Below are 57,671 nucleotides of genomic sequence, written 5' to 3'. Positions count from 1 at the left end.
CTGGGGCAAATGAGTTGCAACCCGGCGATTGGCGGCATTGGGAAAGGACACCTGGTAAAAGAAGTGGATGCGCTCGGCGGTTTGATGGCCAAAGCGATCGATCAGGCGGGCATTCAGTTTAGGATACTAAACGCCAGCAAAGGACCGGCAGTGCGCGCCACCCGCGCCCAGGCTGACCGCGTGCTTTATCGTCAGGCAGTACGTACCGCGCTGGAGAACCAGCCGAACCTGATGATCTTCCAGCAGGCGGTTGAAGATCTGATTGTCGAAAACGATCGCGTCGTGGGCGCCGTCACCCAGATGGGCCTCAAATTCCGCGCTAAAGCGGTGGTGCTGACCGTCGGGACCTTCCTTGACGGCAAAATCCATATTGGTCTGGACAACTACAGCGGCGGCCGCGCCGGCGATCCGCCGTCTATCCCGCTGTCTCGTCGTCTGCGTGAATTGCCTCTGCGCGTAAGTCGTCTGAAAACCGGTACTCCGCCGCGTATTGACGCGCGCACCATCGATTTCAGCGTGCTGGCGCAGCAGCATGGCGATAACCCGATACCGGTCTTCTCGTTCATGGGATCCGCGGATCAGCATCCGCGCCAGGTACCGTGCTATATCACCCACACTAACGAGAAAACCCACGATGTGATCCGCAATAACCTCGATCGCAGTCCTATGTACGCTGGAGTGATCGAAGGGATCGGACCTCGCTATTGCCCGTCGATCGAAGACAAAGTCATGCGCTTTGCCGATCGCAACCAGCATCAGATCTTCCTCGAGCCGGAAGGACTGACCTCAAACGAAATTTATCCGAACGGTATATCCACCAGCCTGCCCTTTGATGTGCAAATGCAAATCGTCCGCTCGATGCAGGGGATGGAGAATGCGCGGATCGTCCGTCCAGGCTACGCTATTGAGTACGATTTCTTCGACCCGCGCGATCTGAAGCCAACGCTTGAGAGCAAATTTATTCAGGGTCTGTTCTTCGCCGGCCAAATCAACGGTACCACCGGTTATGAAGAGGCGGCGGCTCAGGGGCTGCTGGCCGGACTTAACGCCGCCCGCTTCTCTGCGGAAAAAGAGGGCTGGGCGCCGCGTCGCGATCAGGCTTACCTCGGCGTGCTGGTAGATGACCTCTGCACCCTGGGTACCAAAGAACCGTACCGCATGTTTACTTCCCGCGCTGAATATCGTCTGATGCTGCGCGAAGACAACGCCGATTTGCGTTTGACCGAACAGGGGCGCGAGCTGGGTCTGGTGGATGACGAACGCTGGGCGCGCTACAACGAGAAGCTGGAAAGCATCGAACGTGAACGCCAGCGTCTGAAATCCACCTGGGTGAATCCGCAGGCAGAGAGCGCCAACGAAGTGAACGCTCACCTGACCGCGCCGTTGTCGCGTGAAGCCAGCGGCGAAGATCTGCTGCGTCGTCCGGAAATGACCTACGAACAGCTGGTTCAACTCTCGCCATTCACCCCGGGACTGGAAGATCGTCAGGCGGCTGAACAGGTAGAGATCCAGGTGAAGTATGAGGGCTATATCGCGCGCCAGCAGGATGAGATTGAGAAACAACAGCGCAATGAGAATACCTTGCTGCCAGCGACCCTCGACTACCGCCAGGTCACTGGGCTGTCTAACGAGGTGATTGCCAAACTGAACGACCATAAACCGTCGTCGATAGGGCAGGCGTCACGTATCTCCGGGATCACCCCGGCGGCGATCTCTATTTTGCTGGTTTGGCTGAAAAAGCAGGGGATGCTGCGCCGCAGCGCCTGATTGCGGCTGCCTGCCGCGCTGATTTCCCAGTTGCATAATCAGCGTTCGCCTTTATCATTCATAGCCCGGTAAGCGTTAGCGCCTCCGGGCTCATTATTTTTTGAAGGTACTTACCGTGCTCAACAAACTTTCTCGTCTGCTGGATGAAGCGGGTATTTCGCTCACCGATCACCAGAAAAATCAGCTGGTGGCTTACGTCGGACTGCTCGATAAGTGGAACAAAGCCTATAACCTGACCTCCGTTCGCGATCCGAATGAGATGCTGGTGCGTCATATTCTCGACAGCATCATCGTGGCGCCTTATCTGCAGGGCTCGCGCTTTATCGATGTTGGTACGGGCCCGGGGTTGCCGGGGATCCCGTTGGCCATCGTATGTCCGGAGTCACATTTCACCCTGCTGGACAGCCTTGGCAAGCGCGTGCGCTTCCTGCGTCAGGTGCAGCACGAGCTGAAGCTGGATAACGTCACCCCGGTGCAGAGCCGCGTGGAAGCCTTCCCGGCCGAGCCGCCGTTTGATGGCGTGATAAGCCGCGCTTTCGCATCGCTTAATGATATGGTGAGCTGGTGCCATCATCTGCCGGCAGCGAATGGTCACTTCTATGCGCTCAAAGGGTTAGCGCAAAAAGAAGAAATGGAAAGTCTGCCGGAAGGGTATGACATTGTCGAGGTGATTGAGCTGCATGTTCCTCGGTTGGAAGGGGAGCGGCACCTGGTGGTGATTAAGCCAAAATCGAGTTAATTTTTATCAAAAAATGTGGAAAAAATGTGGCCCGCGCATGTTACAAAAATAAAGGACGTCCCCCGATATTAACGGGCTGCATTTAACCTTGTTTTTACTAAGGCTTTTCTTGCAGTTAACTTAGCGTAAGTGATTCACTGACAAAATAGTCAACTTTGAAAATATCAGGGTGCTAAAAATCGACAATGATGAGCAGCATAGTGATGTTAAATTTTTATTATAAATGTCAATAAAAGGTTTTTATTGTATGTGAGGTTGTTTTAGATAATGTCCTCACTTTTTATCTTGAATATCAAAAGCATGAAAAATAGTGTTTTATGTCCTTGATTCATTAAAGGGCGCTTGAAATGTTTATTATGTGATCTGATGCACGCTTTAATTGCCGTGTTTCCTCGTTATTTGCAGTTTTGTATGACCGCTCACAGAACGCTGAAATGCACGGAAAGTTGTCCGTTGGAAAATAATTAAACATTTATTCACTATTTTGCTACTTATTGTTTGAAATCACGGGGCGTCACCGTATAATTTGTCCGCTTTTTGATGCTTGACTCTTCGTCTTAAAGGACGTTTTATACGACACGCGACATACCTCAAAGGGAGCAGGAGTAAAAACGTGATGTCAGTGTCGCTCTTGAGTCGAAACGTTGCTCGCAAGCTTCTGTTTATTCAGTTACTGGCAGTAATGGCAAGTGGACTGCTGTTCAGCCTCAAAGACCCCTTCTGGGGCATTTCCGCTGTATGCGGCGGTTTGGCAGTGGTCTTGCCAAATCTGATGTTTATAATTTTTGCCTGGCGTCATCAGGCGCATACACCAGCAAAAGGCCGTGTGGCCTGGACCTTCGCCTTCGGTGAAGCCTTCAAGGTGTTGCTGACCTTCGCCCTTCTGGCGGTGGCGCTGGCCGTTTTAAAAGTGGTATTTTTGCCACTGATCGTGACGTGGGTTTTGGTGCTGGTGGTACAAGTTCTGGCGCCAGCTGTAATTAACAACAAAGGGTAAAGGCATCATGGCTTCAGAAAATATGACGCCGCAGGATTACATAGGACACCATCTGAACAACCTTCAGTTGGACCTGCGTACATTCTCGCTGGTGGATCCGCACAACCACACAGCCACCTTCTGGACGCTCAACATTGACTCCATGTTCTTCTCGGTGGTTCTCGGTCTGCTGTTCCTTGCCATGTTCCGTAGCGTTGCTAAGAAAGCGACCAGCGGCGTACCAGGGAAATTCCAAACCTTCATCGAAATGATCATCGGCTTCGTCCATGGCAGCGTCAAAGACATGTACCATGGCAAGAGCAAGGTTATCGCGCCGCTGGCGCTGACCGTGTTCGTCTGGGTCTTCCTGATGAACTTGATGGACCTGCTGCCAATCGACCTGCTTCCTTATATCGGCGAACACATTTTCGGCCTGCCAGCACTGCGCGTGGTTCCGTCTGCCGACGTGAACATCACCCTGTCGATGGCGCTTGGCGTGTTCATCCTGATTATTTTCTACAGCATCAAAATGAAAGGCGTTGGTGGGTTCGTTAAAGAACTGACCATGCAGCCGTTCAATCACTGGGCGTTCATTCCTGTCAACTTAATCCTTGAAGGGGTAAGCCTGCTGTCCAAACCGGTCTCTCTCGGTCTGCGACTGTTCGGCAACATGTATGCCGGTGAGCTGATTTTCATTCTGATTGCTGGTCTGTTGCCGTGGTGGTCACAGTGGGTTCTGAATGTGCCTTGGGCCATTTTCCACATCCTGATTATTACGCTGCAAGCCTTCATCTTCATGGTTCTGACGATTGTCTATCTGTCGATGGCATCTGAAGAGCATTGATTTTTTACCAACACTACTACGTTTTAACTGAAACAAACTGGAGACTGTCATGGAAAACCTGAATATGGATCTGCTGTACATGGCTGCCGCTGTGATGATGGGTCTGGCGGCAATCGGTGCTGCGATCGGTATCGGCATCCTCGGAGGTAAATTCCTGGAAGGCGCAGCGCGTCAGCCGGATCTGATCCCTCTGCTGCGTACTCAGTTCTTTATCGTTATGGGTCTGGTGGATGCTATCCCGATGATCGCTGTAGGTCTGGGTCTGTACGTGATGTTCGCCGTCGCGTAGTAAGTTGTTAGAAACCTAAGCCACAGAGTTAATTAAAGAGGTATTGTGCTGTGAACATGAACGCAACAATCCTCGGCCAGGCCATCGCGTTTGTTATCTTCGTATGGTTCTGCATGAAATACGTATGGCCGCCTTTAATGGCTGCCATCGAAAAACGCCAGAAAGAGATTTCTGACGGTTTAGCTTCTGCAGAACGCGCTAAGAAAGATTTGGACCTTGCACAGGCCAACGCGACCGACCAGCTGAAAAAAGCGAAAGCGGAAGCCCAGGTAATCATTGAGCAGGCGAACAAGCGCCGCTCTCAGATTCTGGACGAAGCTAAAGCTGAAGCAGAACAGGAACGCACCAAAATCGTTGCACAAGCGCAGGCTGAAATTGATGCTGAGCGTAAACGTGCACGCGAGGAGCTGCGTAAGCAGGTCGCTATCCTGGCTGTTGCTGGCGCCGAGAAGATCATCGAACGTTCCGTGGATGAAGCTGCTAACAGCGACATCGTGGATAAACTTGTCGCTGAACTGTAAGGAGGGAGGGGCTGATGTCTGAATTTGTAACGGTAGCTCGCCCCTACGCCAAAGCAGCTTTTGACTTTGCCGTCGAACACAACAGTGTTGAACGCTGGCAGGATATGCTGGCGTTTGCCGCCGAAGTGACCAAAAACGACCAAATGGCAGAGCTTCTCTCCGGTGCTTTGGCGCCGGAAACGCTCTCAGAAGCGTTTATCGCTATCTGCGGCGAGCAACTCGACGAAAATGGCCAGAACCTGATTAAGGTGATGGCGGAAAATAATCGTCTGAAGGTGCTCCCGGACGTTCTTGAGCAATTCATTCACCTGCGCGCGGCCAGTGAGGCCATCGCAGAGGTAGAAGTAATATCTGCCAACCAACTGAGTGATGAACAGCTTGCCAGGATCGTCAGCGCGATGGAAAAACGTCTGTCACGCAAAGTTAAGCTGAATTGCAAAATCGATAAGTCTGTTATGGCAGGTATTATCATCCGTGCGGGTGATATGGTCATTGATGGCAGCGTACGCGGCCGTCTTGAGCGCCTTGCAGACGTCTTGCAGTCTTAAGGGGACTGGAGCATGCAACTGAATTCCACCGAAATCAGCGAACTGATCAAGCAGCGCATTGCTCAGTTCAATGTTGTGAGCGAAGCTCATAACGAAGGTACTATTGTTTCTGTAAGTGACGGTGTTATCCGCATCCACGGCCTTGCCGAATGTATGCAGGGCGAGATGATCTCCCTGCCGGGTAACCGTTACGCTATCGCACTGAACCTGGAGCGCGACTCCGTAGGTGCGGTGGTAATGGGTCCGTACGCTGACCTCGCCGAAGGCATGAAGGTGAAATGTACTGGCCGTATCCTGGAAGTTCCGGTAGGCCGTGGCCTGCTGGGCCGCGTGGTTAACACCCTGGGCGCGCCAATTGATGGTAAAGGTCCGCTGGAAAATGACGGTTTCTCCGCCGTTGAAGCGATCGCGCCGGGCGTAATCGAACGTCAGTCCGTCGATCAGCCGGTACAGACCGGTTACAAATCCGTTGACGCCATGATCCCAATCGGTCGTGGTCAGCGTGAACTGATCATCGGCGACCGTCAGACCGGTAAAACTGCGCTGGCTATCGATGCCATCATCAACCAGCGTGATTCCGGCATCAAGTGCGTCTATGTCGCTATCGGTCAGAAAGCGTCCACCATCTCTAACGTGGTGCGTAAACTGGAAGAGCACGGCGCGCTGGCTAACACCATCGTAGTGGTAGCGACTGCATCTGAATCTGCTGCACTGCAATACCTGGCGCCATACGCTGGTTGCGCAATGGGCGAATACTTCCGCGACCGCGGTGAAGATGCGCTGATCGTTTACGATGATCTGTCTAAACAGGCTGTTGCTTATCGCCAGATCTCCCTGCTGCTCCGTCGTCCGCCTGGACGTGAAGCGTTCCCGGGCGACGTATTCTACCTCCACTCTCGTCTGCTGGAGCGTGCTGCGCGTGTTAACGCCGAATACGTTGAAGCCTTCACCAAAGGTGAAGTGAAAGGGAAAACCGGTTCTCTGACCGCGCTGCCGATTATCGAAACGCAGGCGGGTGACGTTTCCGCATTCGTTCCGACCAACGTAATCTCTATTACCGATGGTCAGATCTTCCTGGAAACCAACCTGTTTAACGCCGGTATTCGTCCTGCGGTTAACCCGGGTATCTCCGTATCCCGTGTTGGTGGTGCAGCGCAGACCAAGATCATGAAGAAACTGTCCGGTGGTATCCGTACCGCGCTGGCGCAGTATCGTGAACTGGCGGCGTTCTCCCAGTTTGCATCCGACCTTGACGATGCAACCCGCAAACAGCTGGACCACGGTCAGAAAGTGACCGAGCTGCTGAAACAGAAACAGTATGCGCCGATGTCCGTCGCGCAGCAGTCTCTGGTTCTGTTCGCAGCAGAACGTGGTTACCTGGCTGATGTAGAACTGGCGAAAATCGGTAGCTTCGAAGCCGCTCTGCTGGCTTACGTCGACCGTGATCACGCTCCGCTGATGCAAGAGATTAACCAGTCCGGTGGCTATAACGACGAAATCGAAGGCAAGCTGAAAGGCATCCTCGATTCCTTCAAAGCAACCCAGTCCTGGTAACGTCTGGCGGTCTGTCTTAGGGCAGGCCGCAAGGCATTGAGGAGAAGCTCATGGCCGGCGCAAAAGAGATACGTAGTAAGATCGCAAGCGTCCAGAACACGCAAAAGATCACTAAAGCGATGGAGATGGTCGCCGCTTCCAAAATGCGTAAATCGCAGGAGCGCATGGCGGCCAGCCGTCCTTACGCAGATACTATGCGCAAAGTGATTGGTCACCTTGCGAACGGTAATCTGGAATATAAGCACCCTTACCTGGAAGAACGCGACGTTAAGCGCGTGGGCTACCTGGTGGTGTCGACCGACCGTGGTCTGTGCGGCGGCTTGAACATTAACCTGTTCAAGAAACTGCTGGCGGAAATGAAAGCATGGTCCGATAAAGGCGTTCAGTGCGACCTCGCAATGATCGGCTCTAAGGGCGTTTCTTTCTTTAACTCCGTGGGCGGCAACGTGGTTGCACAGGTGACCGGTATGGGGGATAACCCATCCCTGTCCGAACTGATCGGCCCGGTAAAAGTGATGTTGCAGGCCTATGATGAAGGCCGTCTGGACAAGCTGTACGTTGTCAGCAACAAATTTATTAACACCATGTCTCAGGTTCCGACGATCACTCAGCTGCTGCCGTTACCGGCATCAGAAGATGCTGATCTGAAACGTAAATCCTGGGATTACCTGTATGAGCCCGATCCGAAAGCGCTGCTGGATACCCTCCTGCGCCGCTACGTCGAATCTCAGGTTTATCAGGGCGTGGTTGAAAACCTGGCCAGCGAGCAGGCCGCCCGTATGGTGGCGATGAAAGCCGCGACCGATAATGGCGGCAGCCTGATTAAAGAGCTGCAGTTGGTATACAACAAAGCTCGTCAGGCCAGCATTACTCAGGAACTCACCGAGATCGTCTCGGGGGCCGCCGCGGTTTAACCAGGTTATTTCGTAGAGGATTTAAGATGGCTACTGGAAAGATTGTCCAGGTAATCGGCGCCGTGGTCGACGTCGAGTTCCCTCAGGATGCCGTACCACGCGTGTACGAAGCCCTTGAGGTACAGAATGGTAATGAAGTTCTGGTGCTGGAAGTTCAGCAGCAGCTGGGCGGCGGTATCGTACGTACCATCGCCATGGGTTCTTCTGATGGTCTGCGCCGCGGTCTGGATGTAAAAGACCTCGAGCACCCGATCGAAGTCCCGGTAGGTAAAGCAACGCTGGGTCGTATCATGAACGTACTGGGTCAACCGGTTGACATGAAAGGCGACATCGGCGAAGAAGAGCGTTGGGCTATCCACCGCGCGGCACCGTCCTATGAAGAGCTGTCCAGCTCTCAGGAACTGCTGGAAACCGGCATCAAAGTTATCGACCTGATGTGTCCGTTCGCGAAGGGCGGTAAAGTTGGTCTGTTCGGCGGTGCGGGTGTAGGTAAAACTGTAAACATGATGGAGCTGATCCGTAACATCGCGATCGAGCACTCCGGTTACTCTGTGTTTGCGGGCGTAGGTGAGCGTACTCGTGAGGGTAACGACTTCTACCACGAAATGACCGACTCCAACGTTATCGATAAAGTATCCCTGGTGTACGGCCAGATGAACGAGCCGCCGGGAAACCGTCTGCGCGTTGCGCTGACCGGCCTGACCATGGCTGAGAAATTCCGTGACGAAGGTCGTGACGTACTGCTGTTCGTCGATAACATCTATCGTTACACCCTGGCCGGTACTGAAGTATCCGCGCTGCTGGGTCGTATGCCTTCAGCGGTAGGTTATCAGCCGACCCTGGCGGAAGAGATGGGCGTTCTGCAGGAACGTATCACCTCCACCAAAACCGGTTCTATCACCTCCGTACAGGCGGTATACGTACCGGCGGATGACTTAACTGACCCATCCCCAGCCACTACCTTTGCTCACTTAGATGCAACCGTAGTACTGAGCCGTCAGATCGCATCCCTGGGTATCTACCCGGCCGTTGACCCGCTGGATTCCACCAGCCGTCAGCTGGATCCGTTGGTTGTTGGTCAGGAACACTACGACACCGCGCGTGGCGTTCAGTCCATCCTGCAGCGTTATCAGGAACTGAAAGACATTATCGCCATCCTCGGTATGGACGAACTGTCTGAAGAAGACAAACTGGTGGTAGCTCGCGCGCGTAAGATCCAGCGCTTCCTGTCCCAGCCGTTCTTCGTGGCAGAAGTCTTTACCGGTTCTCCGGGCAAATACGTGGCGCTGAAAGACACCATCCGTGGCTTTAAAGGCATCATGGAAGGCGAATACGATCACCTGCCAGAGCAGGCGTTCTACATGGTCGGTTCCATCGACGAAGCCGTGGAAAAAGCCAAAAAACTTTAACGCCTTAATCGGAGGGTGATATGGCAATGACTTACCACCTGGACGTCGTCAGCGCAGAGCAACAAATGTTCTCTGGTCTGGTCGAAAAAATCCAGGTAACGGGTAGCGAAGGTGAACTGGGTATTTACCCGGGCCACGCGCCGCTGCTCACCGCCATTAAGCCTGGTATGATTCGCATCGTTAAACAGCACGGTCATGAAGAGTTTATCTATCTGTCCGGCGGCATTCTTGAAGTGCAGCCTGGCAGCGTGACCGTCCTGGCGGATACCGCAATTCGCGGTCAGGACCTCGACGAAGCGCGAGCGCTGGAAGCGAAACGCAAAGCGGAAGAGCACATTAAGAGCTCTCACGGCGATGTGGATTACGCTCAGGCGTCTGCGGAACTGGCCAAAGCGATCGCTAAACTGCGCGTTATCGAGTTGACCAAAAAAGCGATGTAACACCGGCTTGAACGTAAAAAGCCAGTCTGGGTTCCAGGCTGGCTTTTTTTATTGCCCGCTGCTGACGAGCGGATGAAGTGAAAACAGCATTCACCCTTAATTGTTATTGATTAGTTAAATGAGGAGGCGTAAACTCTTTTTATGTGATGTATATCACAAAAAAAGAGCGTTATAAACTGCACCTGCGTCAGGAAATCATCATGAAACTGTTCCATAAAATCATCGCTAAATTTAGCGTCCTGAGCTTCTAAGCTCCGCGCTATCTCGCCCGCTGACACGACGTATCGCCCATCAAAACGACAACACTGGCAATGTGAAACCGGGAAAAGAAGGTCACCTGATAGGTGGCCTTTCGTTTTTTATGGATAGCATCCATCACTTTACCGCCCTCCCCCGCCAGCGACTGGCGAATATTTATCCTGGTTCTTCCCGCTGTGGGTGCTGATAAACGCCTGCCGCTGCGGCTTTATTCAGGTGGCGAAAAAACAGCAAAAGCAGTGAGATAGTTAATGATTCTCCACCCCGCCCTCCTTTTTCAGCGTTAAACTGATTTGCAGTGGTTAAAAATAGCGTCATAAAATGGGGTAAAACAGTGAGCCTGGACGTTTTCTCCACGTCTCGTTTTATGATGAAAAATATGTAGAAATTTCAACGTGAAAGGCTTTTACTTTTCGTTCTAACTACCGTCAGGATGAGTATGTCAAATAGTGCGATGAGCGTGGTTATCCTTGCTGCAGGCAAAGGGACCCGCATGTATTCCGATCTTCCTAAGGTGCTGCATACCCTGGCCGGGAAGCCAATGGTGCAGCATGTCATTGATGCCGCTAACGATTTAGGCGCATGTGCGGTACACCTGGTATATGGCCACGGCGGCGATCTGCTGCGTCAGACTCTGCATGAAGACAACCTGAACTGGGTGCTGCAGGCCGAGCAGCTCGGAACCGGGCACGCTATGCAGCAGGCGGCGCCATTCTTCAATGATGATGAAGACATCCTGATGCTCTATGGCGACGTGCCGCTGATCTCCGTTGAGACGCTACAGCGCCTGCGCGCCGCGAAACCACAGGGTGGGATTGGTCTGTTAACGGTGAAGCTGGATGACCCAACCGGCTATGGCCGCATTACCCGTGAAAATGGCCAGGTGACGGGCATCGTTGAGCACAAAGATGCCAGCGAGGCCCAGCGCCAGATCCAGGAAATCAACACCGGGATCCTGATCGCCGGCGGAGCGGATCTAAAGCGCTGGCTGGCGAAACTCACCAATAACAACGCTCAGGGCGAATACTACATCACCGATATCATCGCCATGGCGCACCAGGAAGGACACCAGATCGTCGCAGTGCATCCGCAGCGCCTGAGCGAAGTCGAAGGCGTCAACAACCGCCTGCAGCTTGCGCGCCTGGAGCGCGTCTACCAGGCGGAGCAGGCGGAAAAGCTGCTGCTGGCGGGCGTGATGCTGCGCGATCCGGCGCGTTTCGATCTGCGCGGTACGCTGCAGCACGGGCGCGATGTAGAGATCGATACTAACGTTATTCTGGAAGGCAACGTGGTGCTGGGCGATCGAGTGAAAATCGGCGCCGGCTGCGTGATCAAAAACAGCACCATCGGCGATGACTGCGAAATTAGCCCCTACAGCGTGGTGGAAGATGCCCAGCTGCAGGCAGCCTGCACCATCGGTCCATTTGCCCGTCTGCGCCCGGGCGCCGAACTGCTGGAAGGCGCCCACGTTGGTAACTTCGTGGAAATGAAAAAAGCGCGTCTCGGGAAAGGCTCCAAGGCGGGTCATCTGACCTATCTGGGCGATGCGGAGATTGGCGATAACGTCAATATCGGCGCGGGCACCATCACCTGCAACTACGATGGTGCGAACAAGCATAAAACGATTATTGGCGATGATGTCTTTGTCGGCTCGGATACCCAGCTGGTGGCGCCAGTCACGGTAGGCAATGGCGTTACTATCGCCGCCGGCACCACCGTTACGCGCAATATCGCCGATAACGAGCTGGTGTTGAGCCGCGTACCGCAGGTCCACAAACAGGGCTGGCAGCGTCCGGTGAAGAAGAAATAATTTGGATTATCGCCGGGGAAATTTTCCCCGGCGAACCAGGATGAGAGGGTCAACATAGATCCCCGTCCGCAGGCAGTACCATAACAATAACCCCACTCTCTACAAGGCTCGGGGCGCCCGGAAAACGGGCAAATACAGGTCAGCGACAACGCATGGCATATCGCCATTATCAGGAAATTTAACTATGTGTGGAATTGTTGGCGCAGTCGCGCAGCGTGATATTGCTGAAATCCTTCTCGAAGGTTTACGTCGTCTGGAATACCGTGGCTATGACTCTGCCGGTCTGGCAGTGGTCGACAGCGAAGGTCATATGACCCGCGTGCGTCGCCTGGGTAAAGTTCAGATGCTGGCTCAGGCGGTAGAAGAGCAACCGTTACACGGTGGTACCGGGATCGCCCATACTCGTTGGGCGACGCACGGCGAACCGTCTGAGAGCAATGCGCATCCGCATGTTTCTGAACACATTGTGGTGGTCCATAATGGGATCATCGAAAACCATGAGCCGCTGCGCGCCCTGCTGCAGTCTCGCGGCTATGTCTTCGTCACCGAGACCGATACCGAAGTTATTGCCCATCTGGTGCACTGGGAGCTGGAACAAGGCGGTACCTTGCGTGAAGCCGTCCTGCGCGCTATCCCGCAGCTGCGCGGCGCTTACGGTACGGTGATCATGGATACCCGTGACCCGGGAACTCTGCTGGCGGCCCGCTCCGGTAGCCCGCTGGTGATTGGCCTGGGGATGGGTGAAAACTTTATCGCCTCCGACCAGCTGGCATTGCTGCCAGTTACCCGCCGCTTTATCTTCCTCGAAGAGGGCGATATTGCCGAAGTCACTCGCCGCTCGGTGGTGATTTTCGATAAATCCGGCGCGGAAGTGAAACGCCAGGAGATCGAATCCAATCTGCAGTATGACGCTGGCGATAAAGGTATCTACCGCCACTATATGCAGAAAGAGATTTTCGAGCAGCCGAACGCGATTAAGAACACCCTGACCGGGCGCATCAGCCATGGCGAAGTGGATCTCAGCGAACTGGGGCCGAACGCCAATGAAATGCTGGCTCAGGTTGAACATATTCAGATAGTTGCCTGCGGGACTTCCTATAACTCCGGGATGGTTTCCCGCTACTGGTTCGAAGCGTTAGCCGGCGTCCCGTGCGATGTGGAAATCGCCTCGGAATTCCGCTATCGCAAGTCCGCAGTGCGTCGCAATAGCCTGATGATCACCCTCTCCCAGTCCGGTGAAACCGCCGATACCCTGGCGGCGCTGCGTCTGTCGAAAGAGCTGGGCTATCTCGGCTCGCTGGCCATCTGCAACGTGCCGGGCTCGTCGCTGGTGCGCGAGTCCGATCTGGCGCTGATGACCAAAGCCGGAACGGAAATCGGCGTGGCCTCAACCAAAGCCTTTACCACTCAGCTAACCGTGCTGTTGATGCTGGTGGCGAAACTGGCGCGACTGAAAGGTCAGGATGCGTCTATCGAGCATGATATCGTGCACGGCCTTCAGGCTCTGCCGAACCGTATCGAGCAGATGCTCTCCCAGGACAAGCGTATTGAGCAGCTGGCAGAGCGCTTCTCTGATAAGCACCATGCGCTGTTCCTTGGCCGTGGCGATCAGTATCCGATCGCTATGGAAGGGGCGCTGAAGCTGAAAGAGATCTCCTACATTCACGCGGAAGCCTATGCGGCGGGCGAGCTTAAGCACGGCCCACTGGCGCTGATTGATGCGGAAATGCCGGTGATCGTGGTGGCGCCGAACAACGAACTGCTGGAAAAACTGAAATCCAACATCGAAGAGGTTCGTGCCCGCGGCGGTGAACTATACGTCTTCGCCGACGGTGAAGCCGGCTTCAACGGTAGCGATAACATGCACATCATTGAGATGCCGCATGTGGAAGAGACCATCGCCCCTATCTTCTATACGGTTCCGCTGCAGCTGTTGGCTTATCACGTCGCGCTGATCAAAGGCACTGACGTTGACCAGCCGCGTAACCTGGCGAAATCGGTAACGGTTGAGTAAAGCATCCTATCCTGCAAAGGGCTGCCGACGGCGGCCCTTTTTATTTGCACCTGCTGTTTTCCATCGATTACGTGCGCAATATTTTGGCTGGCGGTAGATGACAAACGATCGTTTTACGGTCCGATTTCGCCGTCATAAAAAGAAAATTATTTTGTCATTGCACGGTCATGATTAAAGATAACCATCTGAGTTATAAGCGTATTATTTGGCGTAAAATCCACTCTCCCGGCCTGTCATAAAACTGTCATAATTCGTACATTTTACTGTCACCTCTTTGACCTATTTTGCTCACCATAGCCTCGAAACAATGATTTACGAATCCCAGCAGGAGACATTATGAACGTTATGCGTACCACCGTCGCAACAGTTGTCGCCGCGACCTTATCGATGAGCGCTTTCTCTGCCTTCGCAGCAGCAAGCCTGACTGGCGCAGGCGCAACTTTCCCTGCGCCGGTGTATGCCAAATGGGCTGATACCTATCAGAAAGAAACCGGCAATAAAGTGAACTACCAGGGTATTGGTTCCTCTGGTGGCGTTAAGCAGATTATTGCCAACACCGTTGATTTCGGTGCTTCTGATGCTCCGCTGGCTGATGACAAACTGACCCAGGAAGGTCTGTTCCAGTTCCCCACTGTGATTGGCGGCGTGGTACTGGCGGTTAACCTGCCTGGCGTGAAATCCGGCGAGCTGGTGCTGGATGGCAAAACCCTCGGTGATATCTACCTGGGTAAAATTAAAAAATGGGATGACGAAGCGATCGCTAAGCTCAACCCGGGCCTGAAGCTGCCGTCGCAGAACATCGCCGTGGTCCGCCGCGCCGATGGTTCAGGTACCTCATTCGTTTTCACCAGCTACCTGTCCAAAGTGAATGAAGAGTGGAAATCGAAAATCGGCGCCGGCTCTACCGTAAACTGGCCAACCGGTCTGGGCGGTAAAGGCAACGATGGTATCGCCGCCTTTGTTCAGCGTCTGCCGGGCTCGATTGGTTACGTCGAATACGCTTACGCTAAGCAAAACAACCTGGCCTACACCAAACTGGTCTCTGCCGACGGCAAGCCGGTTAGCCCGACTGAAGACAACTTCGCTAACGCCGCAAAAGGCGTTGACTGGAGCAAGTCTTTCGCTCAGGACCTGACCAACCAGAAAGGCGAAAATGCATGGCCGATCACCTCAACCACCTTCATCCTGGTGCATAAGGCGACGAACAAGCCGGAACAGACCGCTGAAGTGCTGAAGTTCTTCGACTGGGCGTATAAAAACGGCGGGAAAGAAGCGAATGCGCTGGATTACGCGACGCTGCCGGAAAGCGTGGTAGAGCAGGTTCGCGCGGCATGGAAAACCAACGTCAAAGACAGCAGCGGTAAAGCGCTGTACTAACAGTAGATTTTTGACGAAGATGGCGGGGGCGTTCAGGCGCTGCCCGCCCTACGGTTCAGACTGTAGGCCCGGGAGCCAACGCCACCGGGCATTTATTCGAACAAGTTTTAATACGTAAAGAGTAATCTATGGCTGCAACCAAGCCTGCATTTACCCCTCCGGGGAAAAAGGGTGACATGATTTTCAGTGCGCTGGTAAAACTGGCTGCGCTGATTGTGCTATTGATGCTGGGCGGCATCATCGTTTCCCTGATCATCTCTTCCTGGCCGAGCATTCAAAAGTTTGGCTTTGCCTTTTTGTGGACCAAAGAGTGGGATGCGCCTAACGAGATCTTCGGCGCGCTGGTCCCGATTTACGGAACCCTGGTCACCTCTTTTATCGCGCTGCTGATCGCCGTTCCGGTGAGCTTCGGCATCGCGCTGTTTCTGACAGAATTGTCCCCCGCCTGGCTCAAGCGTCCGCTGGGCATTGCGATTGAGCTGCTGGCGGCAATCCCGAGCATCGTGTACGGCATGTGGGGCCTGTTTATTTTCGCCCCGCTGTTTGCGACTTACTTCCAGGAGCCGGTCGGCAACGTTCTGTCGACCATCCCGTTCGTCGGCGCGCTGTTTGCCGGCCCGGCGTTTGGTATCGGTATTCTCGCCGCTGGCGTCATTCTGGCCATCATGATCATCCCTTACATCGCCGCGGTCATGCGCGATGTTTTCGAACAGACCCCGGTGATGATGAAAGAGTCGGCCTATGGCATCGGCTGCACCACCTGGGAGGTGATCTGGCGCATTGTCTTACCGTTCACCAAGAATGGGGTGATCGGCGGGGTGATGCTCGGTCTGGGCCGCGCGCTGGGTGAAACCATGGCGGTCACCTTTATCATCGGCAACACCTACCAGCTCGACAGCATCTCGTTGTATATGCCGGGGAACAGTATTACCTCCGCGCTGGCTAATGAGTTCGCCGAAGCGGAAACCGGCCTGCACGTGGCGGCGCTGATGGAGCTGGGCCTGATCCTGTTCGTTATCACCTTTATCGTTCTGGCCGCGTCGAAGTTTATGATTATGCGCCTCGCGAAGAATGAGGGGGCACGCTAATGGCGACCATTGAATTGCAAACTACCGCCGAACTGGCGGAGTCCCGTCGCAAGATGCAGGCCAAACGCCGCATGAAGAACCGTATCGCTCTGGCGCTGTCGATGGCGACTATGGCGTTTGGTTTGTTCTGGCTTATCTGGATCCTGATGGCGACGATAACCCGCGGTTTCGACGGCATGAGTCTGGCGCTGTTCACCGAAATGACGCCGCCGCCGAATACGGCGGGCGGTGGGCTGGCTAACGCCCTCGCCGGCAGCGGCCTGCTGATCCTGTGGGCAACCGTATTTGGTACGCCGCTGGGTATCCTCGCCGGAATTTATCTGGCGGAGTATGGCCGCAAGTCGGTGCTGGCGGAAATCATCCGCTTTATCAACGACATTCTGCTTTCCGCGCCGTCTATCGTGGTGGGTCTGTTCGTCTACACCATTGTGGTGGCGCAGATGCAGCACTTCTCGGGCTGGGCGGGCGTTATCGCGCTGGCGCTGCTGCAGGTGCCTATCGTTATTCGTACCACCGAAAACATGCTGAAGCTGGTGCCGGATAGCCTGCGTGAAGCGGCCTATGCGCTGGGGACGCCGAAGTGGAAGATGATCTCGGCGATCACCCTGAAAGCCTCCGTCTCAGGGATTATGACCGGGATCCTGCTGGCTATCGCCCGTATCGCCGGGGAAACGGCGCCGCTGCTGTTCACCGCGCTGTCCAACCAGTTCTGGAGCACCGACATGATGCAGCCGATTGCCAACCTGCCGGTGACCATTTTCAAATTTGCCATGAGTCCGTTTGCGGAGTGGCAGCAACTGGCATGGGCCGGGGTATTGATTATCACCCTGTGCGTCTTGCTGCTGAACATCCTGGCGCGCGTTATCTTCGCCAAGAAGAAACACGGTTAATTTTTTGCAGCGCAGCAACTGCTGCGCTGAATGAGGAAGAGATTGAGATGAGTATGGTGAATACAGCTCCGGGTAAGATTTCAGTTCGTAACCTGAACTTCTACTACGGCAAATTCCATGCCCTGAAGAACATCAACCTGGATATCACCAAAAACCAGGTGACGGCGTTTATCGGTCCGTCAGGCTGTGGTAAATCCACCCTGCTGCGCACGTTCAACAAGATGTTTGAACTGTATCCGGAGCAGCGCGCGGAAGGTGAGATCCTGCTGGATGGCGACAACATTCTGACTAACACCCAGGATATTGCCCTGCTGCGCGCTAAGGTTGGCATGGTGTTCCAGAAACCAACGCCGTTCCCGATGTCCATATACGACAATATCGCCTTCGGCGTGCGCCTGTTTGAAAAGCTGTCCCGTGCCGATATGGACGAGCGCGTGCAGTGGGCGCTGACCAAAGCCGCATTATGGAACGAAACCAAAGATAAACTGCACCAGAGCGGGTATTCTCTCTCCGGTGGTCAGCAGCAGCGTCTGTGCATTGCCCGAGGTATCGCGATCCGCCCGGAAGTGCTGCTGCTTGATGAGCCGTGCTCCGCGCTGGACCCGATCTCCACCGGGCGTATCGAAGAGCTGATCACCGAGCTGAAACAGGACTACACCGTCGTTATCGTGACTCACAACATGCAGCAGGCTGCGCGTTGCTCCGACCATACGGCATTTATGTATCTTGGCGAGCTGATTGAGTTCAGCAACACGGATGACCTGTTCACTAAGCCCGCGAAGAAACAAACTGAAGATTATATTACTGGCCGCTACGGTTGATTTGCCCTTGTGCTTTCAGGCTCTCACCAGTTGGGCAATCAGGAGACACCATGGACAACCTAAATCTTAACAAACATATTTCCGGCCAGTTCAACGCTGAACTGGAGTATATCCGCACCCAGGTGATGACCATGGGTGGGCTGGTGGAACAGCAGCTCTCTGATGCCATCACCGCCATGCATAACCAGGACAGCGATCTGGCGAAACGCGTCATCGACGGCGACAAGCAGGTCAACATGATGGAAGTGGCTATCGATGAAGCGTGCGTACGCATCATCGCCAAGCGCCAGCCGACCGCCAGCGACCTGCGCCTGGTGATGGCGATCATCAAGACTATCGCTGAGCTGGAACGCATTGGCGACGTGGCGGATAAAATCTGCCGCACCGCGCTGGAGAAGTTTTCCCAGCAGCACCAGCCGCTGCTGGTGAGCCTCGAATCGCTGGGCCGCCACACGGTGCAGATGCTGCATGACGTACTGGATGCGTTTGCGCGTATGGATCTCGACGAAGCGGTACGTATCTATCGCGAAGATAAGAAAGTCGACCAGGAGTATGAAGGCATCGTGCGTCAGCTGATGACCTACATGATGGAAGACTCGCGCACTATCCCCAGCGTCCTGACCGCGCTGTTCTGCGCGCGCTCCATCGAGCGTATCGGCGACCGCTGCCAGAATATCTGCGAATATATTTTCTACTTCGTCAAAGGTCAGGATTTCCGTCACGTTGGCGGCGATGAGCTGGATAAACTGCTCGCTGGCAAAGATCCGAAAGAGTAATAATCATTCTGTCTAATTCTGGTAAATGGATTTATCAGAATTAGATATGTTTTACCCCGCGGCAGCGAGATTGCTGAGATTATCGTCACAATTAACAATCTGCCCGTTTGAGTTATTCATTTTATCGCGTAACAATCAGCTGCCACTCACTGAGTTTTAACGCTCAGGATGGTTTAAACGGATTGTGACTGCGACAGCAGGCAAAACCTGATATTGCTCCTGGGGTCGATATCAGGTTTTTTGTTTTATGCGGGCCAATAATGGCTGAATGAGGGTTGCTACCGCGATGCGCGGGCAAAACCTGAAGAGGATTATCTGCTAAGGCAGATGGTCTTCTTCAGGTTTTTTTGTTTTTGTCTAACCGCAAAAATAACAGCCGCCGCGACGTCAAATGGTATGGATACGGCTATTAGCACCGGCACGGAATAGGGTTGTTGTCGTGTTTTATTTACGCCAATGATTATATAAGGGAATATTATGATGAGAAAAAACAGGATCGCTTCGGCGATAGTCTTGCTGGCGCCACTTTGTTATTCAACTAATCTGCTAGCGAGCCAGTTGACGGTGGAACAACGGCTTGAGCTGCTGGAAAAAGCGCTCAAAGACACGCAAAAAGAGCTCAAAAAATATCAGGACCAGGAAAGAAAAAGAGACCAGATTTGGGCCTCATGGTCTCCTCCTGCGGAAGGTCAGAAGCGCAAGACCGGGGGGGCGACCGCCGGGCCGAAAACGGCGGTTAAACCGGATGCGGTGCTGGTTAAAAATCAACAACCTGTCACCGATGGCGCGCCAGCCTACAGCGCGATGACGCTGAAAGACTTTAGCAAGTTCGTGAAAGATGAAATTGGCTTTAGCTATAACGGCTACTTCCGTTCCGGCTGGGGGACCGCCTCGCACGGCTCGCCAAAATCATGGGCGATCGGTTCGCTTGGCCGCCTGGGCAATGAATATTCCGGCTGGTTCGATCTGCAGCTGAAGCAGCGGGTGTTTCAGGAAGGCGATAAACGCGTCGACGCCATCGTGATGCTCGACGGGAACGTCGGCCAGCAGTATTCCACTGGCTGGTTTGGTGACAATGCCGGCGGCGAAAACTACATTCAATTCTCGGATATGTATGTTAACACCAAAGGGTTCCTGCCGTTTGCGCCGGAAGCCGATTTCTGGGTCGGCAAACACGGGGCGCCAAAAATTGAAATCCAGATGCTGGACTGGAAAACGCAGAGAACCGATGCGGCGGCCGGCGTAGGGCTGGAAAACTGGCAGGTGGGCGCCGGGAAATTCGATATCGCGTTGATTCGCGAAGATGTCGATGATTATGACCGTTCTTTAAGCAATAAGCAGCAAATTAACACCAACACCCTGGACGTTCGCTACAAAGAGATTCCGCTGTGGGATAAAGCCAGCCTGATGGTTAGCGGACGCTATGTCGCCGCCAACCAAAGTTCCTCTGAGAAATATAAAGAGGGCAATGAAGGTTATTATCCGTGGAAAGATACCTGGATGGCTGGTACCTCGTTAACGCAGAAATTTGCTAACGGCGGCTTTAACGAATTCTCTTTCTTACTGGCCAATAACTCTATTGCCAGCAGCTTCTCACGCTATGCCGGATCCAGCCCCTATACCACCTTTAATGGCCGCTATTATGGCGATCATACCAATGGCACCGCCGTGCGCTTAACCTCGCAGGGGGAAACCTATTTACGCGATGACGTTATTATGGCGAATGCCATCGTCTACTCTTTTGGTAACGACGTCTATAGCTACGAAACCGGGGTCCACTCCGATTTTGAATCTATCCGTACGGTTCTGCGACCGGCTTATATCTGGGATAAATATAACCAGACCGGCGTCGAGCTGGGGTACTTCAAACAGCAAAACAAAGATGTTACCGGCAAGAAATATAACGAGTCCGGCTACAAGACCACGCTGTTCCATACCTTCAAAGTCAATACCAGTATGCTGACCTCGCGCCCAGAAATTCGTTTCTATGCCACCTATATTAAAGCGAAGGATATTGACCTGGATAAGGCCGCGAATAATACCACCAGCATTTTTGAAGACGGGAAGAACGATCAGTTTGCCGTGGGGGCGCAGGCGGAAATCTGGTGGTAAGACGATAACTGAACGGACACAACGAAAGAGGAACAACGATGAAACGACATGCAATTTATTTCGCCCTGGCGCTGGCGGGCGCGGCGTTTACCCTCCAGGCGGCGCCATTACCCGCGATGCCGGACCCAAGCCTGCCGGTGAGCCACTTTATCACCCAGGTTAACGCGGATAAGAGTATCACGTACCGCTTGTTTGCCCCTGATGCCCGGCGGGTCTCGATAGTGACTGGCGCCACGCCGGACTCCTTTGTCTCGCACGACATGACCAAAGCAGCGGACGGAGTCTGGACATGGAAAAGCGAGCCGATGAAGCCCAATCTCTATGAATACTATTTCGATGTGGATGGCTTCCGCTCGGTAGATACCGGCAGCCGCTATCAGAAGCCGCAGCGCCAGGTGAACACCAGTTTGATTCTGGTGCCGGGCAGTATTCTTGACGATCGGGAGGTTGCGCATGGCGATCTGCGCACCCTCACCTATCACTCGAAGGCTCTGAACGCCGAACGTCGTCTCTATGTCTGGACGCCGCCGGGCTATAGCGGAACCGGCGATCCGCTGCCGGTGCTCTATTTCTATCATGGCTTTGGCGACAGCGGCCTGTCGGCCATCGATCAGGGGCGGATCCCGCAAATCATGGATAACCTGCTGGCGGAGGGCAAGATTAAGCCGATGCTGGTGGTGGTCCCGGATACCGAAACCGATATCCCGGAAGCGGTCGCGGAAAACTTCCCGCCGCAGGAGCGGCGCAAAACCTTCTATCCACTTAATGCGCAGGCGGCGGATAAAGAGCTCATGCAGGATATTATTCCGCTGATCGATGCCCGATTTAACGTGCGTAAAGATGCCGACGGTCGGGCGCTGGCGGGCCTCTCGCAGGGCGGTTATCAGGCGCTGGTTTCCGGAATGAATCATCTGGAGAGCTTTGGCTGGCTCGCCACCTTTAGCGGTGTTACGACTACCACGGTGCCGAATGCCGGCGTGGAAGCGCAGCTGAAGCAGCCTGACGCGATCAATAAGCAGCTACGTAACTTTACCGTGGTCGTCGGGGAAAAAGATTCTGTGACCGGTAAAGACATTGCTGGTCTGAAAAGCGAGCTGGAAAAACAGCAGATTAAATTTGATTACCACCAGTATCCCGGCCTGAACCATGAAATGGACGTCTGGCGCCCGGCCTACGCCGAGTTTGTGCAAAAACTGTTTAAATAACCTTTAGGGGGCCTTCAGCCCCCGTTTTGTGCTTGTGAAGGACGACAAGATGAAAATGATTGTGACCGAAGATTATGAAGAGATGAGCCTGGTCGCCAGCCATCATGTTCTGGGCTATATCACGGCGCCGCGGCGGGTGAATCTGGCGGTGACGGCGGGGAGCACGCCAAAGCGGATGTATGAGCATTTGACCGCCGCCGTGAAAGGCAAAGCATTCTATGATCGGGTGCACTATTACAACTTCGATGAGATCCCTTTTCGCGGCCAGTCGCGAGAAGGCGTCACGATATCTAATTTGCGCCAGCTGTTTTTTACCCCGGCGCAGATCAAAGAAGAGAACATTCACAAGCTGACGCTGGACAACGCCGCTCAGCACGATCGCCAGCTGGAAGAGGCTGGCGGTCTGGATCTGATGGTGTTGGGGCTGGGGGCCGACGGCCATTTTTGCGGCAACCTGCCGAATACCACCCGCTTTCATGATCAGACGGTCGAAGTGCCGATTCATGGGGAAATGATTGCTCTTATCGCTAACAGCGAGATGGGCGGGGATATCTCGGCAGTACCAGACAGCTATGTCACCATGGGGCCGAGAAGCGTGATGGCGGCGAAAAATTTATTGCTAATTGTCAGCGGTGCGGCAAAAGCGCACGCGTTAAAGCAAGTGGTGGAAGGTCCGGTCAGCGTGCAGGTGCCGGCTTCAGTGCTCAAATTGCACCCTTCACTGGTGATTATTGCCGATAAAGCGGCGGCGGCGGAATTGCAGCAATAAAAAGCCGCTAGTTCTATTCCCCGCTTACGCAGACGCATAGCGGGGGGGCATCGATGCCAACGTGCCGCTCACCAGGCCCTTAACGCGTGATATCCCAGCCGCGCGCCTGCCACAATGCCGGCAGCTCTGCCAGATCGGTAAAGGTCGTCACTTTGGGATGATCGATCGGCTGGTTGTGCGGATCGGCGCAGAAATAAAACACTTCCATGCCGGCGGCAATCCCCGACTGAGCGCCGGCGCTGGAGTCATCCACCAGAATACAGTTTTCGGCTTTTACCTGCATGGCCTCTGCCGCATGAAACATCAGCGCCGGGTCGGGCTTCCAGCGCTGAATATCGTAGCCGCTGTACAAGCGGTCAGTGAAATGGCGCAGCAGGCCGGTGCGTCCGAGCGAGTGCTGCATCTTACTGACCGGGCCATTGGAAACCACGCACATCGGGACGCTTACCGCATCCAGCAGCGCCTGGGCTCCGGGAATCACCTCCAGCTCGCTATCGAACAGGCGAGCGACCTCCGCCCGGTAAATCGGCTCCAGGGTGGCCTTTTGCAGATTAACGCCATACTCAGCGTTGATGGTGTCGATAATTTCGTACAGCTTCACACCTTTGAAGCGCTTAAAAATCTCGGCGAGGTCCAGCGTAATGCCGAATTCCTGAAACATGTGAACGTAGGCGCGGGAGCAAATCACCTCGCTGTCGACCAGCGTGCCGTCACAGTCAAAAAATACTGCTTCTGGTTGAGTCATAGCCTTTCCATATTAACAAGTTTAACGTTTTCGTAATGCTCAATGCCGCGACGCAATCGTTGCCGTATAAGCAAAATAAATGAAAAAAATTACCATACAACCGCGCCTGGTGCCGTAATTTGGTATAGGATAGCCTCGAATTTTCCCTCCTTACGTTCGGAAACCGATAATGAGTCAACAACAAACCAGCCAGTCTTCTGGCCAGGGTCTGCTGGAGCGCGTATTTAAGCTGCGCGAGCACGGCACCACGGTGCGCACCGAAGCCATCGCCGGTTTCACCACGTTCCTGACGATGGTGTATATCGTTTTTGTTAACCCACAAATTCTTGGCGTAGCGGGCATGGATACCAGCGCCGTGTTTGTGACCACCTGTCTGATTGCCGCTTTCGGCAGTATCCTGATGGGTCTGTTCGCGAACCTGCCGGTCGCCCTGGCGCCGGCGATGGGCCTGAACGCCTTTTTCGCCTTTGTGGTGGTGCAGGCGATGGGGCTGCCGTGGCAGGTGGGCATGGGCGCCATCTTCTGGGGCGCCGTGGGCCTGCTGCTGCTGACCATCTTCCGCGTACGTTACTGGATGATCGCCAATATTCCGCTTAGCCTGCGTGTAGGTATCACCAGCGGTATCGGCCTGTTTATCGGCATGATGGGCCTGAAAAACGCCGGGGTGATTGTCGCCAATCCGGAAACGCTGGTCAGCATTGGTCATTTGACTTCCCACAGCGTACTGCTGGGCGTGCTGGGCTTCTTTATCATCGCGATTCTGGCGTCGCGCAACATTCACGCCGCGGTACTGGTCTCTATCGTTGTGACCACCCTGCTGGGCTGGATGCTGGGCGACGTGCATTACACCGGGATCGTCTCGGCGCCGCCGAGCGTGGCTTCGGTGATTGGTCAGGTCGATCTGGCGGGCTCCCTGAACCTGGGCCTGGCCGGCGTGATCTTCTCCTTTATGCTGGTCAACCTGTTTGACTCCTCCGGGACGCTGATTGGCGTGACGGATAAAGCGGGTCTCGCGGATGCCAACGGTAAATTCCCGCGCATGAAGCAAGCGCTGTTTGTCGATAGCGTCTCGTCGGTGGCGGGCTCCTTCATCGGTACCTCGTCGGTGACGGCCTATATCGAATCTTCTTCCGGCGTTTCCGTGGGCGGGCGTACCGGCCTGACCGCCGTTGTCGTTGGTATCCTGTTCCTGCTGGTTATTTTCCTCTCTCCGCTGGCGGGGATGGTTCCTGGCTATGCCGCCGCGGGCGCGCTGATATACGTTGGCGTGCTGATGACCTCCAGCCTCGCGCGCGTGAAGTGGAGCGACCTGACCGAGGCGGTGCCTGCGTTCATCACCGCAGTGATGATGCCGTTTAGCTTCTCGATCACCGAAGGTATCGCCCTGGGCTTTATCTCTTACTGCGTGATGAAGATCGGTACCGGCCGGCTGCGCGAGCTCAGCCCGTGTGTGATTATCGTTTCGCTGCTGTTCGTGCTGAAAATTGTCTTTATCGATGCACATTAATCCGCACGCATGATGAAAAAGCCCGGCATCGCTGCCGGGCTTTTTTTATGCTTTAACCCGCCGAATATAGTCGCCGAAAGCGGTCAGTTGGCCGCGCAGATGGTCGAGGGTGCTTTGATCGACCACTTCACCCGCCTGCGGATCCACTTTGTTCTGGATGACGCCGCCCATAAATTCCGGTTTATTCATTACCATCGCATCAAGGAAGACCAGAATCTGCCGCAGATGATACTGGCAGCGCGCACCGCCGATGGCGCCCATTGAGCTGGTCTGAATCAGTACCGGTTTGCCGGACAGCGGCTGCTCGGGCAGGCGTGACAGCCAGTCGATGGCGTTTTTCAGGCCGCCAGGCACGGAATAGTTATATTCTGGAGTGACTATCACTACCCCATCCGCCTCGCGGATCTGTTGCGCAATCTCCTGCACGCGCTGCGGAAAACCTTCTTCCTCCTGCATATCAGCATCGTACAGCGGGATATCACCGATCGACGGCAGCGCGGAGATATCCATGCCCGCTGGCGCGATGCCGGGCAGGGTGCGCGCGACCATTCCATTAAACGACCCTTTACGCAGGCTGCCGAGTAACGTAACCACTTTCAAGGTATCTGACATGATTGCTCCTTTGGATCATGATGCCGGCAAGACCGGTCAATTGAGGGATAAGGTTTTTTCCATGGGTAAGCTGGTAAAGCGCATCAGGCGGGCTGACGGTTCGCGTGCGCGCTGCTGCGCATCTGCCAGGCTGCGCCAGTCACCTCCCTTAGCATCATATTCCCAGACCTTCAGCGAGCCGATGTTCGGGGTAGCGGCAATGGACCATACCAGCAGCGATTCGGCGTCACATACCGCTTCGATTGGCTGACTGCCGGCGGTGCGCAGGCGGCCAGAGCCGGGCAGCAGCTGCAGCTGCGTTGATGCTTCGCCGGTCAGCTTTAGCACGCTGCGGCGCAGCGCTACCAGCTGGCTGCGCGCTTCGTCCGGGTCATGCTGTATGTTAATCCACAGATTCTCATTGTTGCTGAAATTGTGCCGGTCGGCGTCGTGGCTGCGGACAGTGCGCTGCAGTTCCATGTCGAGGCCACAATCCCCCTCGGTGGTGAGGGCAACACCAACGATATTGCCAGTATAAGCGATCGAAAAGCGGGGCAGTTGGCGATCGCTAAAAACCGGTCGGCCATTCGCTTCGTTGATGATTTCAGGCAGCTCGCTGATGCCGTAAAGCATAAACAGCAGCTCGGCAAGCAGCGAGCGCGACGCGCAAAAGCGAGCCTGGCGATATGTCGGGAGAAGACGTGCGGATTGATGACAGGCCGCTGACAAACGTGTCGATAGCGGCTCCCCGGTACTGAGTATCCCTCTTGCAAAATGCGTTGCCATACGTCGCTCCGTGAGTAATGGTCTGGATAAAACTGCGGGCGCTATTATCGCCTGGTATTAACAGGTTTTAATGCCGAAATCCCCCATTGAAAAGGGAATTTGTTTGAATATTACAAATTCTTGCGCAAATAAGGTGCTATGGGCACGAAACAAGGCTTAAAGCGTACCGGAATAGAGCGCTTTCAGCGTATCTCTAAGCCAGACAAGCTTCGGGTTGTAGCTGTTGCGCTTATGCCATAGCAGGGTGAAGGGAACGCGCAGCTTTTCCAGATGCTGCGCCTCCAGGGGGAGCGGCCGGGAGACGAGCGGCAGCTGGTGCTGCTGATTATAGTGCTGACAGTAGCGCGGCGCGGTGGCCAGCATGGTGTGCTGCGGCTGAGCGGCCATAAAAAGTGATTGCTCAAACCCCGGCACGGTCAGCGCCACGTTACGCTTATACCCCAGCTCCTGCAGCACGTCGTCCAGGGCCCAGGTATCGCGTTGTTCCCAGCAGATAGTGATATGCGGATAGCGTAAGAATGCCGCCAGATCCCACTCTTCCCTGAGCGCCGGATGATCGGCGCGCAGCCAGACCTGCGGCAGGTCGGTGAACAGCACCTCAAAATCGATATACCACGGCAGCAGGCTCAGCAGCTCACGCGACTGCGGATGGCTTTCGCGTCCGCAGAAGCCGATATCCACCTCACCGCGGATGATGGCGTCCAGGGAGTCGTAGTCCCAGTTGCGCAAACGAATCAATGCCTGCGGATAGCGCTGATAGATGCGCTGAGAGAGGGTGTTAAACAGGATCATCAGCAGCGGCGTTTCCGCCGCCAGTTCGAATTTGAGGCCGCTGGGCATGGTATGGTGCGGTTTATCGAGGATTTGGTTGCCCATCTGCATCCAGTCCGCCAGATCCTGCTCCATGCTGCTGACCAGCGGCGTGGGCGCCAGGCCCAGCGGGGTTTTCACAAACAGCGGATCGTCAAACCAGGCGCGCAGTTTGGCCAGCGACTTGCTCACCGCTGACGGCGAAACGTTCATCCGCTTCGCCGTACGGGTAACGCTGAGCTCCTGGGTCAGGAGCTGCAGGCAGAGGAGTAAATTAAGATCAAGACTCGACAGCGGCTTCTTCATCGTATTGCGCAACCCGCGGCGGGGTGACGACCAGTAACAAAACAAGGCTCACTATGCTACAGGCAATGAGTATCCCGATCAGCATATTCATTGCGCTGAGTCCGATGATGGCGGCGAGCCAAATCCACAGCGATGAACCGCACACCTGCGCGATGCCGAGGACCGAGCTGGCGACGCCCGCGCGCAGCGTGAACGGCCCCAGCGCCTGGCTCATCGCGACGCCGAACCCAACGGAGAAGCCGGCGCAAATCATGCCCAGCCCGATCAGGGTGACGGCCTGGCGAGTCGCGAGGCTCAGCGTCACGCCTGCCGCCAGAAACAGCACCTGTGAGGTCAGCATTAAGGTGCGGGGATTAAACAGCGACAGGGCGAACGGCGTTGAGAAGGAGACCGCCATGCTGATCATCGCCATCAGAGCCATCGCCATTGAGTAAGTTCCCCGGTCGAACCCCATCTCTTCCATCATTAGTACCGGCGAGACGTTAACGTAGGTCAGGATCACCGTCACGCTGAGGGTGGTAATGAGTAAGCGGCTGAGGAAAAAGCGGTTCAACAGCGATTCGCCAGCGTCATGCTGCGGTGACGCTGCCTGCGGAGGCGCCGTCGGCCGCGTTTCACGCAGGATAAAGACCGACAGCACAGCGATCATGACGCCCATGCCGGTCATCGTGTAGAACAGGCTCTGCCACGGATATTTCAGCATAATCAGGTGGCCAAGCACCGGCGCCAGGACGGGGATAATGCAGGTGATGCCGTTGAGCAACGACAGCACCTTGGCGCGGCGACGGTCGTCCAGCGTATCGCGCAGGATAGCGAAAGCCACCACGTAGCAGCTGCCGGCGCCGATCCCCTGGATAAAGCGTCCGATGAGGAAGTGGCTGCTGGTATGCGCCTGGGCGCAGAGCAGGGAGGCGATAACAAAGATCGCTGCACCTACAATAGCGACAGGCTTACGCCCCGAGCGGTCGGCGATGCGGCCAGCAAACAGCATCGCGGAGGCCATACCGGCCAGATAGACCGAGAAGGCGATATGTAATTGCGCCTCGCTGGCCCCCAGGTCCTGAGCAATACGCGGCAGGCCGACCAGATACATATCGATGCCGGAGGGGTAGAGCAGAACCAGGGCAAAGCTGCAGAGAAGAAAGCGTGTCATGGGATCCTCGCGATGTGAATGGCGTTCAGCATAGTGAGGAACGCGCCGCAAGACGAGTTGCCATTTGGACAACGCTCTTTTCCTGGCAGGAAATGCGAGCTAACGACTGCGGGTTCGCCAGACGCGGGCCATCCCCTCGCTCTCCGGGCGAACGCTTTCGAAGCCGAACTTCGCGTACAGTTCCGGCACATCCGCCACCAGCGTAACGTAGGCGCCATCAAAGGCGTTAGCGTCCAGCCAGGCGACCAGCTTCTCCATCACCAGCCGGCCAAGGCCTTTTCCCTGGTGAGCCGGATCGACGGCGACGTCGACAATATCGAAATTAATCGCGCCGTCGCCGACGATGCGTCCCATCGCGATCGGCGTCTCCTGCCAGAGGATATGTACGCCATAACAGCTATGCGGCAGTCCGGCTCTGGCGCCTTCCAGGGGGCGCGGCGACATGCCGGCGGCTACCCGCAGGTGGCAAAACGCTTCGGCGGAGGGCACCTTCTCGATCACGGTATATTCAACGGTCATGTTTTAGTCTCGCGGCAGAGGGGGAGATAAAAGTAGAGAACGTTGCGCCGCAAAGGGCAAGAAAAAACCCGCATTAACGCGGCGTTAATACGGGTTAGTGAACGTTCACGGACGAGGGGGGACTAAAACTTACTTGCCGATGCAGAAGCTGGAGAAGATGCGGCCCAGCAGATCGTCGGAAGTGAACTCCCCGGTGATCTCGCTCAGCGCCTGCTGCGCGAGGCGCAGCTCTTCCGCCAGCAGCTCGCCGGCCCAGGCGCCCAGCAGCTGGGCTTTGCCTTGCTGCAGATGGTTCGCCGCCTCTTCCAGGGCCTGCAGGTGACGGCGGCGGGCGAGGAAGCCGCCTTCCATATTGGTATCGAAGCCCATGCTCTGCTTGAGGTGGTTACGTAGCACCTCCACGCCGTCGCCGGTACGTGCCGACAGGCGAATAAGTGAGTGGCCATTTACTTCGCTGATACCGAGCGCTTCGCCGGTGACATCGGCTTTATTGCGCACCACGGTAATCGGCAATTTAGCGGGCAGGCGCTCGATAAAGTCTGGCCAGATCTCCGCCGGGTCAACGGCGCTGGTGGTGGTGCCATCGACCATAAACAGCACCCGATCGGCCTGGGCAATCTCCTGCCAGGCGCGCTCGATGCCGATACGTTCCACTTCGTCATTAGCATCGCGCAGGCCTGCGGTATCGATGATATGCAGCGGCATGCCGTCGATATGGATATGCTCGCGTAGCACGTCGCGGGTGGTACCGGCGATATCGGTGACGATCGCCGCTTCGCGGCCCGCCAGGGCGTTCAGCAGGCTTGATTTACCGGCATTTGGCCGCCCGGCGATCACCACTTTCATCCCTTCGCGCAGCAGGCTGCCCTGACGAGCTTCCGCGCGGACGGCGTCGAGATCGGCCATCACCTCGTTCAGCTGGGCTTCAATTTTGCCATCGGAGAGGAAATCAATTTCTTCATCCGGGAAGTCAATGGCCGCTTCCACGTAGATGCGCAGGTGAGTGAGCGCTTCCACAAGATGATTCACCCGCGCGGAGAACGCCCCCTGCAGCGAATTCAGCGCCGAGCGCGCCGCCTGCTCTGAACTGGCGTCGATAAGGTCGGCGATGGCCTCTGCCTGCGCCAGATCGAGCTTGTCGTTGAGGAACGCGCGCTCGGAAAACTCACCCGGCCTGGCGATGCGCAGGCCCGGCAGGGTCAGAATACGTTTAAGCAGCAGGTCGAGAATGACCGGGCCGCCGTGGCCCTGCAGCTCAAGCACATCTTCCCCGGTAAAGGAGTTCGGCCCGGGGAACCACAGCGCAATCCCCTGATCCAGCGGGGTACCGTCAACGTCGTTGAACGGCAGGTAGTCGGCATAGCGCGGCTTCGGCAGCTTGCCCAGCACCGCCTGCGCGACGTCGCGCGCCTTAAGGCCGGAGATACGCAGGATGCCCACACCCCCGCGTCCCGGAGGGGTTGCCTGGGCGACGATAGTGTCGTTATGGCTCATGGTGACTCTCTATGTAGATGTAAAAAAGGCGGTCCATTGACCGCCTTCTCTGGCATTAACGCTACCGTAGATACTCGAAATAATTCAAGTTGCAGAAAGGCGGCAAGTTAGTGAGGCCCCAGGAGCTTACTGTAGTAAGTGACTGGGGCGAACTAATGAAGCCAACGCATCTGCGGCTTGAAGAATGAAGAGTATCAGGATTTCTTCTTCTCGCGGCTATGCAGGCCACGTTTCTCCAGACCACGGTAAATCAGCTGCTGCTGAATAATGGTGACCAGGTTGCTGACGATGTAGTACACCACCAGGCCAGACGGGAACCACAGGAAGAACACCGTGAAGATGACCGGCATAAAGGTCATGATCTTCTGCTGCATCGGGTCGGTCACGGTGGTCGGCGACATCTTCTGGATGAAGAACATGGTCGCGCCCATGATGATCGGCAGGATGTAGTACGGGTCCTGAGCAGACAGGTCGTGGATCCACAGGATAAACGGCGCATGACGCAGTTCAACCGAGGCGCTCAGCATGTAATACAGCGCAAGGAAGATCGGCATCTGAATAATCAGCGGGAAGCAGCCGCCCAGCGGGTTTACTTTTTCCGCTTTATACAGCGCCATCATCTCCTGGCTTTGACGCTGTTTATCGTCGCCCAGACGCTCACGCATGGCCTGAATCTTCGGCTGCAGCATGCGCATCTTCGCCATGGAGGTGTACTGCGCTTTGGTCAGCGGGTACATGATGCCACGAACGATAAAGGTGATAACGATGATCGAGAAGCCCCAGTTGCCGAGGAAGCTGTGGATGAATTTCAGCAGCTTGAACAGCGGTTGGGAGATGAACCACAGCCAGCCGTAGTCGACGGTCAGATCCAGGTGCGGCGCAACGGCAGCCATTTTGTCCTGAATAGCCGGGCCGACCCACAGCGTGCTCTGCAGTTTGTCGGTCTGGCCTGGCTGCACCAGTACCGGCTGCGATTTGTAGCCAATAGCGACAACGCCGTTGCCGAGGTTGGCGGTGTAGAAGTTATTCGTCCCGTTATTCCGCGGCACCCATGCGGTGGTGAAGTACTGCTGCAGCATGGCAACCCAACCGTTTTTGGTGCTGACGTTCAGGTTTTCGTTATCCAGAATGGTATCGAATTTATATTTTTCGTATTTCGAATCCGCAGTGGAGAACGCGGCGCCACGGAAAGTATGCATCGTGGACAGGCCACCGGTCTGCGTATCGCGACTGGTCGGCAGCGCAGCGGTCTGCTTCAGCTGACCGAAGGTCGAGACTTCCAGAGGCTTCTCGCTGGCATTCTGCACGCTGTAACCCACGTTCACCGCATAGCCACCGCGCTTCAGGGTGAAGGTTTTGGTGAAGACGTTGCCGGCTTTGTCAGTGTAGGTCAGCGGGATAACGAGCTCATCCTGGCCATCGGCCAACACAAACGCCTCTTTATCGACGTTGTACAGCGGACGCGGGCCGTTTGCCGGGTTATCCGGACCGTCACGGCCGGTTAAGCCGCTCTGCGCCTGGTAGACAAACTGCGGCGTGGTTTCCAGTAACTGGAACGGTTCGGTCGATTTCAGCGTTTTTGGATACGCCAGAAGCAGCGCCTGCTCAATATCGCCACCGTTGGTGTTGATAGTCAGCTCAAGCACGTCGGTTTTAACCGTAATCAGTTTCCCCTGGCCACTGGCCGGTACGCCCTGGTCGGCGGCGCTACCCGCTGCTGTGGTCGTAGTCTGCGTGGTCTGCTGCTGGGGCTGCGGATTTTTGTCCTGCTCCCAGGCTTGCCAGATCATGAAAGACACGAACAACAAAGCGATGATAAGAAGATTGCGTTGCGAATCCATCGTTAGTGTTCTCTGGTATCAAATGGTCCAGGCGGGACGGGATCGTCACCACCAGGGTGTAAAGGGTGGCATTTTAATACGCGTTTCATCGTCAACCAACTGCCTTTTATCACTCCAAACCTGCGTAAGGCCTCAATTCCGTATTGAGAACAGGTTGGGGTGAAACGACAATGCGGCCCGAGTAGCGGACTAATCAGGCGCTGATAAACTCGAATCAGGCCGATCAGGACCCGCGAGCCAGGCGACAATGGCGGCGCCATAATTTTTCCAACGCTTCCGAGAGAGCACGGTTATCGAGGTCGGCAACCCCTCTTTTCGCCACCACCACGAAATCCATTGGCGGGAGTTCATGTTGACGCAAACGAAAACTTTCACGCGTCAGACGTTTAATCCGATTGCGTTCATGTGCGCGTTTCACGTTTTTCTTGGCGACGGTGAGACCGATGCGGGGATGCCCCAGCGAATTCAGGCGGCCGAGGATGGTGATTTGCGGCGTGCCAGCCCGTTGTGGCTGCTGGAAGACGAAAGTGAAATGACTGGGAGTTAACAAGCGTAACTCCCTGGGAAATGCGAGCTTAACCACGCAGGGTTAGCTTTATTACTTGGAAACGGTCAGACGAGCGCGGCCTTTAGCACGACGACGTGCCAGAACCTGACGACCATTTTTAGTAGCCATACGAGCACGGAAGCCGTGAGAACGGTTGCGCTTCAGTACAGACGGTTGAAAAGTGCGTTTCATGGCGATTTCTACCTAAACTTGAATAAATTCACTGACTTTTGCGTAGACCCGAACGAACTTCGAACGACTTACGCCTCAGCGTGGGTGATTAAAGAGGCCGGATTGTAATAATTGTACACTCCGGAGTCAATTCTCTTTCCTTATTTCTCGCACCTCGTTGCACAAAAAATAAGCTGAGACGCGTGACGAAAACGGGCATTACGCGCCGGGTGGGGGATTATACGGCCTGGCCAGTAAAGCGCAAGGATCCGCAAGGATCTTTATTAGATCGTTTCCGCCCAAAAGCGGCATAGCTCATTAATTTTTCCAATATGCGGCGGAAATCGTGCTTCACTCCCCGCAGGATCGATTACACTTACCCGGTTTCGATCCTTCCTGTGGATAAATCGGGAAGAATCTGTTGAGAAACACAAGATCTCTTTCTCAGTTTAGGCTATGATCCCCGGTCCCGATCGCGATCCCCGGATCCGCAGCGGGTAATAACCGCAGATAGCGGTTCGCACGTCACCCCTTTTGTGCAGGGGCTTTTCGGCTAATGCAGGGTCTTGTCGACGTGTGCCAACAATCACGATTGTTTCAGTTTTTCTTTGATATCGATTTTATGTTCGAGTGGAGTCCGCCGTGTCACTTTCGCTTTGGCAGCAGTGTCTTGCCCGATTGCAGGATGAGTTACCAGCCACAGAATTCAGCATGTGGATCCGCCCATTGCAGGCGGAACTGAGCGATAACACGCTGGCACTGTATGCGCCAAACCGTTTTGTGCTCGACTGGGTAAGGGACAAATACCTCAATAATATCAATGGACTCCTCAATGATTTTTGCGGTGCGGACGCCCCGCAGCTGCGTTTTGAGGTGGGCGCTAAGCCCGCCAGCTCGCTGCAGAAAGGGGCGGTAAGCCCGGCTGCGGCGGCCATTCCGGCGGCGCAGGTGCAGACCGCGCGCGCGGCGCCGACGATCGTGCGCCCTGGCTGGGATAATGTCCCGGCGCCGGCGGAGCCGACCTACCGCTCTAACGTTAACGTGAAACACACGTTTGATAACTTCGTCGAAGGTAAATCTAACCAGCTGGCCCGCGCGGCGGCGCGTCAGGTGGCGGATAACCCGGGCGGCGCCTACAACCCCCTGTTCCTCTATGGCGGGACGGGTCTGGGTAAAACTCACCTGCTGCACGCGGTGGGCAACGGCATTGTGGCGCGTAAGCCGAACGCGAAAGTGGTCTATATGCACTCCGAGCGTTTCGTTCAGGACATGGTTAAAGCGCTGCAGAACAACGCCATCGAAGAGTTTAAGCGTTACTACCGCTCCGTTGACGCCCTGCTGATCGATGACATTCAGTTCTTTGCCAATAAAGAACGATCCCAGGAAGAGTTTTTCCACACCTTCAATGCGCTGCTGGAAGGTAATCAGCAGATCATCCTGACGTCGGATCGTTATCCAAAAGAGATCAACGGCGTTGAGGATCGTCTAAAATCCCGCTTCGGCTGGGGGCTGACGGTGGCGATCGAGCCGCCGGAGCTGGAAACCCGCGTCGCGATCCTGATGAAAAAAGCCGACGAGAACGACATCCGCCTGCCGGGCGAAGTGGCGTTCTTTATTGCCAAGCGTCTGCGCTCGAACGTGCGTGAGCTGGAGGGGGCGCTGAATCGCGTTATCGCCAACGCCAACTTCACCGGCCGGGCGATCACCATCGATTTCGTGCGCGAAGCGCTGCGCGATCTGCTGGCGCTGCAGGAAAAACTGGTCACCATCGACAATATTCAAAAGACGGTGGCGGAGTACTACAAGATTAAGGTAGCGGATCTGCTGTCCAAACGCCGCTCCCGTTCGGTGGCGCGTCCTCGCCAGATGGCGATGGCGCTGGCCAAAGAGCTGACCAACCACAGCCTGCCGGAAATCGGCGATGCGTTTGGCGGCCGAGACCATACCACCGTGCTGCACGCCTGCCGCAAGATTGAGCAGCTGCGTGAAGAAAGCCACGACATTAAAGAAGATTTTTCCAATTTAATCAGAACATTATCCTCGTGACGCTATGAAATTTACCGTAGAACGTGAACATTTATTAAAACCGCTGCAACAGGTGAGCGGTCCGTTAGGTGGTCGTCCGACGCTGCCCATTCTCGGTAACCTGCTGCTTCAGGTCGCGGACGGCGCGCTGTCGCTGACCGGTACCGATCTTGAAATGGAGATGGTGGCGCGCGTGGCGCTGGTTCAGCCGCACGAAGCGGGCGCAACGACCGTTCCGGCACGGAAATTCTTTGATATCTGCCGCGGCCTGCCGGAAGGCGCGGAGATCGCGGTTCAGTTGGAAGGCGATCGCATGCTGGTGCGTTCCGGCCGCAGCCGCTTCTCGCTGTCGACCCTGCCCGCCGCCGATTTCCCGAATCTGGATGACTGGCAGAGTGAAGTGGAGTTTACCCTGCCGCAGGCGACCATGAAGCGTCTGATCGAAGCCACCCAGTTCTCGATGGCGCACCAGGATGTTCGTTACTACTTAAACGGCATGCTGTTTGAAACCGAAGGCAGCGAACTGCGCACGGTGGCCACCGATGGTCACCGCCTGGCGGTCTGTTCGATGCCGCTGGAAGCGTCGCTGCCGAACCATTCGGTGATCGTGCCGCGTAAAGGGGTGATTGAGCTGATGCGGATGCTCGACGGCGGCGATACCCCGCTGCGCGTGCAGATTGGCAGCAACAATATCCGCGCCCACGTTGGCGATTTTATCTTCACCTCTAAGCTGGTTGATGGCCGTTTCCCGGATTATCGCCGCGTATTGCCGAAAAATCCGGATAAACACCTCGAAGCGGGCTGCGATATTCTGAAGCAGGCTTTTGCGCGCGCGGCGATTCTCTCCAACGAAAAATTCCGCGGCGTGCGGCTGTACGTTAGCGAAAACCAGCTGAAAATCACCGCCAATAACCCGGAACAGGAAGAAGCGGAAGAGATTCTGGATGTGACCTACGCCGGAACGGAGATGGAGATTGGCTTCAACGTTAGCTATGTGCTGGATGTGCTGAATGCGCTGAAGTGCGAGAATGTACGCATTCTGCTGACGGATTCGGTGTCGAGCGTGCAGATTGAGGATGCGGCTTCCCAATCCGCAGCCTACGTTGTCATGCCTATGCGATTGTAGAATCTGCAAAGGGGCTGGTTTACTTGCCATTTCGCCTTCCGGCAGTGCTCGACAAAACGCTATGCGTTTTGGACGTCTGTAAGACGGTCCGAAGGACGAGCGGAGCGAGCAAATGCTCACGTACTTCGTGTACGCTCCGCTTTCTGCGCGCTGGCGGTAGACGAACTGGCTGCGACACCCACGCCCCTTGAATGATGACGAGCTGATATGTCGCTATCCCGACTTCTAATCAAAGATTTCCGCAATATTGAACATGCGGATCTCGCTTTATCTCCCGGCTTTAACTTCCTGGTTGGCGCGAACGGCAGCGGCAAAACCAGCGTGCTGGAAGCTATCTATACGCTTGGCCACGGCCGGGCATTTCGCAGTTTGCAAATTGGCCGAGTGATCCGCCACGAGCAGGATGCGTTTGTTCTGCATGGCCGTCTGCAGGGCGAAGAGCGGGAAACCGCCATCGGCCTGACCAAAGACAAACAGGGCGACAGCAAGGTGCGTATCGACGGCACCGACGGCCACAAAGTAGCGGAGCTGGCGCACCTGATGCCGATGCAGCTGATTACGCCGGAGGGGTTTACTTTACTCAACGGCGGCCCCAAATACAGAAGAGCATTCCTTGACTGGGGATGCTTTCATAACGAAGCCGGATTCTTCACCGCCTGGAGCAACCTGAAGCGCCTGGTCAAGCAGCGCAACGCCGCGCTGCGTCAGGTCAGCCGCTATGCCCAGCTGCGGCCTTGGGATCTGGAATTAATCCCGCTGGCGGAGCAGATCAGCCGCTGGCGTGCCGAATACAGCGCCGCTATCGTCGAAGACATGGCGGATACCTGTCAGCAATTTTTACCGGAATTCACGCTCACCTTCTCTTTCCAGCGCGGCTGGGAAAAAGAGACCGACTACGCGGAGGTGTTGGAGCGGAATTTCGAGCGCGACAGAATGTTAACCTACACCGCCCACGGCCCGCATAAAGCGGATTTTCGCATTCGCGCCGACGGGGCGCCGGTGGAAGATACCTTGTCGCGCGGGCAGCTTAAGCTGCTGATGTGCGCCCTGCGTCTGGCGCAAGGAGAGTTCCTCACCCGCGTCAGCGGGCGGCGCTGCCTGTACCTGATAGATGATTTTGCCTCGGAACTTGATGATGCCCGCCGCGGTCTGTTATCCAGCCGCCTGAAAGCGACGCAGTCGCAGGTTTTCGTCAGCGCGATCAGCGCTGAACACGTTATGGACATGTCGGACAAAAATTCGAAGATGTTCCGCGTGGAAAAAGGTAAAATAACGGATTAACCCAAGATTAAATGAGCGAGAAACGTTGATGTCGAATTCTTATGACTCCTCCAGTATCAAAGTCCTGAAAGGGCTGGATGCGGTGCGTAAGCGCCCGGGTATGTATATCGGCGACACGGATGACGGCACCGGTCTGCACCACATGGTATTCGAGGTTGTGGATAACGCTATCGACGAAGCGCTCGCGGGTTACTGCAAAGATATCGTTGTCACCATCCACAGCGATAACTCCGTCTCCGTCCAGGATGACGGCCGCGGCATCCCGACCGGCATTCACCCGGAAGAGGGCGTCTCCGCAGCGGAAGTTATCATGACCGTCCTGCACGCTGGCGGTAAATTCGATGATAACTCCTATAAAGTTTCCGGCGGTCTGCACGGCGTAGGCGTCTCGGTGGTTAACGCCCTGTCGCAGAAGCTGGAGCTGGTTATCCAGCGCGATAACAAAGTTCACAAGCAGATGTACGAACACGGTGTGCCGCAGGCACCGCTGGCCGTGACTGGCGAAACCGACAAAACCGGCACCATGGTGCGTTTCTGGCCAAGCCTGGAAACCTTCACCAATGTCACCGAATTTGAATATGACATCCTGGCGAAACGCCTGCGCGAGCTGTCGTTCCTGAACTCCGGCGTCTCTATCCGCCTGCGCGATAAGCGCGATGGCAAAGAAGACCATTTCCACTACGAAGGCGGCATCAAGGCGTTCGTTGAGTATCTCAACAAGAACAAAACGCCGATCCACCCGAATATTTTCTATTTCTCCACCGAAAAAGACGGTATCGGCGTGGAAGTGGCCCTGCAGTGGAACGACGGCTTCCAGGAAAACATCTACTGCTTTACCAACAACATTCCGCAGCGTGACGGCGGTACTCACCTCGCCGGCTTCCGCGCGGCGATGACCCGTACCCTTAACGCCTATATGGACAAAGAGGGCTACAGCAAAAAAGCGAAAGTCAGCGCCACCGGCGACGATGCGCGTGAAGGCCTGATTGCCGTGGTATCCGTGAAGGTGCCGGATCCGAAATTCTCCTCGCAGACCAAAGACAAGCTGGTCTCCTCCGAGGTGAAATCGGCGGTGGAGCAGCAGATGAACGAACTGCTGAGCGAATACCTGCTGGAAAACCCATCCGATGCGAAAATCGTGGTCGGCAAAATTATTGACGCCGCGCGCGCCCGTGAGGCCGCACGTCGCGCTCGTGAGATGACTCGTCGTAAAGGCGCGCTGGATCTGGCAGGCCTGCCGGGCAAACTGGCGGATTGCCAGGAGCGCGACCCGGCGCTGTCCGAACTGTACCTGGTGGAAGGGGACTCCGCGGGCGGCTCTGCTAAACAGGGTCGTAACCGCAAGAACCAGGCGATCCTGCCGCTGAAGGGTAAAATCCTTAACGTTGAGAAAGCCCGCTTCGATAAAATGCTCTCTTCCCAGGAAGTGGCGACGCTGATCACCGCGCTGGGCTGCGGTATCGGTCGCGATGAGTACAATCCGGATAAACTGCGCTACCACAGCATCATCATCATGACCGATGCGGACGTCGACGGCTCGCACATTCGTACCCTGCTGTTGACCTTCTTCTATCGTCAGATGCCGGAGATCGTTGAGCGCGGCCACGTCTACATTGCCCAGCCGCCGCTGTACAAAGTGAAGAAAGGCAAGCAGGAACAGTACATTAAAGACGACGAAGCGATGGTTCAGTATCAGATCTCCATCGCGCTCGACGGTGCGACCCTGCACACCAACGCCAATGCGCCGGCGCTGGCGGGCGAACCGCTGGAAAAACTGGTTGCCGAGTTCAATGCCACCCAGAAAATGATTGGCCGCATGGAGCGCCGCTTCCCGAAAGCGCTGCTGAAAGAGCTTATCTATCAGCCGACCCTGACCGAGGCCGACCTGGCGGACGAGCAGAAGGTGACCCGCTGGGTGAACACCCTGGTCTCCGAGCTGAACGAGAAAGAACAGCACGGCAGCCAGTGGAAATTCGATCTCCACGAGAACAAAGAACTGCAGCATTTTGAGCCGGTTATTCGCGTACGTACCCACGGCGTGGATACCGACTATCCGCTGGATAACGAGTTCATTATGGGGCCGGAATATCGTCGTATTTGTGCCCTGGGCGAGAAACTGCGCGGCCTGATGGAAGAAGATGCTTACATCGAGCGCGGCGAACGTCGTCAGCCGGTAGCCAGCTTCGAGCAGGCCCTGGACTGGCTGGTGAAAGAGTCCCGTCGCGGTCTCTCCATCCAGCGCTATAAAGGTCTGGGCGAGATGAACCCGGATCAGCTTTGGGAAACCACCATGGATCCGGACAGCCGTCGCATGCTGCGCGTGACCGTCAAGGATGCCATCGCTGCCGATCAGCTGTTCACCACCCTGATGGGCGATGCCGTTGAGCCGCGTCGCGCGTTTATCGAAGAGAATGCCCTGAAAGCGGCGAATATCGATATTTAAGCCGCATGTTTCCCGGTAACGAGTTTTACCGGGGCAACAGGATGTATAAGCCCGGTCGCATCGCGCGATCGGGCTTTTCTTTTGCCGCTAAAAGAGGAATCCGCTGCTGCGGTTCCATCCCCCTTTCTGGCCGACACTTTTACTGTTTTTTGAGCGGAATCGCGTTAGCATGAGGGGAGACTCATCTTACCCGGGGACCCTATGGCTATTAAACTGATTGCAATCGATATGGACGGCACGCTGCTGCTGCCCGACCATACCATCTCTCCAGCGGTGAAAGCCGCCATCGCCGCGGCGCGCGAGCGCGGTGTTAACGTGGTGCTGACCACCGGTCGCCCTTACGCTGGCGTCCACAGCTATCTGAAAGAGCTGCATATGGAGCAGCCGGGTGATTACTGCATTACCTACAATGGCGCGCTGGTGCAGAAGGCTGGTGACGGAAGCACCGTCGCGCAAACCGCGCTGAGCTATGACGACTATCGCTTCCTTGAGCAGCTCTCCCGCGAGGTCGGCTCCCACTTCCATGCGCTGGATCGCAATACGCTGTATACCGCGAACCGCGATATCAGCTACTACACCGTCCACGAATCCTATGTGGCAACCATTCCGCTGGTGTTCTGCGAAGCGGAGAAAATGGATCCTGAGATCCAGCTGCTGAAAGTGATGATGATTGATGAGCCGGCAATCCTCGACCAGGCCATCGCCCGTATTCCGGCGGAAGTGAAAGAGAAGTACACCGTGCTGAAAAGTGCGCCTTACTTCCTCGAAATACTGGATAAACGCGTCAATAAAGGCACTGGCGTGAAGTCGCTGGCCGATGCGCTGGGCATCAAGCCGGAAGAGATTATGGCGATTGGCGATCAGGAAAATGATATCGCGATGATTGAATTTGCCGGCGTCGGCGTGGCAATGGATAACGCCATTCCTGCGGTCAAAGAAGCGGCGAACTTCATTACCAAATCGAACCTTGAAGATGGCGTTGCCTTCGCCATTGAAAAATATGTTTTAGCGTAAACTTCTTTCCGGCCCGGCGTTCGCCGGGTCTGTCTTCTCTTTTTTCATGAACAGATGTTAATCCGCATTTAAATCCCTCAATCCTTGCAGGGGATTCTATAAGCTACCCGCCCTCTTTTTAGCAACTCAGAACTAACATCATACTTTTCATGAATATATACCACCGTTTGATGTTGGTTACGCTGCCATTCGCCTCTGTTCAGATTTGCGCGGCCGCGGAACCAACGGCGCCGCTCGAACCGGCGTATGCCTATCACGGCGCAGAACCCGCGGATCTGCCGGCGCCAGAAAGTCGCCAGCCTGCGGCCGCAGCATCGTCCTCGCTACTCCCTTTGCTAGGCGATGAGGCCAGAAAGCGCGGCTACGTCCTGCCGCTGCCGTTTGGCGTCAGCATTAACTATATGGATATGCGGCAGAATATTAATGTCGACAGCATAAACTTCACCGGGCTGTCGCTGGATGGCCGCAATATCGATTGCGGTAAGGATCCTGTCTGCAAGCACGCCGTGAATAACATTTTCGCTAATGGGCCGGTCTCGCTGGATAACGCTTTCCAGATTGGCGTTGGTCATACGCGGGAAAGCAGCAAAACCGAGACGCTCAAGCTGGATGCCTGGCTGCTGCCGTTTATGAACGTTTATGGCCTGGTGGGGCACACCGAAGGGCATTCAATTTCGCAGATAGCTGTCGGCCTGAAGGGACCGAACGGTAAAGTGGTGCCCCTGCCGGGGATGCAGGATCTCGACTTTCGTCTCGATTTTAAAGGTACTACCTACGGGATGGGCACCACCCTGGTGGGCGGCGTCGGCAATTGGTTTACCGTGCTGGACGCCAACTACACGCAAACGCGCTTTGATATCCTCGACGGCAGCATCGATGCGCTTACCTTTTCGCCGCGCGTTGGCTATCGTTTCAGTACGCCATCGGTCGATGCGCTGCATCTCCCCGCCGGAAAGCTAAATCTGTGGGTTGGTAGCATGTATCAGGATGTCCAGCAGGAGTTTAAAGGCAGCCTCAGCGATCTCTCGATGCCGTCGCCGATGCTGCAGAATATGGTTAATCTGGCCAACCAGGACAATAACGGTCGCTTCGATGTGAAGCAGCATCTGCAGTCGCCATGGAACGTTCTGGTGGGCGCGCAATACGAGCTGACGCAGAATTTTAATATTACTACCGAGTTTGGCTTTGCCGAACGTAACAGTTTCTTTATTGCCGGCGAGTATCGCTTTTGAGCCGACTGTTTATCACTTTTCTGCTGCTGATGGCCTGCCCGACAGGCAGCCAGGCCGAGGCGCTCAGCCGCGAGAAAATCGACGGCTGGCTGCAGCATCTCGGCGCCAGCGATAAGTTCGACGCCAGCAAAGGCATCGACTGGGGCGTGATGCCCGGTCCGTTCTATACGCCGGAACTAGGGTTGGGCATTGGCACCGCTGTCGTCGGCCTGTATCGTCCCGACCCGCAGGATACCACCAGCCAGAACTCGACCCTGACGCTCAGCGGCTACGCCAGCTCTACCGGCGCCTTTGGCCTCAGCGTGAAAAACTACACCTTTTTCGATCGTGATCTGTGGCGCGTTTTTGTCGACGGGTCGATAGCCAATACGCCCACTTATTATTGGGGGCAGGGTTTTCATGCCGGGGATAAAGACAATGAAAAAGAGAAGTATACCGCCCAGGTACTGACCCTGCGACCCACCCTTTATCGGCAGCTTATCGATCATGTTTATCTCGGGGCGGGATGGTCGCTGGCGGCGCAGAATGCCGATGAGATGGACCATGACGATCGGCCGAAGATAGAAAACACTCCGCAGGGACCGTCGGTATTCAGCTCCGGCGCCAGCATCGATATCAACTGGGACGATCGCGACTTTGTCCCTAACCCGCGCCGGGGTCAGTATGCCAACCTCCGCTATACCCACTATGCGCCCGGATTAGGTAGCGATACCCGCTTTGAGGAATTTCAGCTGCACTATAGCCATTATCATGCCCTGAGCGAGAAAAGCGTGCTCGCCTGGGAGGCCGATGGCGCCTTCACCCAGGGCGAGGTACCGTGGAGCATGATGCCGCTGCTCGGCAGCGATGAACGGATGCGCGGCTACTACCAGGGGCGCTACCGGGATAAAAAGGTCGTCAGCGGTCAGCTGGAATATCGCCGGCAGCTCACCTGGCGGCACGGGATTGTCGCCTGGGCCGGGGCGGGAACCATGGGGCCCTCACTGTCGTCGCTGAATAATGGCCGCTGGCTGCCTTCGGCGGGCGTTGGCTACCGCTTTGAATTCAAACCTCGCGTTAATGTTCGCCTCGACTACGGTATCGGCAATGGCAGCAGCGGCTTTTACTTCCAGGTCGGCGAAGCGTTTTAACGCCTCCTCCCCTTAATTTTCTCTCTTATCGCCTCTTGTCAGGGCCGCTGCGCTTTAATTTTCATGAATTGTTCTTTTTGTGATCCAAATTGTAGTACAACAAAATAATGTTGTACTACATTACGCTCATGTTGATAACGTACAGCATCACGTTAGTAGTACAAACATGAGGCGAAATTCAGCAGCGACGGTAAAGTAGAGCAGTACACATAGAGCACAAGGACTCTCCATGACTCTCAATAAGACCGATCGCATTGTGATCTCGCTGGGCAAACAGATCGTCAGCGGTAAATACGTCCCGGGTTCGGCGCTTCCGGCCGAAGCGGAACTCTGTGAGGAGTTTGAAACCTCGCGCAACATCATCCGCGAAGTGTTTCGTTCCCTGATGGCGAAGCGGCTGATTGAAATGAAGCGCTATCGCGGCGCGTTTGTCGCTCCCAGAAACCAGTGGAACTACCTCGACACCGAGGTGCTGCAGTGGGTACTGGAAAATGACTATGACCCGCGTCTTATCAGCGCGATGAGTGAAGTGCGCAACCTGGTTGAACCCGCCATTGCCCGTTGGGCGGCGGAACGCGCCACCTCAAGCGATCTGGCGGAAATCGAGTCGGCGCTCAATGACATGATCGCCAACAACCAAAACCGGGATGCCTTTAACGAAGCGGATATTCGCTACCACGAGGCGGTGCTGCAGTCAGTACATAACCCGGTTTTGCAGCAGCTTAGCGTGGCGATCAGTTCGCTGCAGCGGGCGGTATTTGAACGGACCTGGATGGGCGATGAAGGCAACATGCCGAAAACCCTCCAGGAACATAAAGCGCTATTTGACGCCATTCGGCATCAGGATAGCGACGCGGCGGAGCAGGCAGCGTTGACGATGATCGCCAGCTCGACACGAAGGCTTAAGGAAATCACATGACGGCTCGCTACATCGCAATAGATTGGGGATCGACGAATTTACGCGCCTGGCTTTATCAGGGCGAAGAATGTCTGGAAAGCAGGCAATCTGAAGCAGGCGTAACGCGCCTGAATGGTCGCTCTCCCGCTGCGGTGTTAGCGGAAATCACCCAGCACTGGCGCGATGGCGCCACACCGGTGGTGATGGCAGGGATGGTCGGCAGCAACGTGGGCTGGAAAATCGCCCCTTATTTGCCACTTCCTGCCGCGTTCTCGGATATTGGCCAGCAGTTAACTGCCGTTGGCGACAATATCTGGATAATACCCGGCCTTTGCGTTTCCCGTGACGATAACCATAACGTCATGCGTGGGGAAGAAACGCAGCTGCTGGGCGCACGCGCCTTAGCCCCTTCGTCTGTCTACGTGATGCCGGGAACCCACTGCAAGTGGGTACTGGCCGATCGCCGGCAAATTCACGATTTTCGTACCGTTTTGACCGGTGAATTGCATCATCTGTTGCTTCAGCACTCGCTGGTGGGCGCCGGCTTACCGCCGCAGGAAACGTCCGCTGCCGCATTCGCGGCAGGTCTGCAGCGCGGTATCAACAACCCCGCCGTCCTGCCGCAGCTGTTTGAAGTTCGCGCTTCGCACGTGCTGGGCGCGCTGCCTCGCGAGCAGGTTAGCGAATTTCTTTCCGGCCTGCTGATTGGCGCTGAAGTTGCCACCCTCAGCGACACATTCGCCGGACAGCAGGCGATCAGTCTCGTCGCTGGGTCATCGTTAACATCCCGCTATCAGCAGGCATTCGCCGCCATTGGCCGCGAAGTCAGCGCGGTTGCGGGCGATACGGCATTTCAGACAGGAATAAGGAGCATCGCTTATGCAGTGGCAAACTAACCTTCCAATTATCGCTATCCTGCGCGGTATTACGCCAGACGAGGCGCTGGCTCACGTTGGCGCCGTTATCGACGCCGGTTTCGACGCGGTTGAAATCCCGCTGAATTCGCCGCAGTGGGAGAAAAGTATTCCGCAGGTCGTAGACGCTTACGGCGAGCAGGCGCTTATCGGCGCGGGCACGGTGCTGCAACCGGAGCAGGTCGACAGGCTGGCGGCCATGGGCTGTCGGCTGATTGTGACGCCAAACATTCAACCGGAAGTGATCCGGCGAGCGGTGGGTTACGGCATGACCGTGTGTCCAGGCTGCGCCACCGCCAGCGAAGCCTTCAGCGCCTTGGATGCCGGTGCGCAGGCGCTAAAAATTTTCCCGTCATCGGCTTTTGGCCCGGATTACATCAAAGCGTTGAAAGCCGTGCTGCCGCCCGAGGTTCCGGTCTTTGCCGTTGGCGGCGTGACGCCGGAAAACCTGGCGCAGTGGATTAATGCCGGTTGTGTGGGGGCTGGGCTGGGTAGCGATCTCTATCGCGCCGGCCAGCCGGTTGAACGTACCGCGCAGCAGGCAGCCGCATTCGTAAAAGCGTATCGAGAGGCAGTGAAATGAAAATAACCAATATCACCACGTACCGTTTACCTCCGCGTTGGATGTTCCTGAAGATTGAAACCGATGAAGGCATTGTCGGCTGGGGCGAACCGGTGATTGAAGGGCGCGCCCGCACGGTGGAGGCGGCCGTTCATGAATTTGGCGACTACCTGATTGGCCAGGATCCGGCGCGGATTAACGACCTGTGGCAGGTAATGTACCGCGGCGGCTTTTATCGCGGCGGCCCGATTATGATGAGCGCCATCGCCGGTATTGACCAGGCGCTATGGGATATTAAAGGTAAGGTTCTGAATGCCCCGGTCTGGCAACTGATGGGCGGGCTGGTGCGTGACAAAATTAAAGCCTACAGCTGGGTGGGCGGCGACCGCCCCGCCGAAGTAATTGACGGGATTAAGAAGCTGCGCGGCATTGGTTTCGACACCTTTAAATTAAACGGCTGCGAAGAGATGGGGCTCATCGATAATTCCCGCGCGGTTGACGCGGCGGTGAATACCGTGGCGCAAATCCGCGAAGCGTTTGGCAATGAAATTGAGTTTGGTCTCGATTTTCACGGCCGCGTTAGCGCGCCGATGGCTAAGGTATTAATTAAAGAGCTGGAGCCATATCGCCCATTATTTATTGAGGAACCGGTATTAGCCGAGCAGGCGGAATATTATCCGCGGCTGGCGGCGCAAACGCATATTCCCATTGCCGCCGGCGAACGTATGTTCTCGCGCTTTGAATTTAAACGGGTACTGGAAGCGGGCGGGGTGGCTATTTTACAACCCGATCTGTCGCACGCAGGCGGTATTACCGAATGCTATAAAATTGCCGGCATGGCGGAAGCCTATGACGTTGGGCTGGCGCCGCACTGTCCGCTGGGGCCGATCGCGCTGGCAGCCTGTCTGCACGTTGATTTCGTTTCGCATAACGCGGTCTTCCAGGAGCAGAGCATGGGGATCCATTACAACAAAGGCGCCGAACTGCTTGATTTTGTGAAAAACAAAGAAGATTTCAATATGGAAGGCGGCTTCTTTAAACCTCTGATGAAGCCGGGGCTGGGCGTGGAAATTGATGAGGCCCGCGTGATTGAGTTAAGTAAAAACGCTCCGGACTGGCGAAATCCGTTGTGGCGGTATGAGGATGGATCTGTCGCCGAATGGTAAATGCGCGTCATACTTCGCACTGGTGATGCGTTGGCTGCATTTTCTTACCCTGGTCACATACTATTGTATGCTCCCAGGGATGCGAAAATTTGCCGCCTTTCCCCAGCACGAATTATTTAGCGCATCGCAACATAGTTATTAATAAAAAACAAAAACACCCTCTGTAAATTACCGGGCATGGTGAGCGGCTTCGCTATGCCCAAAATCTGGAGACAGATTGCGATGGATATTTCAGTTACCGCTGTAAAAACCGGGCGTCGCCGTTATCTGACGCTCATCATGATCTTTATTACCGTGGTTATTTGTTATGTAGACCGTGCCAACCTCGCCGTCGCCTCGGCGCATATTCAGGAGGAGTTTGGTATTAGCAAAGCGGAAATGGGCTACGTATTTTCCGCCTTTGCCTGGCTGTATACCCTCTGCCAGATCCCTGGCGGTTGGTTCCTTGACCGCGTGGGATCCAGGCTTACCTACTTTATCGCTATATTTGGCTGGTCGGTGGCGACGTTGCTACAAGGCTTCGCCACCGGTTTAATGTCGCTTATCGGTTTACGCGCCATTACCGGCATCTTCGAAGCGCCAGCCTTCCCGACCAACAACCGCATGGTGACCAGCTGGTTCCCGGAGCACGAGCGCGCTTCCGCCGTCGGGTTTTATACCTCGGGGCAATTTGTGGGTCTGGCTTTCCTCACGCCGCTGCTGATCTGGATCCAGGAGCTATTGAGCTGGCACTGGGTGTTTATCGTTACCGGCGGTATCGGCATTATCTNNGCATTATCTGGTCGCTGATCTGGTTCAAGGTTTATCAACCGCCGCGCCTGACTAAAAGCATCAGTAAAGCCGAACTCGACTATATCCGCGACGGCGGCGGCCTGGTGGATGGCGATGCGCCGGTGAAGAAAGAGGCGCGGCAACCGTTATCGAAAGCGGACTGGAAGCTGGTTTTTCACCGCAAGCTGGTTGGCGTTTACCTTGGACAGTTCGCGGTAACCTCGACGCTGTGGTTCTTCCTGACCTGGTTTCCGAACTACTTAACCCAGGAAAAAGGCATCACCGCGCTGAAGGCCGGCTTTATGACCACGGTGCCCTTCCTCGCCGCGTTTTTTGGCGTCCTGCTGTCTGGTTGGCTGGCGGATAAGCTGGTGAAAAAAGGCTACTCGCTGGGCGTGGCGCGCAAAACGCCGATCATCTGTGGACTGTTGATCTCCACCTGCATCATGGGGGCAAACTACACCAACGACCCCATCTGGATCATGGCGCTGATGGCGCTGGCGTTCTTCGGTAACGGTTTTGCGTCTATCACCTGGTCGCTGGTCTCCTCCCTGGCGCCGATGCGCCTGATCGGCCTGACCGGCGGGGTGTTTAACTTTGTTGGCGGCCTGGGCGGCATCACCGTCCCGCTGGTGATTGGCTATCTGGCGCAGGATTACGGCTTTGGCCCGGCGCTGGTTTATATCTCCGTGGTGGCGTTAATAGGCGCGCTGTCTTATATCCTGCTGGTCGGCGATGTGAAACGTGTAGGCTAATTTTTTGCGATACGCTACCCTGATGCGTAAGTCTCGCATCAGGGTATCGTCATGAAACAAGTCACTTTTGCTCCCCGTCATCACCAGCTTACCAATATTAATACCTGGACTCCCGACAGCCAGTGGCTGGTATTCGACGTTCGTCCGTCCGGCGCATCGTTTACCGGCGAAACCATTGAGCGAGTGAACGTAAACAGCGGTACTGTGGAGACCATTTATCGTGCCACGCAGGGCGCGCACGTGGGCGTGGTAACCGTGCATCCAACCCAGGAGCGCTATGTGTTTATTCATGGCCCCGAGCGGCCGGATGCGCAGTGGCAGTATGATTTTCATCATCGCCGCGGGGTGGTGGCCTTTCAGGGGGCTGTCGAGAATCTGGACGCCATGGACATTACCCCCCCCTACACGCCCGGCGCGCTGCGCGGCGGCAGCCACGTCCATGTCTATAGCCCCAACGGTCAGTTTGTCAGTTTTACCTACAACGATCACGTGCTGCACGAGCGCGATCCGGCGCTGGATCTGCGCAACGTCGGCGTGGCGGCGCCCTATGGACCCGTGACGCCGCAGGGACAGCATCCGCGCGAATATGGCGGCAGCCACTGGTGCGTGCTGGTAAGCCGCACGACGCCGGCACCCGCGCCGGGCAGCGATGAGATTAATCGCGCCTATGAGGAGGGCTGGGTCGGGAACCATACTCTGGCGTTTATTGGCGATACGCTGGCGGAAAATGGCGATAAAGTGCCTGAGCTGTTTATTGTCGATCTGCCGCAGGATGAAGCCGGCTGGAAGCAGCCTGGCGGGGCGCCGCTGGCCGGTACCGCAACCACAATGCCGGCGCCGCCGGCGGGCGTCAGCCAGCGTCGTTTGACCTTCACCCACCATCGCCGCTACCCGGGACTGGTGAACGTCCCGCGCCACTGGGTGCGCGCCAATCCCCAGGCGACGGCGATAGCCTTTCTGATGCGCGACGACGCCGGCGTAGTGCAGCTGTGGCTTATTTCCCCGCAGGGGGGCGAGCCGCGGCAGTTGACGCATCACGCGTCGGGTATCCAGTCGGCGTTTAACTGGCATCCGTCGGGAGAGTGGCTGGGTTTTGCGCTGGAGGATCGGATTGCCTGCTGCCATGCCGGTACGGGAGATATCACCTTTTTAACCGATACGCATGCGCATGCGCCCTCGGCGGACGCGATCGTCTTTTCGCCAGACGGTAAACAGATTGCCTGGATGGAGGAGGTGGACGGTTATCGTCAGCTGTGGGTTACGCAGACCGGACGATAACTTACTGGGCAGGCATCGGCGCTGGCGGGATCACCGAGTTGGTCGCCAGCGTAGCCTTCTCGCTCTTTTCGACCCGAGATTTGATTGAGCTGTCGGTGCGGAACATATCCCACGGCAGCAGCAGGGTATCCATGACGGCGGTGAACGGCATGTCCAGCGCCACCAGCGATTTCACACCCCAGTTGGTATCGCTGTCCCCAAGCGTTTGCGCACTGGAGCGCGTGCCCGGATAGGTTCCCTCTTTGCCACCGGTATGTGACATTACGCTGGAGCAACCGCTCAGGCTTATTATCCCGCTGAACAGGACCAGCTTTAACAGTCGTCTGCTTTTCATTGTTCTTCCATTGTCGTTTCGGGCGTTGAGATAACCTTTCAGCGGTTATATCGGGCCATCCCGTGAATGCATAGTGTTATTGCGCCGCACTGTGGCGGGCATCGCACTTTGCTTTTTGTGCTCCTCCACCCAGTCTAAGCAATCATCGATAAACTGCAAAAAAAATTGCCCTCAATCCCTTGAAAAGCACGGGGAGAAACCCATTTTATAGGTGTAACCCACTGAGAATACGCCTGAGGGGTATTCCGGATTACCGCGGCCTGTCCACGATGGAAGGTCATTTGATTCTCGCTGATTTTCAGGAGCTATTTACTATGCGTAACTTCGATCTTTCCCCGCTATATCGTTCAGCCATTGGTTTCGACCGCCTGTTCAACCTGCTGGAAAACAATCAAAGCCAGAGCAACGGCGGCTACCCTCCGTATAACGTCGAGCTGGTAGACGAAAACCACTATCGCATCGCTATCGCGGTGGCTGGCTTTGCTGAAAGCGAGCTGGAGATCACTGCCCAGGACAATCTGCTGATCGTCAAAGGCGCCCACGCCGCCGAGCAGAAAGAGCGGACCTACCTGTATCAGGGGATCGCCGAGCGCAACTTCGAGCGCAAATTCCAGCTGGCGGAAAACATTCACGTCCGCGGCGCCAACCTGGTGAACGGCCTGCTGTATATCGATCTGGAACGGGTGATCCCGGAAGCGAACAAGCCGCGCCGCATCGAAATCAACTAATTGTCCGTTTCAGGCCGCGTGGCGGCCTGATGTAACAACCTGCTCGCCGTCAGGGAGCAGATGCGAATTTACAGAATTCGCAGGTATTCACTCGCTTCTTAGAAGGAGAAAACAGTATGCGTAACTACGATTTATCCCCCCTGCTGCGTCAATGGATCGGTTTTGACAAACTGGCCAGCGCCCTGCAAACCGCCGGTGAAAGCCAAAGCTTCCCGCCCTATAACATCGAAAAAAGCGACGATAACCACTACCGCATTACCCTTGCGCTGGCCGGTTTCCGTCAGGAAGATCTGGATATTCAACTGGAAGGCACCCGTCTGGTGGTGAAAGGCACGCCGCAGCAGCCGGAAAAAGAGACCACATGGCTGCACCAGGGGTTGGTGAGCCAGGCCTTCAGCCTGAGCTTCACCCTCGCCGACAACATGGAGGTCTCTGGCGCGACCTTCACCAATGGCCTGCTGCATATCGATCTGACCCGCAATGAGCCTGAGCAGATCGCCCCGCAGCGTATCGCCATCAGCGAACGACCGGCATTAAATAGTTAATTAAGCGAATAACTTATAAGGCCCCGATTTTCGGGGCTTTTTTGTGTGCGAGAGCACAATAAACTTCCTTGCTGCAACGGGTGTTTCAGTTTAAAAAACAATCAACTTTGGGACTCACTCAAACAAGGATACGTTATGAACGAACAGCAGCCATTTGAAGCGATTAGAAAGAGCGATGAGGCGGGGCGGGAGTATTGGTCTGCCCGCAACCTTGGTCCCCTGCTTGACTATAAAGAGTGGCGGAATTTTTATAAGGTCATTGCAAAAGCGATAATTTGATGTGAGGCGAGTGGTCATCCCTCGGCAGACCATTTTGTTGAAACCAACAAAATGGTCGAATTAGGTTCTGGCGCCAGCAGGAATCTTGAAGATTTCCACCTCTCACGCTACGCCTGCTATCTGGTAGTGCAAAATGGCGATCCGTCGAAACCGGTGATTGCTGCGGGGCAAACGTACTTTGCCTTGCAAACCCGGCGCCAGGAATTGCAAGATGATCAAATATTTAAGTCTCTACGAGAGGATGAAAAGCGACTGTTCCTGCGCAATGAGCTCAAAGAGCATAATAAACATCTGGTTGAAACGGCCCAACGTGCTGGTGTTGAGACGACTCTTGATTTTGCTGTCTTTCAAAACCATGGTTATAAAGGTCTCTATGGTGGTCTTGACCAAAAAGCAATCCATGAGCGTAAGGGCCTAAAGAAAAGCCAAAAAATACTCGACTATATGGGATCGACTGAGCTCGCGGCCAACCTGTTTCGTGCTACCCAAACGGAAGAAAAACTACGTCGGGACGCGGTTGATTCGAAGCAACTCGCCAACAAAACGCATTATGACGTAGGGCAAAAAGTACGCCAGACTATTAAAGACCTGGGTGGCACTATGCCTGAAGCACTTCCTTCCCCGGAGAAAAGTATTCAGCAACTCACTATCGTAGCGAAAAATAAGAACGCGCCTGAGTAGCGTATCTTACTCCATGATTATTGTGCGCCAGGCAGCATACAATCCGCCTGGCCGCGGTCATAATCCCTGTTAATAATAATGTTATTCACAGGGACGGTACCATGAGTGAGATAGCATTGACGGTCAGCGTGCTGGCGCTGGTGGCGGTGGTTGGGTTGTGGATCGGCAATGTCAAAATCCGCGGCGTCGGCTTTGGCATTGGCGGCGTCCTGTTTGGCGGGATTATCGTCGGCCACTTTGTCGATCAGGCGGGCGTCGCCCTCAGCAGCCCGATGCTGCATTTTATTCAGGAATTCGGCTTGATCCTGTTCGTCTACACCATCGGTATTCAGGTGGGGCCGGGCTTTTTCGCCTCGCTGCGGGTCTCAGGCCTGCGGCTCAATCTGTTCGCTATCCTTATCGTTATCCTCGGCGGCCTGGTGACCGCGGTGCTGCATAAGCTGTTCAATATTCCTCTCCCGGTGGTGCTCGGTATCTTCTCCGGTGCGGTGACCAACACGCCGGCGCTGGGGGCCGGGCAGCAAATTCTGCGCGATCTCGGCGTACCGTTCGAGGTGGTCGATCAAATGGGGATGAGCTACGCGATGGCGTATCCGTTCGGCATCTGCGGCATTCTGCTGACCATGTGGCTGGTGCGTCTGTTCTTTCGCATCAATATCGAGAAAGAGGCCCAGCGGTTTGAGGCGAGCAGCGGTAACGGCCACGCCCATTTACACACCATCAACGTGCGGGTGGAAAACCCCAACCTCAACCAGATGGCGATTCAGGATGTGCCGATGCTCAACAACGACAACATCGTCTGTTCGCGGCTGAAGCGTGGCGAGCTGTTGATGGTGCCTGCGCCGGGCACTCTTATCCAGGCTGGCGACCTGCTGCACCTGGTGGGGCGACCTGAGGATTTGCACAATGCACAGCTGGTGATAGGCCAGGAGGTGGCGACCTCGCTGTCGACGCGCGGCACCGATCTGAAAGTGGAGCGGGTGGTGGTCACTAACGAAAAAGTGCTGGGGAAGAAAATACGCGATCTGCACGTCAAACAGCGCTATGACGTAGTGATCTCCCGGCTTAACCGGGCAGGCGTCGAGCTGGTAGCCAGCAGCAGCGCCAGCCTGCAGTTTGGTGACATCCTCAACCTGGTCGGCCGTCCGGAGGCAATTGACGCCGTGGCCGCCGAACTGGGTAACGCTCAGCAGAAGCTGCAGCAGGTCCAGATGCTGCCGGTGTTTATCGGCATCGGACTCGGGGTACTGCTGGGATCTATCCCGTTGTTTATTCCCGGCTTCCCTGCCGCACTGAAGCTGGGACTGGCCGGTGGGCCGCTGATTATGGCGCTGATCCTTGGGCGTATCGGCAGTATCGGCAAGCTGTACTGGTTTATGCCGCCGAGCGCCAACCTGGCGCTGCGCGAGCTGGGGATCGTGCTGTTTCTGGCGGTGGTCGGGCTAAAATCGGGGGGTGACTTTGTCGCCACCCTGACCCAGGGCGATGGTCTGAGCTGGATCGCTTACGGTATTTTCATCACCGCCATCCCGCTGCTGACGGTGGGCATCCTCGCGCGCATGCTGGCGAAAATGAACTATCTGACGCTGTGCGGCATGCTGGCCGGCTCCATGACTGACCCGCCGGCGCTGGCCTTCGCCAACAACCTGCACGCCACCAGCGGCGCAGCGGCGCTCTCTTACGCCACCGTCTATCCGCTGGTGATGTTCCTGCGCATTATCACCCCGCAGCTACTCGCCGTGCTGTTCTGGGGACTGAGCTAGCGGGCTTTGCGCCTGGACGCGGCGCAGGTGATAGTCCACCTGATACTCGCTGGCGTTGCGGAACATGACCGAATAGTTAAGAAACTCGCCGCTGTCGCTGTAGGAAAGGGAGGTAATACGCAGCAGCGGCGTCTGCTCCGGGACGTTCATTGAGCGCGCCAGCTGCTTGTCCGCCAGCACCGGCGTCAGCGTTTCATAGTTCCCGCTGATGATGATCCCGCACTCCTTCTCAATATAATCAAATTTCGACCCTTCCAGATGGCTCAGCGACAGGTTGCGGAACAGCTTCACCGGCATATAGCTATCCTCCAGCATCAGCGGCTTGCCGTCGACGTAGCGCACCCGCCGTGAGAAGTAGATCCGTTCATCAATTTTAATCCGCAGCAGACTGGCGATGGCCGGCGGGGCGGGCATCACCTCGAAGGCCAGCACCTGACTCACCACCTCTTTACCCTGCTTGCGCAGCACTTCCGCCAGGCCGGTCAGATTGCTGGTTTCATGATGGACGTCTTTACGCGCCACGTAAGTTCCCGAGCCGTGGCGACGCACAACCAATCCCCAGTCCACCAGCAGATCGATGGCTTTGCGAATAGTCATGCGCGCCACCCCGAACTCCTCGGCCAGTTTTTTCTCTCCTGGTAGCGGGCTGCCGATGGCGAAGTCGGCGGAATTCAGCCGCAGCCGCAGGCGGTCAGCAATGGATTTGTAGATCACCAGTAGTCCTCTTGTGCAGGAAAAGGGGATGTCGCTTTATGCTCTTTTTTCTAAAAAAGTTGTTTAATTACATTCGATTAAGAAACATTCATTTAGTTAATTTCGATGCCTGACTTATCGATGTCTAACTTTTGTTATCGAAGTAGACAACTTTGGCCAAATTAAAACCATGAATGGGATCACGAATCGCAACGGCGCGGCATGTTGTCGGACGGGCAAATTTTTATTCTCCAGTCAGGCCGGTAATCAAGAAAAAGAAGGCCACTCACCCTACGAGTTGTTACATGAGGATTTCCCAATGCTCAGTCAAATACAACGCTTTGGCGGCGCCATGTTTACCCCGGTTTTGTTGTTTCCTTTTGCCGGGATCGTGGTCGGTATCGCCATCATGCTGCGCAACCCGATGTTCGTCGGCGAAGCGCTGACCGCACCCGACAGCCTGTTTGCCCAGATCGTTCACATCATTGAGGAGGGCGGCTGGACCGTCTTTCGTAATATGCCGCTGATTTTCGCCGTCGGTCTGCCGATCGGCCTGGCGAAACAGGCCCAGGGCCGGGCCTGTCTGGCGGTGCTGGTGAGCTTTCTCACCTGGAACTATTTTATCAACGCCATGGGGATGACCTGGGGCCACTTCTTCGGCGTCGATTTTTCCGCTGAACCCACGGCCGGCAGCGGCCTGACGATGATTGCCGGGATTAAAACCCTCGACACCAGCATTATCGGCGCCATCGTCATCTCCGGTCTGGTGACGGCCCTGCACAATCGCTATTTCGATAAACCCCTGCCGGTATTCCTCGGCATCTTTCAGGGTTCATCGTTTGTGGTCATTGTCGCCTTCCTCGCGATGATCCCTTGCGCCTGGCTGACCCTGCTCGGCTGGCCAAAGGTCCAGCTGGGTATTGAATCGCTGCAGGCCTTTCTGCGCTCAGCCGGGGCGCTTGGGGTGTGGGTTTACATCTTCCTTGAGCGCATCCTGATCCCCACCGGCCTGCACCACTTCGTCTATGGCCCGTTCATCTTTGGCCCGGCTGTGGTGGAGGGCGGACTGCAGGTCTACTGGGCAGAGCATCTGCAGGCGTTCAGTCAGAGTACGGAACCGCTGAAGACGCTGTTCCCGGAGGGCGGCTTTGCCCTGCACGGTAACTCGAAAGTGTTTGGGTCGGTGGGGATTGCGCTGGCGCTCTATTTCACCGCCGCGCCGGAAAACCGCGTCAAGGTCGCCGGCCTGCTGATCCCCGCCACCCTGACCGCGATGCTGGTCGGGATCACTGAGCCGCTGGAGTTCACCTTCCTCTTCATCTCGCCGCTGCTGTTCGCCGTTCACGCGGTGCTGGCGGCGACCATGGCGACGGTGATGTACATCTGCGGGGTGGTAGGCAACTTCGGCGGCGGCCTGCTCGATCAATTCTTGCCGCAAAACTGGATCCCAATGTTCCATCACCACGCTTCGATGATGTTCATTCAGATAGGCATCGGCCTCTGTTTCACCGCCCTCTACTTCGTAGTCTTCCGTACCCTGATCCTGCGTCTGAACCTGAAGACGCCTGGCCGGGAAGAGAGCGAAATCAAGCTCTACAGCAAGGCCGATTACCAGGCGGCACGAGGTAAAACCACGGCCGCCGCCGCGCCAGAGACCCGGCTGGGTCAGGCCGCTGGCTTCCTGCAGGCCCTCGGCGGCGCCGACAACATTGAAAGCATCAACAACTGCGCCACCCGACTGCGCATCGCGCTGGTCGATATGGCGAAAACGCAAAGTGACGACGTCTTTAAAGCGCTGGGCGCCCACGGGGTAGTACGCCGCGGCAACGGGATTCAGGTCATCGTCGGCCTGCACGTTCCCCAGGTGCGCGACCAGCTGGAAAACCTGATGAAAGATTCTCTTTCGACCGAACATACCACCATGACGGAGGCAGTATCATGAAAAAATTCTCAGTTGTTATCGCAGGCGGCGGCAGCACCTTCACCCCGGGCATTGTCCTGATGCTGCTGGCAAACCAGGATCGTTTTCCGCTGCGGTCGCTGAAATTTTACGACAACGACGGCGCGCGTCAGGAGACCATCGCCGAGGCGTGCAAAGTGATCCTCAAAGAGCAGGCGCCGGAGATTGAGTTCAGCTATACCACCGATCCGCAGGCGGCGTTTACCGATGTTGATTTTGTCATGGCGCATATCCGCGTCGGGAAATATCCGATGCGTGAACAAGATGAGAAAATCCCGCTACGCCACGGCGTACTGGGCCAGGAGACCTGCGGACCGGGCGGGATCGCCTACGGTATGCGCTCTATCGGCGGCGTGCTGGAGCTGGTGGATTATATGGAAAAATATTCGCCGAACGCCTGGATGCTTAACTACTCCAACCCGGCGGCGATTGTGGCGGAAGCCACTCGTCGTCTGCGGCCGAACGCCAAAATCCTCAACATCTGCGATATGCCGATCGGCAT

The 57,671-nt window shown here is 55.8% G+C and carries 51 protein-coding genes, 3 pseudogenes and 1 other annotated feature (1 of these 55 running past the window's edge); of the genes and pseudogenes, 41 read left to right on the top strand and 13 right to left on the bottom strand.

Features of this window, described 5'->3' with window-relative positions; genetic code table 11:
* From mnmG to KHQ28_RS03175, 21 genes are all read left to right on the top strand, one after another.
* Positions 1–1,767, top strand: partial view of a tRNA uridine-5-carboxymethylaminomethyl(34) synthesis enzyme MnmG gene (gene mnmG, locus KHQ28_RS03275; protein ID WP_032418239.1) — the 3' portion only. It extends 123 nt beyond the left edge of the window; only the last 1,767 of its 1,890 coding nucleotides appear in the window; its start codon lies off the left edge, out of view; the stop codon is at positions 1,765–1,767.
* A 115-nt stretch (positions 1,768–1,882) separates the two neighbouring features.
* Entirely contained in the window at positions 1,883–2,506 is a 624-nt protein-coding gene (rsmG, locus tag KHQ28_RS03270) for a 16S rRNA (guanine(527)-N(7))-methyltransferase RsmG (protein WP_004151554.1), read from the top strand.
* Between the two features lie 616 nt (positions 2,507–3,122).
* Positions 3,123–3,503 carry a F0F1 ATP synthase subunit I gene (gene atpI / locus KHQ28_RS03265; RefSeq protein ID WP_004144991.1) on the top strand — a complete coding sequence of 127 codons (381 nt, stop codon included), beginning with the start codon at positions 3,123–3,125 and terminating at the stop codon, positions 3,501–3,503.
* A gap of 7 nt (positions 3,504–3,510) precedes the next feature.
* The gene (gene atpB / locus KHQ28_RS03260) at positions 3,511–4,326 is read left to right on the top strand and encodes a F0F1 ATP synthase subunit A (protein WP_004151552.1); all 816 of its coding nucleotides are present in this window, start codon (positions 3,511–3,513) and stop codon (positions 4,324–4,326) included.
* A 49-nt stretch (positions 4,327–4,375) separates the two neighbouring features.
* Entirely contained in the window at positions 4,376–4,615 is a 240-nt protein-coding gene (atpE, locus tag KHQ28_RS03255) for a F0F1 ATP synthase subunit C (RefSeq protein ID WP_000429386.1), read from the top strand.
* Positions 4,616–4,665: 50 nt separating this feature from the next.
* On the top strand, positions 4,666–5,136 hold the full coding sequence (gene atpF / locus KHQ28_RS03250) for a F0F1 ATP synthase subunit B (RefSeq protein ID WP_004107293.1): 471 nt from the start codon (positions 4,666–4,668) through the stop codon (positions 5,134–5,136).
* 14 nt (positions 5,137–5,150) lie between these two features.
* Positions 5,151–5,684 (top strand): F0F1 ATP synthase subunit delta, encoded by a 534-nt coding sequence (atpH, locus tag KHQ28_RS03245; protein WP_004144994.1) that lies wholly within the window; start codon positions 5,151–5,153, stop codon positions 5,682–5,684.
* 12 nt (positions 5,685–5,696) lie between these two features.
* Positions 5,697–7,238, top strand: a complete 1,542-nt coding sequence (atpA, locus tag KHQ28_RS03240) for a F0F1 ATP synthase subunit alpha (protein ID WP_004144995.1) — start codon at positions 5,697–5,699, stop codon at positions 7,236–7,238.
* Between the two features lie 50 nt (positions 7,239–7,288).
* Positions 7,289–8,152: a F0F1 ATP synthase subunit gamma gene (gene atpG / locus KHQ28_RS03235; RefSeq protein ID WP_004144996.1), complete on the top strand. Its 864-nt coding sequence runs from the start codon at positions 7,289–7,291 to the stop codon at positions 8,150–8,152.
* Between the two features lie 26 nt (positions 8,153–8,178).
* Entirely contained in the window at positions 8,179–9,561 is a 1,383-nt protein-coding gene (gene atpD / locus KHQ28_RS03230) for a F0F1 ATP synthase subunit beta (protein ID WP_004144997.1), read from the top strand.
* Between the two features lie 20 nt (positions 9,562–9,581).
* Positions 9,582–10,001, top strand: a complete 420-nt coding sequence (locus KHQ28_RS03225) for a F0F1 ATP synthase subunit epsilon (RefSeq protein WP_001251971.1) — start codon at positions 9,582–9,584, stop codon at positions 9,999–10,001.
* Positions 10,002–10,698: 697 nt separating this feature from the next.
* Complete coding sequence (gene glmU, locus KHQ28_RS03220) at positions 10,699–12,069, top strand: bifunctional UDP-N-acetylglucosamine diphosphorylase/glucosamine-1-phosphate N-acetyltransferase GlmU (RefSeq protein WP_004173839.1); 1,371 nt, start codon at positions 10,699–10,701, stop codon at positions 12,067–12,069.
* 184 nt (positions 12,070–12,253) lie between these two features.
* Positions 12,254–14,083 carry a glutamine--fructose-6-phosphate transaminase (isomerizing) gene (gene glmS / locus KHQ28_RS03215; RefSeq protein ID WP_008806727.1) on the top strand — a complete coding sequence of 610 codons (1,830 nt, stop codon included), beginning with the start codon at positions 12,254–12,256 and terminating at the stop codon, positions 14,081–14,083.
* Between the two features lie 336 nt (positions 14,084–14,419).
* Positions 14,420–15,460 carry a phosphate ABC transporter substrate-binding protein PstS gene (gene pstS, locus KHQ28_RS03210; RefSeq protein ID WP_004150308.1) on the top strand — a complete coding sequence of 347 codons (1,041 nt, stop codon included), beginning with the start codon at positions 14,420–14,422 and terminating at the stop codon, positions 15,458–15,460.
* Between the two features lie 128 nt (positions 15,461–15,588).
* On the top strand, positions 15,589–16,548 hold the full coding sequence (gene pstC / locus KHQ28_RS03205) for a phosphate ABC transporter permease PstC (protein ID WP_004145004.1): 960 nt from the start codon (positions 15,589–15,591) through the stop codon (positions 16,546–16,548).
* Positions 16,548–17,438, top strand: coding sequence for a phosphate ABC transporter permease PstA (gene pstA, locus KHQ28_RS03200; protein ID WP_004151547.1), 891 nt, complete (start codon positions 16,548–16,550; stop codon positions 17,436–17,438). The genes pstC and pstA overlap by 1 nt, the downstream gene beginning before the upstream one ends.
* Before the next feature lie 47 nt (positions 17,439–17,485).
* Positions 17,486–18,259: a phosphate ABC transporter ATP-binding protein PstB gene (gene pstB, locus KHQ28_RS03195; RefSeq protein WP_004145006.1), complete on the top strand. Its 774-nt coding sequence runs from the start codon at positions 17,486–17,488 to the stop codon at positions 18,257–18,259.
* Positions 18,260–18,309: 50 nt separating this feature from the next.
* Complete coding sequence (gene phoU / locus KHQ28_RS03190; protein ID WP_004145007.1) at positions 18,310–19,035, top strand: phosphate signaling complex protein PhoU; 726 nt, start codon at positions 18,310–18,312, stop codon at positions 19,033–19,035.
* A gap of 477 nt (positions 19,036–19,512) precedes the next feature.
* A complete protein-coding gene (locus KHQ28_RS03185) occupies positions 19,513–21,147 on the top strand; it encodes a carbohydrate porin (protein WP_004173840.1) in 1,635 nt (544 codons plus the stop codon).
* Positions 21,148–21,185: 38 nt separating this feature from the next.
* Positions 21,186–22,352, top strand: a complete 1,167-nt coding sequence (locus KHQ28_RS03180) for an alpha/beta hydrolase-fold protein (RefSeq protein WP_004145104.1) — start codon at positions 21,186–21,188, stop codon at positions 22,350–22,352.
* A 49-nt stretch (positions 22,353–22,401) separates the two neighbouring features.
* Positions 22,402–23,121 (top strand): glucosamine-6-phosphate deaminase, encoded by a 720-nt coding sequence (locus KHQ28_RS03175; RefSeq protein ID WP_004901614.1) that lies wholly within the window; start codon positions 22,402–22,404, stop codon positions 23,119–23,121.
* A gap of 79 nt (positions 23,122–23,200) precedes the next feature.
* Here KHQ28_RS03175 and yieH read toward each other — a convergent pair whose 3' ends face one another.
* A complete protein-coding gene (yieH, locus tag KHQ28_RS03170; protein WP_004145102.1) occupies positions 23,201–23,866 on the bottom strand; it encodes a 6-phosphogluconate phosphatase in 666 nt (221 codons plus the stop codon).
* 169 nt (positions 23,867–24,035) lie between these two features.
* On the opposite strand from yieH, the gene KHQ28_RS03165 reads away from it, so the two are divergent.
* The gene (locus KHQ28_RS03165; RefSeq protein ID WP_004145100.1) at positions 24,036–25,373 is read left to right on the top strand and encodes an NCS2 family permease; all 1,338 of its coding nucleotides are present in this window, start codon (positions 24,036–24,038) and stop codon (positions 25,371–25,373) included.
* 45 nt (positions 25,374–25,418) lie between these two features.
* Here KHQ28_RS03165 and KHQ28_RS03160 read toward each other — a convergent pair whose 3' ends face one another.
* The 10 genes from KHQ28_RS03160 to rpmH all read right to left on the bottom strand — a co-directional run bounded on the left by KHQ28_RS03160 (position 25,419) and on the right by rpmH (position 33,612).
* The gene (locus KHQ28_RS03160) at positions 25,419–25,985 is read right to left on the bottom strand and encodes an NADPH-dependent FMN reductase (protein ID WP_004151543.1); all 567 of its coding nucleotides are present in this window, start codon (positions 25,983–25,985) and stop codon (positions 25,419–25,421) included.
* 36 nt (positions 25,986–26,021) lie between these two features.
* The gene (locus KHQ28_RS03155) at positions 26,022–26,597 is read right to left on the bottom strand and encodes a 4'-phosphopantetheinyl transferase superfamily protein (RefSeq protein WP_004145098.1); all 576 of its coding nucleotides are present in this window, start codon (positions 26,595–26,597) and stop codon (positions 26,022–26,024) included.
* 309 nt (positions 26,598–26,906) lie between these two features.
* Positions 26,907–27,866, bottom strand: a complete 960-nt coding sequence (yidZ, locus tag KHQ28_RS03150; protein ID WP_004151541.1) for an HTH-type transcriptional regulator YidZ — start codon at positions 27,864–27,866, stop codon at positions 26,907–26,909.
* Positions 27,841–29,019, bottom strand: coding sequence for an MFS transporter (locus KHQ28_RS03145; protein WP_020805050.1), 1,179 nt, complete (start codon positions 29,017–29,019; stop codon positions 27,841–27,843). Before KHQ28_RS03145 ends, yidZ begins: the two co-directional genes overlap by 26 nt.
* 99 nt (positions 29,020–29,118) lie before the next feature.
* Positions 29,119–29,538, bottom strand: coding sequence for a GNAT family N-acetyltransferase (locus KHQ28_RS03140; protein ID WP_004151539.1), 420 nt, complete (start codon positions 29,536–29,538; stop codon positions 29,119–29,121).
* 129 nt (positions 29,539–29,667) lie between these two features.
* Positions 29,668–31,032 carry a tRNA uridine-5-carboxymethylaminomethyl(34) synthesis GTPase MnmE gene (mnmE, locus tag KHQ28_RS03135; RefSeq protein ID WP_004186273.1) on the bottom strand — a complete coding sequence of 455 codons (1,365 nt, stop codon included), beginning with the start codon at positions 31,030–31,032 and terminating at the stop codon, positions 29,668–29,670.
* 194 nt (positions 31,033–31,226) lie between these two features.
* Positions 31,227–32,873 carry a membrane protein insertase YidC gene (yidC, locus tag KHQ28_RS03130; protein ID WP_004150295.1) on the bottom strand — a complete coding sequence of 549 codons (1,647 nt, stop codon included), beginning with the start codon at positions 32,871–32,873 and terminating at the stop codon, positions 31,227–31,229.
* A 2-nt stretch (positions 32,874–32,875) separates the two neighbouring features.
* On the bottom strand, positions 32,876–33,133 hold the full coding sequence (gene yidD / locus KHQ28_RS03125) for a membrane protein insertion efficiency factor YidD (protein WP_004151536.1): 258 nt from the start codon (positions 33,131–33,133) through the stop codon (positions 32,876–32,878).
* The gene (gene rnpA, locus KHQ28_RS03120; RefSeq protein WP_004151535.1) at positions 33,097–33,456 is read right to left on the bottom strand and encodes a ribonuclease P protein component; all 360 of its coding nucleotides are present in this window, start codon (positions 33,454–33,456) and stop codon (positions 33,097–33,099) included. The genes yidD and rnpA overlap by 37 nt, the downstream gene beginning before the upstream one ends.
* 15 nt (positions 33,457–33,471) lie before the next feature.
* Positions 33,472–33,612 (bottom strand): 50S ribosomal protein L34, encoded by a 141-nt coding sequence (gene rpmH, locus KHQ28_RS03115; protein WP_000831330.1) that lies wholly within the window; start codon positions 33,610–33,612, stop codon positions 33,472–33,474.
* A gap of 621 nt (positions 33,613–34,233) precedes the next feature.
* Between rpmH and dnaA the strand changes: the two genes are divergently transcribed.
* From dnaA to KHQ28_RS03050, 13 genes and pseudogenes are all read left to right on the top strand, one after another.
* A complete protein-coding gene (dnaA, locus tag KHQ28_RS03110) occupies positions 34,234–35,637 on the top strand; it encodes a chromosomal replication initiator protein DnaA (RefSeq protein ID WP_004151534.1) in 1,404 nt (467 codons plus the stop codon).
* A gap of 4 nt (positions 35,638–35,641) precedes the next feature.
* Positions 35,642–36,742 carry a DNA polymerase III subunit beta gene (dnaN, locus tag KHQ28_RS03105; protein WP_004145090.1) on the top strand — a complete coding sequence of 367 codons (1,101 nt, stop codon included), beginning with the start codon at positions 35,642–35,644 and terminating at the stop codon, positions 36,740–36,742.
* Positions 36,743–36,949: 207 nt separating this feature from the next.
* Positions 36,950–38,023: a DNA replication/repair protein RecF gene (recF, locus tag KHQ28_RS03100; protein WP_004150293.1), complete on the top strand. Its 1,074-nt coding sequence runs from the start codon at positions 36,950–36,952 to the stop codon at positions 38,021–38,023.
* Between the two features lie 28 nt (positions 38,024–38,051).
* On the top strand, positions 38,052–40,466 hold the full coding sequence (gene gyrB, locus KHQ28_RS03095) for a DNA topoisomerase (ATP-hydrolyzing) subunit B (RefSeq protein ID WP_055314422.1): 2,415 nt from the start codon (positions 38,052–38,054) through the stop codon (positions 40,464–40,466).
* Between the two features lie 201 nt (positions 40,467–40,667).
* Positions 40,668–41,480, top strand: coding sequence for a sugar-phosphatase (yidA, locus tag KHQ28_RS03090; protein ID WP_004151530.1), 813 nt, complete (start codon positions 40,668–40,670; stop codon positions 41,478–41,480).
* A 149-nt stretch (positions 41,481–41,629) separates the two neighbouring features.
* Positions 41,630–42,712, top strand: a complete 1,083-nt coding sequence (locus tag KHQ28_RS03085) for a hypothetical protein (RefSeq protein ID WP_009485044.1) — start codon at positions 41,630–41,632, stop codon at positions 42,710–42,712.
* Positions 42,709–43,842 (top strand): BamA/TamA family outer membrane protein, encoded by a 1,134-nt coding sequence (locus tag KHQ28_RS03080; protein WP_032418240.1) that lies wholly within the window; start codon positions 42,709–42,711, stop codon positions 43,840–43,842. The genes KHQ28_RS03085 and KHQ28_RS03080 overlap by 4 nt, the downstream gene beginning before the upstream one ends.
* A gap of 229 nt (positions 43,843–44,071) precedes the next feature.
* Complete coding sequence (gene dgoR / locus KHQ28_RS03075) at positions 44,072–44,761, top strand: D-galactonate utilization transcriptional regulator DgoR (protein WP_004145084.1); 690 nt, start codon at positions 44,072–44,074, stop codon at positions 44,759–44,761.
* On the top strand, positions 44,758–45,636 hold the full coding sequence (locus tag KHQ28_RS03070; protein ID WP_004145083.1) for a 2-dehydro-3-deoxygalactonokinase: 879 nt from the start codon (positions 44,758–44,760) through the stop codon (positions 45,634–45,636). Before dgoR ends, KHQ28_RS03070 begins: the two co-directional genes overlap by 4 nt.
* Entirely contained in the window at positions 45,620–46,237 is a 618-nt protein-coding gene (locus KHQ28_RS03065; protein WP_032418241.1) for a 2-dehydro-3-deoxy-6-phosphogalactonate aldolase, read from the top strand. The genes KHQ28_RS03070 and KHQ28_RS03065 overlap by 17 nt, the downstream gene beginning before the upstream one ends.
* A complete protein-coding gene (dgoD, locus tag KHQ28_RS03060; RefSeq protein WP_016946147.1) occupies positions 46,234–47,382 on the top strand; it encodes a galactonate dehydratase in 1,149 nt (382 codons plus the stop codon). Before KHQ28_RS03065 ends, dgoD begins: the two co-directional genes overlap by 4 nt.
* Before the next feature lie 177 nt (positions 47,383–47,559).
* Positions 47,560–48,908, top strand: a pseudogene (locus KHQ28_RS03055) (MFS transporter).
* Positions 48,909–48,959: 51 nt separating this feature from the next.
* Positions 48,960–50,186, top strand: coding sequence for a DUF3748 domain-containing protein (locus KHQ28_RS03050; RefSeq protein WP_004150284.1), 1,227 nt, complete (start codon positions 48,960–48,962; stop codon positions 50,184–50,186).
* Position 50,187: 1 nt separating this feature from the next.
* Here KHQ28_RS03050 and KHQ28_RS03045 read toward each other — a convergent pair whose 3' ends face one another.
* The gene (locus KHQ28_RS03045; RefSeq protein ID WP_004151524.1) at positions 50,188–50,520 is read right to left on the bottom strand and encodes a YceK/YidQ family lipoprotein; all 333 of its coding nucleotides are present in this window, start codon (positions 50,518–50,520) and stop codon (positions 50,188–50,190) included.
* Between the two features lie 245 nt (positions 50,521–50,765).
* Positions 50,766–50,841: a sequence feature (ROSE (Repression Of Heat Shock gene Expression) occurs in the 5'-region of heat shock genes and acts as an RNA thermometer to modulate expression.), on the top strand.
* Between KHQ28_RS03045 and ibpA the strand changes: the two genes are divergently transcribed.
* The 4 genes and pseudogenes from ibpA (at position 50,835) to KHQ28_RS03025 (ending at position 54,516) form a co-directional block, all read left to right on the top strand.
* Positions 50,835–51,248 carry a small heat shock chaperone IbpA gene (gene ibpA / locus KHQ28_RS03040; RefSeq protein ID WP_004151523.1) on the top strand — a complete coding sequence of 138 codons (414 nt, stop codon included), beginning with the start codon at positions 50,835–50,837 and terminating at the stop codon, positions 51,246–51,248. It overlaps the preceding feature by 7 nt.
* Positions 51,249–51,364: 116 nt before the next feature.
* Positions 51,365–51,793, top strand: a complete 429-nt coding sequence (gene ibpB / locus KHQ28_RS03035) for a small heat shock chaperone IbpB (RefSeq protein WP_004145074.1) — start codon at positions 51,365–51,367, stop codon at positions 51,791–51,793.
* A gap of 135 nt (positions 51,794–51,928) precedes the next feature.
* Positions 51,929–52,753 (top strand): annotated as a pseudogene (gene dinD / locus KHQ28_RS03030) (DNA damage-inducible protein D).
* 101 nt (positions 52,754–52,854) lie between these two features.
* Positions 52,855–54,516, top strand: coding sequence for a putative transporter (locus KHQ28_RS03025; RefSeq protein WP_032418242.1), 1,662 nt, complete (start codon positions 52,855–52,857; stop codon positions 54,514–54,516).
* Here KHQ28_RS03025 and KHQ28_RS03020 read toward each other — a convergent pair.
* The gene (locus KHQ28_RS03020) at positions 54,484–55,230 is read right to left on the bottom strand and encodes a GntR family transcriptional regulator (RefSeq protein ID WP_004181590.1); all 747 of its coding nucleotides are present in this window, start codon (positions 55,228–55,230) and stop codon (positions 54,484–54,486) included. The two genes, KHQ28_RS03025 and KHQ28_RS03020, sit on opposite strands and share 33 nt — an antisense overlap.
* Positions 55,231–55,528: 298 nt before the next feature.
* Between KHQ28_RS03020 and KHQ28_RS03015 the strand changes: the two genes are divergently transcribed.
* The gene (locus tag KHQ28_RS03015) at positions 55,529–57,151 is read left to right on the top strand and encodes an alpha-glucoside-specific PTS transporter subunit IIBC (protein WP_002923307.1); all 1,623 of its coding nucleotides are present in this window, start codon (positions 55,529–55,531) and stop codon (positions 57,149–57,151) included.
* A pseudogene (locus tag KHQ28_RS03010) lies at positions 57,148–57,671 on the top strand (6-phospho-alpha-glucosidase); the annotation flags it as partial. The gene KHQ28_RS03015 and the pseudogene KHQ28_RS03010, both read left to right, overlap by 4 nt.

Source organism: Klebsiella sp. 28, assembly GCF_018223905.1.
Taxonomy (GTDB): domain Bacteria; phylum Pseudomonadota; class Gammaproteobacteria; order Enterobacterales; family Enterobacteriaceae; genus Klebsiella; species Klebsiella pneumoniae.
Note: the sequence above shows the minus strand (reverse complement) of the source record. Positions and strands in the feature narration are given on the sequence as shown.

What these genes read in the sequence shown, in the direction of transcription:
- atpI (WP_004144991.1), top strand. Translation starts at nt 3,123, where the DNA reads ATGTCAGTGTCGCTCTTGAGTCGAAACGTTGCTCGCAAGCTTCTGTTT.
- atpB (WP_004151552.1), top strand. Translation starts at nt 3,511, where the DNA reads ATGGCTTCAGAAAATATGACGCCGCAGGATTACATAGGACACCATCTG.
- atpE (WP_000429386.1), top strand. Translation starts at nt 4,376, where the DNA reads ATGGAAAACCTGAATATGGATCTGCTGTACATGGCTGCCGCTGTGATG.
- atpH (WP_004144994.1), top strand. Translation starts at nt 5,151, where the DNA reads ATGTCTGAATTTGTAACGGTAGCTCGCCCCTACGCCAAAGCAGCTTTT.
- atpA (WP_004144995.1), top strand. Translation starts at nt 5,697, where the DNA reads ATGCAACTGAATTCCACCGAAATCAGCGAACTGATCAAGCAGCGCATT.
- atpG (WP_004144996.1), top strand. Translation starts at nt 7,289, where the DNA reads ATGGCCGGCGCAAAAGAGATACGTAGTAAGATCGCAAGCGTCCAGAAC.
- atpD (WP_004144997.1), top strand. Translation starts at nt 8,179, where the DNA reads ATGGCTACTGGAAAGATTGTCCAGGTAATCGGCGCCGTGGTCGACGTC.
- KHQ28_RS03225 (WP_001251971.1), top strand. Translation starts at nt 9,582, where the DNA reads ATGGCAATGACTTACCACCTGGACGTCGTCAGCGCAGAGCAACAAATG.
- glmU (WP_004173839.1), top strand. Translation starts at nt 10,699, where the DNA reads ATGTCAAATAGTGCGATGAGCGTGGTTATCCTTGCTGCAGGCAAAGGG.
- glmS (WP_008806727.1), top strand. Translation starts at nt 12,254, where the DNA reads ATGTGTGGAATTGTTGGCGCAGTCGCGCAGCGTGATATTGCTGAAATC.
- pstS (WP_004150308.1), top strand. Translation starts at nt 14,420, where the DNA reads ATGAACGTTATGCGTACCACCGTCGCAACAGTTGTCGCCGCGACCTTA.
- pstC (WP_004145004.1), top strand. Translation starts at nt 15,589, where the DNA reads ATGGCTGCAACCAAGCCTGCATTTACCCCTCCGGGGAAAAAGGGTGAC.
- pstA (WP_004151547.1), top strand. Translation starts at nt 16,548, where the DNA reads ATGGCGACCATTGAATTGCAAACTACCGCCGAACTGGCGGAGTCCCGT.
- pstB (WP_004145006.1), top strand. Translation starts at nt 17,486, where the DNA reads ATGAGTATGGTGAATACAGCTCCGGGTAAGATTTCAGTTCGTAACCTG.
- phoU (WP_004145007.1), top strand. Translation starts at nt 18,310, where the DNA reads ATGGACAACCTAAATCTTAACAAACATATTTCCGGCCAGTTCAACGCT.
- KHQ28_RS03185 (WP_004173840.1), top strand. Translation starts at nt 19,513, where the DNA reads ATGATGAGAAAAAACAGGATCGCTTCGGCGATAGTCTTGCTGGCGCCA.
- KHQ28_RS03180 (WP_004145104.1), top strand. Translation starts at nt 21,186, where the DNA reads ATGAAACGACATGCAATTTATTTCGCCCTGGCGCTGGCGGGCGCGGCG.
- KHQ28_RS03175 (WP_004901614.1), top strand. Translation starts at nt 22,402, where the DNA reads ATGAAAATGATTGTGACCGAAGATTATGAAGAGATGAGCCTGGTCGCC.
- yieH (WP_004145102.1), bottom strand. Translation starts at nt 23,866, where the DNA reads ATGACTCAACCAGAAGCAGTATTTTTTGACTGTGACGGCACGCTGGTC.
- KHQ28_RS03165 (WP_004145100.1), top strand. Translation starts at nt 24,036, where the DNA reads ATGAGTCAACAACAAACCAGCCAGTCTTCTGGCCAGGGTCTGCTGGAG.
- KHQ28_RS03160 (WP_004151543.1), bottom strand. Translation starts at nt 25,985, where the DNA reads ATGTCAGATACCTTGAAAGTGGTTACGTTACTCGGCAGCCTGCGTAAA.
- KHQ28_RS03155 (WP_004145098.1), bottom strand. Translation starts at nt 26,597, where the DNA reads ATGCTTTACGGCATCAGCGAGCTGCCTGAAATCATCAACGAAGCGAAT.
- yidZ (WP_004151541.1), bottom strand. Translation starts at nt 27,866, where the DNA reads ATGAAGAAGCCGCTGTCGAGTCTTGATCTTAATTTACTCCTCTGCCTG.
- KHQ28_RS03145 (WP_020805050.1), bottom strand. Translation starts at nt 29,019, where the DNA reads ATGACACGCTTTCTTCTCTGCAGCTTTGCCCTGGTTCTGCTCTACCCC.
- KHQ28_RS03140 (WP_004151539.1), bottom strand. Translation starts at nt 29,538, where the DNA reads ATGACCGTTGAATATACCGTGATCGAGAAGGTGCCCTCCGCCGAAGCG.
- mnmE (WP_004186273.1), bottom strand. Translation starts at nt 31,032, where the DNA reads ATGAGCCATAACGACACTATCGTCGCCCAGGCAACCCCTCCGGGACGC.
- yidC (WP_004150295.1), bottom strand. Translation starts at nt 32,873, where the DNA reads ATGGATTCGCAACGCAATCTTCTTATCATCGCTTTGTTGTTCGTGTCT.
- yidD (WP_004151536.1), bottom strand. Translation starts at nt 33,133, where the DNA reads ATGGCGCCGCCATTGTCGCCTGGCTCGCGGGTCCTGATCGGCCTGATT.
- rpmH (WP_000831330.1), bottom strand. Translation starts at nt 33,612, where the DNA reads ATGAAACGCACTTTTCAACCGTCTGTACTGAAGCGCAACCGTTCTCAC.
- dnaN (WP_004145090.1), top strand. Translation starts at nt 35,642, where the DNA reads ATGAAATTTACCGTAGAACGTGAACATTTATTAAAACCGCTGCAACAG.
- recF (WP_004150293.1), top strand. Translation starts at nt 36,950, where the DNA reads ATGTCGCTATCCCGACTTCTAATCAAAGATTTCCGCAATATTGAACAT.
- gyrB (WP_055314422.1), top strand. Translation starts at nt 38,052, where the DNA reads ATGTCGAATTCTTATGACTCCTCCAGTATCAAAGTCCTGAAAGGGCTG.
- yidA (WP_004151530.1), top strand. Translation starts at nt 40,668, where the DNA reads ATGGCTATTAAACTGATTGCAATCGATATGGACGGCACGCTGCTGCTG.
- KHQ28_RS03085 (WP_009485044.1), top strand. Translation starts at nt 41,630, where the DNA reads ATGAATATATACCACCGTTTGATGTTGGTTACGCTGCCATTCGCCTCT.
- dgoR (WP_004145084.1), top strand. Translation starts at nt 44,072, where the DNA reads ATGACTCTCAATAAGACCGATCGCATTGTGATCTCGCTGGGCAAACAG.
- KHQ28_RS03070 (WP_004145083.1), top strand. Translation starts at nt 44,758, where the DNA reads ATGACGGCTCGCTACATCGCAATAGATTGGGGATCGACGAATTTACGC.
- KHQ28_RS03065 (WP_032418241.1), top strand. Translation starts at nt 45,620, where the DNA reads ATGCAGTGGCAAACTAACCTTCCAATTATCGCTATCCTGCGCGGTATT.
- dgoD (WP_016946147.1), top strand. Translation starts at nt 46,234, where the DNA reads ATGAAAATAACCAATATCACCACGTACCGTTTACCTCCGCGTTGGATG.
- KHQ28_RS03050 (WP_004150284.1), top strand. Translation starts at nt 48,960, where the DNA reads ATGAAACAAGTCACTTTTGCTCCCCGTCATCACCAGCTTACCAATATT.
- KHQ28_RS03045 (WP_004151524.1), bottom strand. Translation starts at nt 50,520, where the DNA reads ATGAAAAGCAGACGACTGTTAAAGCTGGTCCTGTTCAGCGGGATAATA.
- ibpA (WP_004151523.1), top strand. Translation starts at nt 50,835, where the DNA reads ATGCGTAACTTCGATCTTTCCCCGCTATATCGTTCAGCCATTGGTTTC.
- ibpB (WP_004145074.1), top strand. Translation starts at nt 51,365, where the DNA reads ATGCGTAACTACGATTTATCCCCCCTGCTGCGTCAATGGATCGGTTTT.
- KHQ28_RS03025 (WP_032418242.1), top strand. Translation starts at nt 52,855, where the DNA reads ATGAGTGAGATAGCATTGACGGTCAGCGTGCTGGCGCTGGTGGCGGTG.
- KHQ28_RS03015 (WP_002923307.1), top strand. Translation starts at nt 55,529, where the DNA reads ATGCTCAGTCAAATACAACGCTTTGGCGGCGCCATGTTTACCCCGGTT.